This window comes from Paenibacillus sp. DS2015 (assembly GCF_050433705.1).
GTDB lineage: Bacteria > Bacillota > Bacilli > Paenibacillales > Paenibacillaceae > Paenibacillus_AQ.
In genome coordinates, this window is sequence record NZ_JBNPWS010000001.1 from 1 (window position 1) to 57671 (window position 57671).

The 57671-nt window shown below is 42.5% G+C and carries 57 protein-coding genes and 1 pseudogene (1 of these 58 running past the window's edge); 4 read left to right on the forward strand and 54 right to left on the reverse strand.

Annotated features, from left to right (window positions below; all coding sequences use genetic code 11):
- Positions 1–759: 759 nt before the first annotated feature.
- Positions 760–966, reverse strand: coding sequence for a hypothetical protein (locus J2T13_RS00005; RefSeq protein ID WP_429367131.1), 207 nt, complete (start codon positions 964–966; stop codon positions 760–762).
- A gap of 14 nt (positions 967–980) precedes the next feature.
- Entirely contained in the window at positions 981–1967 is a 987-nt protein-coding gene (locus J2T13_RS00010; protein ID WP_429367133.1) for an N-acetylglucosamine kinase, read from the reverse strand.
- 154 nt (positions 1968–2121) lie between these two features.
- Between J2T13_RS00010 and J2T13_RS00015 the strand changes: the two genes are divergently transcribed.
- Positions 2122–2424, forward strand: a complete 303-nt coding sequence (locus J2T13_RS00015) for a hypothetical protein (protein WP_429367134.1) — start codon at positions 2122–2124, stop codon at positions 2422–2424.
- Positions 2425–2518: 94 nt separating this feature from the next.
- Here the strand turns inward: J2T13_RS00015 and J2T13_RS00020 are convergent, their stop codons facing one another.
- The 21 genes from J2T13_RS00020 to J2T13_RS00120 all read right to left on the reverse strand — a co-directional run bounded on the left by J2T13_RS00020 (position 2519) and on the right by J2T13_RS00120 (position 19665).
- On the reverse strand, positions 2519–2713 hold the full coding sequence (locus J2T13_RS00020; RefSeq protein WP_429367136.1) for a YwbE family protein: 195 nt from the start codon (positions 2711–2713) through the stop codon (positions 2519–2521).
- Positions 2714–2813: 100 nt separating this feature from the next.
- The gene (locus tag J2T13_RS00025) at positions 2814–3299 is read right to left on the reverse strand and encodes a MarR family winged helix-turn-helix transcriptional regulator (RefSeq protein WP_429367138.1); all 486 of its coding nucleotides are present in this window, start codon (positions 3297–3299) and stop codon (positions 2814–2816) included.
- Positions 3300–3382: 83 nt separating this feature from the next.
- Positions 3383–3808 carry a VanZ family protein gene (locus J2T13_RS00030; protein ID WP_429367140.1) on the reverse strand — a complete coding sequence of 142 codons (426 nt, stop codon included), beginning with the start codon at positions 3806–3808 and terminating at the stop codon, positions 3383–3385.
- Between the two features lies 1 nt (position 3809).
- Positions 3810–4481 (reverse strand): ribose-5-phosphate isomerase RpiA, encoded by a 672-nt coding sequence (gene rpiA, locus J2T13_RS00035; RefSeq protein WP_429367142.1) that lies wholly within the window; start codon positions 4479–4481, stop codon positions 3810–3812.
- Positions 4482–4616: 135 nt separating this feature from the next.
- On the reverse strand, positions 4617–5498 hold the full coding sequence (locus tag J2T13_RS00040) for a GNAT family N-acetyltransferase (protein WP_429367144.1): 882 nt from the start codon (positions 5496–5498) through the stop codon (positions 4617–4619).
- A gap of 100 nt (positions 5499–5598) precedes the next feature.
- Complete coding sequence (locus tag J2T13_RS00045) at positions 5599–6018, reverse strand: hypothetical protein (RefSeq protein WP_429367146.1); 420 nt, start codon at positions 6016–6018, stop codon at positions 5599–5601.
- Between the two features lie 39 nt (positions 6019–6057).
- Complete coding sequence (locus tag J2T13_RS00050) at positions 6058–6897, reverse strand: hypothetical protein (protein ID WP_429367147.1); 840 nt, start codon at positions 6895–6897, stop codon at positions 6058–6060.
- 86 nt (positions 6898–6983) lie between these two features.
- Positions 6984–7925, reverse strand: coding sequence for a GNAT family N-acetyltransferase (locus tag J2T13_RS00055; RefSeq protein ID WP_429367149.1), 942 nt, complete (start codon positions 7923–7925; stop codon positions 6984–6986).
- Between the two features lie 200 nt (positions 7926–8125).
- Positions 8126–8734 carry an ABC transporter ATP-binding protein gene (locus J2T13_RS00060; protein ID WP_429367151.1) on the reverse strand — a complete coding sequence of 203 codons (609 nt, stop codon included), beginning with the start codon at positions 8732–8734 and terminating at the stop codon, positions 8126–8128.
- On the reverse strand, positions 8724–9647 hold the full coding sequence (locus J2T13_RS00065; protein WP_429367153.1) for an ABC transporter ATP-binding protein: 924 nt from the start codon (positions 9645–9647) through the stop codon (positions 8724–8726). The genes J2T13_RS00060 and J2T13_RS00065 overlap by 11 nt, the downstream gene beginning before the upstream one ends.
- 55 nt (positions 9648–9702) lie before the next feature.
- Positions 9703–10527, reverse strand: a complete 825-nt coding sequence (locus J2T13_RS00070; protein ID WP_429367155.1) for an ABC transporter permease — start codon at positions 10525–10527, stop codon at positions 9703–9705.
- Positions 10524–11516: an ABC transporter permease gene (locus J2T13_RS00075; protein ID WP_429367157.1), complete on the reverse strand. Its 993-nt coding sequence runs from the start codon at positions 11514–11516 to the stop codon at positions 10524–10526. The genes J2T13_RS00070 and J2T13_RS00075 overlap by 4 nt, the downstream gene beginning before the upstream one ends.
- 18 nt (positions 11517–11534) lie before the next feature.
- The gene (locus J2T13_RS00080; protein WP_429367159.1) at positions 11535–13154 is read right to left on the reverse strand and encodes an ABC transporter substrate-binding protein; all 1620 of its coding nucleotides are present in this window, start codon (positions 13152–13154) and stop codon (positions 11535–11537) included.
- A 152-nt stretch (positions 13155–13306) separates the two neighbouring features.
- Positions 13307–13789: a nickel-responsive transcriptional regulator NikR gene (gene nikR, locus J2T13_RS00085; protein WP_429367160.1), complete on the reverse strand. Its 483-nt coding sequence runs from the start codon at positions 13787–13789 to the stop codon at positions 13307–13309.
- Positions 13790–13822: 33 nt separating this feature from the next.
- On the reverse strand, positions 13823–14476 hold the full coding sequence (locus tag J2T13_RS00090; RefSeq protein WP_429367161.1) for an HAD hydrolase-like protein: 654 nt from the start codon (positions 14474–14476) through the stop codon (positions 13823–13825).
- A gap of 17 nt (positions 14477–14493) precedes the next feature.
- Positions 14494–15315: a CPBP family intramembrane glutamic endopeptidase gene (locus tag J2T13_RS00095; RefSeq protein WP_429367163.1), complete on the reverse strand. Its 822-nt coding sequence runs from the start codon at positions 15313–15315 to the stop codon at positions 14494–14496.
- 31 nt (positions 15316–15346) lie between these two features.
- Positions 15347–16810, reverse strand: a complete 1464-nt coding sequence (locus J2T13_RS00100) for an MDR family MFS transporter (RefSeq protein ID WP_429367762.1) — start codon at positions 16808–16810, stop codon at positions 15347–15349.
- 217 nt (positions 16811–17027) lie between these two features.
- Positions 17028–17537 (reverse strand): hypothetical protein, encoded by a 510-nt coding sequence (locus J2T13_RS00105; protein WP_429367165.1) that lies wholly within the window; start codon positions 17535–17537, stop codon positions 17028–17030.
- A gap of 287 nt (positions 17538–17824) precedes the next feature.
- The gene (locus J2T13_RS00110; protein ID WP_429367167.1) at positions 17825–18307 is read right to left on the reverse strand and encodes a Fur family transcriptional regulator; all 483 of its coding nucleotides are present in this window, start codon (positions 18305–18307) and stop codon (positions 17825–17827) included.
- A gap of 273 nt (positions 18308–18580) precedes the next feature.
- Entirely contained in the window at positions 18581–19270 is a 690-nt protein-coding gene (locus J2T13_RS00115; protein ID WP_429367169.1) for an LrgB family protein, read from the reverse strand.
- Entirely contained in the window at positions 19270–19665 is a 396-nt protein-coding gene (locus J2T13_RS00120; protein ID WP_429367171.1) for a CidA/LrgA family protein, read from the reverse strand. The genes J2T13_RS00115 and J2T13_RS00120 overlap by 1 nt, the downstream gene beginning before the upstream one ends.
- A gap of 244 nt (positions 19666–19909) precedes the next feature.
- Here J2T13_RS00120 and J2T13_RS00125 point away from each other — a divergent pair, with 244 nt between their 5' ends.
- On the forward strand, positions 19910–20206 hold the full coding sequence (locus tag J2T13_RS00125) for an ArsR/SmtB family transcription factor (RefSeq protein WP_429367173.1): 297 nt from the start codon (positions 19910–19912) through the stop codon (positions 20204–20206).
- Complete coding sequence (locus J2T13_RS00130) at positions 20199–22718, forward strand: FAD-dependent oxidoreductase (RefSeq protein ID WP_429367175.1); 2520 nt, start codon at positions 20199–20201, stop codon at positions 22716–22718. The genes J2T13_RS00125 and J2T13_RS00130 overlap by 8 nt, the downstream gene beginning before the upstream one ends.
- A 362-nt stretch (positions 22719–23080) precedes the next feature.
- Here the strand turns inward: J2T13_RS00130 and J2T13_RS00135 are convergent, their stop codons facing one another.
- From J2T13_RS00135 to yicI, 31 genes and pseudogenes are all read right to left on the reverse strand, one after another.
- The gene (locus J2T13_RS00135) at positions 23081–24085 is read right to left on the reverse strand and encodes a serine hydrolase domain-containing protein (RefSeq protein ID WP_429367177.1); all 1005 of its coding nucleotides are present in this window, start codon (positions 24083–24085) and stop codon (positions 23081–23083) included.
- A gap of 90 nt (positions 24086–24175) precedes the next feature.
- Complete coding sequence (locus J2T13_RS00140) at positions 24176–24850, reverse strand: HD domain-containing protein (protein WP_429367178.1); 675 nt, start codon at positions 24848–24850, stop codon at positions 24176–24178.
- Between the two features lie 163 nt (positions 24851–25013).
- Entirely contained in the window at positions 25014–25658 is a 645-nt protein-coding gene (locus J2T13_RS00145; RefSeq protein ID WP_429367764.1) for an HAD family hydrolase, read from the reverse strand.
- An 88-nt stretch (positions 25659–25746) separates the two neighbouring features.
- Positions 25747–25861 (reverse strand): annotated as a pseudogene (locus J2T13_RS00150) (IS1595 family transposase); the annotation flags it as partial.
- An 87-nt stretch (positions 25862–25948) separates the two neighbouring features.
- Positions 25949–26755, reverse strand: coding sequence for a class I SAM-dependent methyltransferase (locus J2T13_RS00155; RefSeq protein WP_429367180.1), 807 nt, complete (start codon positions 26753–26755; stop codon positions 25949–25951).
- Between the two features lie 208 nt (positions 26756–26963).
- Positions 26964–27464 carry a Fur family transcriptional regulator gene (locus J2T13_RS00160; protein ID WP_429367182.1) on the reverse strand — a complete coding sequence of 167 codons (501 nt, stop codon included), beginning with the start codon at positions 27462–27464 and terminating at the stop codon, positions 26964–26966.
- A 106-nt stretch (positions 27465–27570) separates the two neighbouring features.
- The gene (locus J2T13_RS00165) at positions 27571–27873 is read right to left on the reverse strand and encodes a hypothetical protein (protein WP_429367184.1); all 303 of its coding nucleotides are present in this window, start codon (positions 27871–27873) and stop codon (positions 27571–27573) included.
- 19 nt (positions 27874–27892) lie between these two features.
- Complete coding sequence (locus tag J2T13_RS00170) at positions 27893–28372, reverse strand: hypothetical protein (RefSeq protein WP_429367186.1); 480 nt, start codon at positions 28370–28372, stop codon at positions 27893–27895.
- 13 nt (positions 28373–28385) lie between these two features.
- Complete coding sequence (locus J2T13_RS00175; RefSeq protein ID WP_429367188.1) at positions 28386–28529, reverse strand: hypothetical protein; 144 nt, start codon at positions 28527–28529, stop codon at positions 28386–28388.
- An 83-nt stretch (positions 28530–28612) separates the two neighbouring features.
- Positions 28613–29437 carry a Cof-type HAD-IIB family hydrolase gene (locus tag J2T13_RS00180; RefSeq protein ID WP_429367766.1) on the reverse strand — a complete coding sequence of 275 codons (825 nt, stop codon included), beginning with the start codon at positions 29435–29437 and terminating at the stop codon, positions 28613–28615.
- 142 nt (positions 29438–29579) lie between these two features.
- A complete protein-coding gene (locus tag J2T13_RS00185; RefSeq protein ID WP_429367190.1) occupies positions 29580–30683 on the reverse strand; it encodes a hypothetical protein in 1104 nt (367 codons plus the stop codon).
- Between the two features lie 2 nt (positions 30684–30685).
- On the reverse strand, positions 30686–31693 hold the full coding sequence (locus J2T13_RS00190; RefSeq protein ID WP_429367192.1) for an SPFH domain-containing protein: 1008 nt from the start codon (positions 31691–31693) through the stop codon (positions 30686–30688).
- Between the two features lie 158 nt (positions 31694–31851).
- Positions 31852–32181, reverse strand: a complete 330-nt coding sequence (locus J2T13_RS00195) for a hypothetical protein (protein WP_429367194.1) — start codon at positions 32179–32181, stop codon at positions 31852–31854.
- Positions 32154–32498, reverse strand: a complete 345-nt coding sequence (locus J2T13_RS00200; protein ID WP_429367196.1) for an NUDIX hydrolase — start codon at positions 32496–32498, stop codon at positions 32154–32156. The genes J2T13_RS00195 and J2T13_RS00200 overlap by 28 nt, the downstream gene beginning before the upstream one ends.
- Positions 32499–32560: 62 nt before the next feature.
- Positions 32561–32728 (reverse strand): YHYH domain-containing protein, encoded by a 168-nt coding sequence (locus tag J2T13_RS00205; RefSeq protein ID WP_429367198.1) that lies wholly within the window; start codon positions 32726–32728, stop codon positions 32561–32563.
- 247 nt (positions 32729–32975) lie between these two features.
- Complete coding sequence (locus J2T13_RS00210) at positions 32976–33170, reverse strand: MbtH family protein (RefSeq protein ID WP_429367200.1); 195 nt, start codon at positions 33168–33170, stop codon at positions 32976–32978.
- Positions 33154–40377: an amino acid adenylation domain-containing protein gene (locus J2T13_RS00215; RefSeq protein WP_429367202.1), complete on the reverse strand. Its 7224-nt coding sequence runs from the start codon at positions 40375–40377 to the stop codon at positions 33154–33156. Before J2T13_RS00215 ends, J2T13_RS00210 begins: the two co-directional genes overlap by 17 nt.
- A gap of 16 nt (positions 40378–40393) precedes the next feature.
- Positions 40394–41338: an isochorismatase family protein gene (locus J2T13_RS00220; protein ID WP_429367204.1), complete on the reverse strand. Its 945-nt coding sequence runs from the start codon at positions 41336–41338 to the stop codon at positions 40394–40396.
- 13 nt (positions 41339–41351) lie between these two features.
- Entirely contained in the window at positions 41352–42971 is a 1620-nt protein-coding gene (locus J2T13_RS00225) for a (2,3-dihydroxybenzoyl)adenylate synthase (protein WP_429367206.1), read from the reverse strand.
- Between the two features lie 34 nt (positions 42972–43005).
- Positions 43006–44238 (reverse strand): isochorismate synthase DhbC, encoded by a 1233-nt coding sequence (gene dhbC / locus J2T13_RS00230; protein ID WP_429367207.1) that lies wholly within the window; start codon positions 44236–44238, stop codon positions 43006–43008.
- A 24-nt stretch (positions 44239–44262) separates the two neighbouring features.
- Complete coding sequence (locus tag J2T13_RS00235) at positions 44263–45048, reverse strand: 2,3-dihydro-2,3-dihydroxybenzoate dehydrogenase (protein WP_429367209.1); 786 nt, start codon at positions 45046–45048, stop codon at positions 44263–44265.
- Positions 45049–45248: 200 nt separating this feature from the next.
- On the reverse strand, positions 45249–46130 hold the full coding sequence (locus J2T13_RS00240) for an alpha/beta hydrolase (RefSeq protein WP_429367211.1): 882 nt from the start codon (positions 46128–46130) through the stop codon (positions 45249–45251).
- 156 nt (positions 46131–46286) lie between these two features.
- On the reverse strand, positions 46287–47288 hold the full coding sequence (locus tag J2T13_RS00245) for a FecCD family ABC transporter permease (protein WP_429367768.1): 1002 nt from the start codon (positions 47286–47288) through the stop codon (positions 46287–46289).
- Positions 47289–47310: 22 nt separating this feature from the next.
- Complete coding sequence (locus J2T13_RS00250; protein ID WP_429367214.1) at positions 47311–48318, reverse strand: FecCD family ABC transporter permease; 1008 nt, start codon at positions 48316–48318, stop codon at positions 47311–47313.
- Positions 48319–48328: 10 nt separating this feature from the next.
- A complete protein-coding gene (locus J2T13_RS00255; RefSeq protein WP_429367216.1) occupies positions 48329–49351 on the reverse strand; it encodes an ABC transporter substrate-binding protein in 1023 nt (340 codons plus the stop codon).
- Between the two features lie 109 nt (positions 49352–49460).
- Positions 49461–51068, reverse strand: a complete 1608-nt coding sequence (locus J2T13_RS00260; protein WP_429367217.1) for an AraC family transcriptional regulator — start codon at positions 51066–51068, stop codon at positions 49461–49463.
- A 148-nt stretch (positions 51069–51216) separates the two neighbouring features.
- Positions 51217–51342, reverse strand: a complete 126-nt coding sequence (locus J2T13_RS00265; protein ID WP_429367219.1) for a hypothetical protein — start codon at positions 51340–51342, stop codon at positions 51217–51219.
- A gap of 195 nt (positions 51343–51537) precedes the next feature.
- Entirely contained in the window at positions 51538–52020 is a 483-nt protein-coding gene (gene coaD, locus J2T13_RS00270; RefSeq protein WP_429367221.1) for a pantetheine-phosphate adenylyltransferase, read from the reverse strand.
- A gap of 159 nt (positions 52021–52179) precedes the next feature.
- A complete protein-coding gene (locus tag J2T13_RS00275; protein ID WP_429367223.1) occupies positions 52180–52875 on the reverse strand; it encodes a DsbA family protein in 696 nt (231 codons plus the stop codon).
- 387 nt (positions 52876–53262) lie between these two features.
- Positions 53263–54558: an MFS transporter gene (locus J2T13_RS00280; RefSeq protein ID WP_429367225.1), complete on the reverse strand. Its 1296-nt coding sequence runs from the start codon at positions 54556–54558 to the stop codon at positions 53263–53265.
- A gap of 263 nt (positions 54559–54821) precedes the next feature.
- Positions 54822–57143 carry an alpha-xylosidase gene (yicI, locus tag J2T13_RS00285; RefSeq protein ID WP_429367227.1) on the reverse strand — a complete coding sequence of 774 codons (2322 nt, stop codon included), beginning with the start codon at positions 57141–57143 and terminating at the stop codon, positions 54822–54824.
- A 142-nt stretch (positions 57144–57285) separates the two neighbouring features.
- Between yicI and J2T13_RS00290 the strand changes: the two genes are divergently transcribed.
- A protein-coding gene (locus J2T13_RS00290; protein ID WP_429367229.1) for an AraC family transcriptional regulator crosses the window boundary here: on the forward strand, positions 57286–57671 show its 5' end (the start). It continues 565 nt past the right edge of the window; only the first 386 of its 951 coding nucleotides appear in the window; it begins with the start codon at positions 57286–57288; the stop codon falls past the right edge of the window.

A 57671-nucleotide genomic window follows, 5' to 3' on the forward strand; every position in this document is an offset into this window, starting at 1 on the left:
AAACCAGATTCTACGGAAGATAAAGATTCATAATTTTGCTCGATGTAGGGAATTTTCAACTGCTACTTTTGGGGATTATTAAGTTGGTGTTGACAGTATCCAATCTTATCGTAAAAATTATTAGAAATACCGTTGTTAGACCAATAATCTAATGACCTATTGGTATTACTTTCTCCATATGTTTTCATTGATTCCATTAGAGGCATTGAATTTAAATGATATGAAAAATGAAATCCAATAGTGTATAAGACCAGCTAACGAAGTTAATGAAATTGTTGCTATTCTAATATTGATGCTCCAGATATCTTTGAAAATATAATACAAAGCCAAAAATGTTAAACAATATAATGTGATACCGACTACAAATCTATAAACAGTCTTGTTTATCAGTAGTTTATTGATCAGAAGTGTCAATAAAGAGAAGAAGAATATAAAAAATGAAGGGAGAAATATTAGAACAATCACACCATCAGTAAACAACGGGAATTCATTATCAACATAATTTGGCCAAAAATTAATTACACCTATTAACGGAAATATAAGAGATATTACAATCCATATTCTGTATAACGTCGTCAAATTATTAATCACCCCTATAATATTTAGGTTACAATGTGGCATGAATATTCTGTAATTCTTGATTGAGTTTAATTTTTAAGTTCGTGCTCTTTAGTTTGTTTGATTTGCATACCACAGCCCCCTGAGCGGCTATGATTCTTTATATTATGTTTCATACGAATATTTCACCTAACTACTAATCTACGATTTCACATATCCCTCCCTCACAGCTGAATAAACGATTTCGCTTAAATCGTTGCTCTGTGGTTGATAGACGAAGTCTTTCGTCTCACTCCCCCTCCTCACCCATATCCATATTCCCCATATTATAGCATCAAAATTCCAGATTCTATCAGGAAAGCTTGAAGATAAAAAGACAGATGGCGCTGTAGGCCAATCTGTCTTCATCGTGTTTCCTTATTTCAATGCGTATACTGCTTAACATCCTCATCAAGTAAGCTCAAGCATTCCCAAGAAGGATTCACTCCTATCTTTCGATAAGCATGTAATGCAGCACCTACGACAGGACTCAAGTACGCCTGATGATATACATATCGTCTTCTAGAGATATCAGCAACGCTCATCTGTTGTTCTACGGCGTTTTGCATATAAGAACTCAGCAGTACGCTACCTATGAAAGAAATAGAGACTTCAGGCTGACTAAAGCCTGATCCTACTAAGCGAATTGCTATCGCAACCGAAGCAGCCGCGCTATCACATACTTGACAAGCCAATGGAATGCCTTGTTCGGCTGCTAAAGTTATAAGTGGAGCTAGCTGTCCAAATAACCGATTTCTACTTTTTGCATCTGGATCGAAACCTTTGGCACCTTTCTTAACAAGTTCATGGACATCAGTACATTGCCAGAAATCCAGAATCTTATGTACGAATTGTAGATCATCACTCCCATACTGTCCCGCAATGATGAGATGAACTACTTCATAGCCTAGAAATCTTGCCGCTGCTGGAGCATAATGTTGGAACTGATAATTACGGAGTTCCGTTCCCTCCTCATTGCGCCCATAAATAACCGATCCTGTACCACAAATGGCAACAATACCTGGCTCTCCACGAAAAGCCCCGACCTGCGCAGTTAATGCATCACTTTCAATACTAATAACACCCGATATTCCAGTTATAGATAACTGTTCTTGTGCCCACTGGTAATCCTTATCTTCATCAAGACCCGCTAAGCCTGCCGTCATGGCTGCAACATCTTCAACTCTGCGCCCTGCAACAAGTAGCGCCTCTGAAATACCTTCTGTAAGATGTAGTCCCGCGTCTTCATGATGAAATGGATTTGAGCCACCCTTCACAACATAAGACAGTATTGTACCTCTTAAATCAGCAACAACAATCCGAGTGTGGCTGCCACCCCCGTCTATCCCGATTACGACTTGATCTGACATGTGAAGTCCCCCTGCTATGTCTACTTTAGGATGATGTAACGGAAGCATATGGAGTTAATATAGCATAATTGGATTGGAGATTTCTTGGTTTTTTCTAAAATATTGAATGTGCTATAATGGTGTCTAACTATAGGGATTAGGATGGGACAATAATATGGCTTTTGGAATCAAAAGAGAAGAGTTAACGACGTGGAAAGAAGCTGTAAACAGCGGTGAAATTGCCTTTTTGACACATTATTGGTTAGACCCTCGCTTCCCCAACATTACCACAGTCACTAAAGTGGGATGTTCAGACCTTGAAAGGTTATCCAAGTGGTGCATCGATCATGGGTTACCACCCCAATATATTCACAATCGATCCCCTTTTCCCCATTTCGACCTTATGGGTTCAAGGCAGAAGGAAATCCTGATTCAGGAAAATTTATCGCAACACATTGAGCGATTTAGGATGAACTGACCGACCCATAGGCCAAGGAAATAAGATACCCACGACAATAATAAAGGCAATCCCACCAGATGAAGGTGTGGACTGCCTTTATTATTAAAGATCTTTATTGAATAATCATCTGCACACGTCCAACTTGACCACTAGTTAATCTAACTTTAATGCCATGTGGATGCTTCGGTGAGTTGGTTAACAGATCTTTGACGATACCTCTTGTTAGCTTACCTGTCGGTTGGTCCTGCTTCAACACAATATCTACCTCTAGCCCCGGACGAATATTAGCGCGAACTTGTCCATTCATTGATATATTCACTTCCTATATGTCGTTTAGTCATGATATTCGCTACAGGAAACGATACAGGATCCACTACCTTTATGCAAATCGTTACCGTTTTCGCCAATTATGTTTGTTGTTTGAAACTATCCTCAGCGGATAATCCAAGCTTCTTCAAAAGAGTAATCGCAACCTTCTTCTCAGCTTCGTCTAACCCCTTGACCGCCTCAACAAGAACGCTCTGATGATGTGGAAAAATTTCTTGAATAAATGATCTTCCTTCTTCCGTCAGATCTGCAAATATGACTCGTCTATCATCAGGTGAGGCAATGCGTACAAGTAAGTTTTTCTTTTGTAATTTATCGGCAACATATGTAATATTCCCACTGGAAATCAGAACTTTCTCCCCAATTTTTTGCAACGGCTGGGGGCCTTTGTGGTATAACAAATCAAGAACACCAAATTCAGTGGAATTAAGTCCATAACTTTGGATACTTCGTGTAGAATGTGAAACTACAGAATTATAAGCACGCGCCAATACAATAAAGAGATCTAGTGAGAGTTCATCACTCTTATCCCCCAAGGGTTCATTCAAATTCGTGTTGTCGTTCATGATAGAAAACCTCCAAATAAATTATCTTAACACCAAGATAATATAATGATTACTTGATGTCAAATATACAATCACAATATATTTTATAAGAACCGATTAATAATGAAATAACCGATCCATACCCCCAACAAATTGAGAATAACATCATCTACATCTAAACTCCCTACCCTTAGTATCATTTGACTCAATTCAAGCACGATGATACAAGGGACAAATAACATGGCCAGTCTTATGTAAGATCTTAGACACTTTCGTAGGACAGGTATGAATAGACCAAACGGAACAAATACACCCACATTACCAAACAAGTTAATAAGCCAAGTCGAAGTTGAGATCTCATTATGGTGACGTACATATAAAATTATGGTTTCGAGTGGAATTAGATTATAGCTAAGGGGTGCCCCCACATGCCGCACACGACCAAAACCTATAAACATCCAATATAGTAAACATAAGCTATAACTTATGATCAGAGCCCATAACATTACCCTAATGAATGATTTAGACATGTTACTTCCGTTCCACAATAGCTACAGAACCGTCTGAATGACCAATAACAGCAACATCTGCAAGCCCTATAAATAACCCATGGTCTACAATCCCAGGTATACCTGAAATTTGCTTTTGCAGATCCGTCGGCGAATCGATACTTCCAAATTGGCAGTCTGCAATATAATTCCCGTTATCCGTAACAAATAATTTCTCTCCATCTGTGCGAAGCTGAGGCCGACAACCTAATTGTTGCAACGAATGAAGAGTCCATTCGACTGCAAATGGTATGACTTCCACGGGTAATGGAAAGCGACCAAGCTTGTCCACAAATTTACTCTCATCAGCTATAATAATTAACTTATGACTATGGAAGGCTACGATTTTTTCTCTTAATAAAGCCCCTCCACCACCTTTGATGAGTTGTAGGTGTGAATCCAATTCATCAGCGCCATCAATCGTTACATCTAAATGCTCTATCTGGCTAAATGGAATCAAGGGAATGCCCAGCTCGGCCGCATGCCTTTCCGATGCTTTTGAAGTAGCTACGGCTTGAATAGATAACCCTTCCTTGACTCGTTCACCAATCTTTTGAATCGCCCAATAAGCGGTAGAGCCTGTGCCCAGTCCAACTTTCATCCCATCTTTAATATATTGGACCGCCCGCTCAGCCGAAATTCTTTTCATATTCACGTCTAACACACCCCCATTCAAGTTATCCACACAACCATCCATGCATCGTAAAGAGCATCGAGCTCGTTCTAGCCCTTCACCCTAAGGTGCCCTGGTTAAGAACGAGCTCAACTCCGTGGTCTGATCTACTACGTATTATTTAAATACTACAACAACAGAATCTGCTTTAGGTTCGTACCCAATATTCATATAGATATGATTCGAGACGGGATTACTCAAATCTGTATACAGACTAGTGAATTGATACGATCCACGCAGCATATTTCTGGTTAGCGTCGACACACAAGAGCTAGCATAGCCCTGATTACGATGCTCAGGTGGTGTATATACCATATTCACTACCGCTCCATGCAAGGTGGGTCTAGTCTGTTGTGCCATGGAGACAGGTTCGCCATCATCAATCCATAGATAGATCGCTGAACTCTCAGTAGCCGTCTTAGCTAACTTGATCGCACGATCTATCGACATGACTTCCAATGCTTCAGCAGCGAATTCATAAATCCATTGACCCAACAGTGGAATATCTCTAAACTCAGCCGCTCTAAAAATACCCGGACTTAACTTTAAATCCTTCACTTGGGTACAAACATATATTCTTTGATCCATTTGTATTTCAGAGCTCTGACCCGTAATTACATTCCATTCCTTGGCAAAGAGAAAAGCTGTCTCTCGTAAAGCAATAATACTAGGAACTGAGATTTCTTGTTCCACAATGTACTGAATAGCCGTAGAACAGGCCTCAGCTATAAATTCGTCATTCACCACCTGTTCACTAATGTAAAGTATGAGATGCTCCGTCGTTTTGACTAAGATCAAGATATCTTTCTCATCGTTACTCACTACAGCCATGAAGGGAAGCGGTCCATCATGATGCACGTCCTTCACCGTGTACTTGAATGACTCGACCAGACGATAGACGATACCAAGCGGAAGATTATTAAGCATTTCATTTTCCAGTAACACAGGTTCAACACGATTCAAGAAATCGGATGGATCACTATAACTGAGTATATGCATAATTCAATCTCCCTTCATTAGCCATTTTTCTACCTTAGCACAAATCTGGAAAAATATATAGAATGAACTAAAGACGCCCCCCCCCTATTCCTGAGTTGCTTTAGAACCTATCTAACTCTTGGAGTAGTTCTGTTATCATGCTCTTCTCTTCATCATTTATAGCTAACTCGTATTTAGATGCACTTGATGTCAATAGATCCTTCTGGACCGCATGTCGAATCTTGTGAATCATCACGTTCTTAGCCTCTTGCAGTCTCAACTCACCCTTAGTGCCTATGACTCGACAAAGATACGCATGTAGCTCCTGTTCTCCATCCTTGTACGATATATGAAACAACGGAAGGAGCGCCAACTGTTCTCGTTCTGTCCAACGATCTGTAAGGTGCACGATATACTGGATTGAAGAAACTTCTGCCTCACTTAACCCTCGTTTCTCTGCGATGATCTGTGAATTTTTCCGTGCCAGCACACCAGCTGCAACCAGCAGTATAATACCGACTACTAATGCAACATATATCACGCTGTCACTCCTTTTCAACCTATAATACGAAACGTTTTCTTACTCATCTATCAAAATGTTTGCTAGTACTTGTCTTAGTTGCACCAGATCATACTGAGTGTTATCGACGGTAGTCGATGAGAGCGACAATGCCTTCATAATTTGCTCTTCCAATTGCCTTCTAGCATACAATACTTTCAAAGTACCCTCGATACCCGCATATCCATGTGCTTGTCCATAACCTTGCGATGTATAATAATCCATTAATCCATTAGACCATTCAACCGGCCGTTCTGCAACAGCCTTATTAAAGGTAACATCATAATCCTGCTGATCCATATAGATTAGAATTGGATTAAGCGGTGTTATAGCTTTCTCTAACAGCTGTACATAACGAAGGGATTCCTCCGCTTCTCGATTATGTTTGATCATACTTACCGTTACAGGATTCTGGATGAAACAACACTCAAACACATAGACTTTATCCTGAGAAACAGCTGCTGCAGCGAACTTGTTCCACTTGGCCGAGATCAGTTGCATGTTACGCTCCAGGGATACCTCGTAAATATCCTGCTTGAACAGATCAGCCAAGAGCAACGGCGGTAGCTGCCCAGGCTCATCTTGTTGTATTTTACGATAAGGTAAGAAATAATTACCCTCTTCATAAAAAGCTCTTGAGCATAGATGCATCTGATGATCCTTATGTGTATAGCAAAGCTCCTCCCACTCCTCAGGAGTGAAGCTGGCTACCCCCTCATAATCTGCTGGATGATCAAGATCACCTTCCTCCACCAGTACAACATTCTTACCTCGCTCTTGAAGAATATCAGCGATCAGACGAGCCCCTGTTGATTTACCAGAGCCGGGTAATCCTTCTACAATAATTAATTGCGCACTCATTTATGATTCCCCCTTGAAATATTCTAACATGGAAGTATCGACATATACACAAATCTCTTCCTTGATGGTTCCTTATATCTCGACCCTTATTCCATTGAAAGAGTCATTCTCCGGATGAGCAATGGCCCTGGCATGAAACCCATATGATAACAAACCGATTCTACAGGATTTCCTTGTAACACATACACCCTCAACACAGGATAATGATCGTGTAGCACGGTTAGTGCCCTTGTGAGCATATTCGTACCAATGCCGCGCTTACTATAGCTTGGTAGTACTCCTATATTATAAATGTTAGGAGAGTGACCCTGAACAGAAATGAGACAAGCCGCAATGAGTGCTTTGTTCCGTTTGTCATACACTAATGTAGAGGCTTTAAGTGCAATATCATTTGTCTGTTCAGCCAACAACTGAACGTTACTAATATAATGGCTTAAGGGCACTTGCTTTCGCTCCATAACACTTACTCCATTCGACATACAGCGAAAGAATAAATGTCCTATTTCCTTATCATGGACTAATCCTCTTGTACCCTGTCTATCCTGAACTACTGCGTCTGTAACGATAAGCGTCTTCTCCCAATCCGTCTCCATTACCTCCGTTGGTCTTTGCATCCAGCGATGTCGATACGCATCAGGCCAGAATCCTGCCCTAGCAAACAGATCGACTTGATCCGGCAATATTTCGTATACATGAATAGGTGACGACAAATCTGACCATTGCATAAGAACATTCTTTAATAAAAGGACGACTTTGCTCTGTTGCTGAAAGGGTGGAATGAAATACAGCAGATACATCAAGTTAGGCCCCATCACTACGCCCCCAATTCGATGTTCCCCTTGGTAAATCCAGTAAGTCTCCCGATCTAAACTTATGTTATACAACATTTCTTGATTAAAACTATGATATTTAGCATTGTAATAAATAGCATAGAACACTTCCCACGCATCCTTGTTCGCCTTCAGCAATGAAAATTCATCTGACATATCGTATCGGTCGAACTTACCGGACCCGTGAACAAGCCCCATTCTACGATCACTCCTTCAGACATTTATCCCTTTACCGTTATAGTTCCCATTGCTCTGCACGATAAAGTTCCACTCTAACATCCATGTAGCTGATGGTTTACAACTTCCACTATGAACTTATGCGACTTCCCCTCATTTCAACTCTTATTCACAAAAAAATCAGCCATATCCTTATACAGGATTGACTGTCTTTGAAGCAATTAATCGATATTAGAGTTCCAAGGAATAATCGTATCACAGAACCGTTTAATCAGATGCCAATCGTGGCTAATAACCAACAATCCTAATTGACGAGCCTTTGCTATTTCAAGCATACTCTGCCATATCTGTGCCTGAGTAATAGCATCTAACATCGTCGTCATCTCATCTGCAATCAAGAATCGGGTATCTGGTCCTAATGCACGAGCAATACAGATACGCTGAATTTCACCACCTGAAAGTTCATTGGGCCATCGCTCAAGCCACTCTTCCTCAATCCCCATTTCCTTGATAAAGGAAGCCTCTGGATTCCAGCCTTCAGTTAACGTTCGTCGCATTCTCCAGCGTGGATTAACCGCACGGTCGGGATGCTGAAAAACCATTTGAACAGGATGATGCCCCCGGCGAGGTATCTCAGACTTATCTATTGTAACCTCTCCTTCATCCGGCTTCGTATATCCAGCTAATATCCTTCCTAAGGTCGTCTTGCCGCAGCCACTAGGCCCAACCATTCCCACCACTTCACCAGACTGTATCGAAACATCTAATCCCCGAAAAAGCCAAGGCCCTTTCCCATGTCGATAACTTAATTGCTTACCTTCAAGTTGCACGAATACACCTCACACTTCCACCACGAACCTCTTGTATACTAGGCCGCTCAAGGTTACATTCAGACACAACCCTTGGGCAACGTGGTCCGAATAAGCATCCCGTGGGTAGCTGGCTTGGACTGGGCTGAGTACCTGCTATCGGGCTGAAATCATTCTGAGGTAATGCCTGCCATAGAGCACGACTATAGGGATGCCGAAGGCGTTCCCCTTGACCTGTGAAGTCTTGTGCAGATGCAATTTCAACCGTAGTACCGGCATAGAAGACGACCACTCGATCAGCGATCTGTAGGGCCGATTCAATATCATGTGTTATGAACAATACGGCACAGCCATCAGCCGCTAGTTCTTTAAAGCGTTGTAGCGCTTCCTTCACATCTTCTGGGTGCATACCCGGTGTAGGTTCATCGGCCACAATAAGACTGGCACCGCTCACGGTTGCTGTTGAGACAAGTACCTTCCGTGCCATGCCTCCCGATAATTGAAATGGAAATAACCGTTCTACATGTTCCGCTAGTCTATAACGTTTGAATATTTTTCGCTGCTCAGTAACAGGATCTTTATCTCGCACCGATGTGCGCACCTGTGAACCCACCCTTATTAGCGGGTCAAGATAATTAACGGATTGGGGTACAAGTGCAATCTCACGTCCTCTGAGAGTTGCCTTTCGCTTATCATCCAATACCTCCCCCTTGTAACGAATCGTGCCGGTCATGACAGCATGATCTGGAAGTATGCCTAATATTGCGTGTGCAAGCAGACTCTTTCCCGACCCGCTTGAACCGACAACAGCCACGATCTCCCCTGCTTCAGCTGATAAATTGACTCCATCTAATACCTTCGTAGTCTGCTGACGTAATCCCAGTGTGTATTTAGTAAAAGATATCGATAGGTTATGTACTTCCAGAATAGCCATACCTAGAACTCGCCTCCGTATGCATCATGCCGTCCGACAATGATTGAAATATATACTACTCACGTGCCCCATGTGGATCAACCAATAAGCGTAATTGTTCACCAAGCCAGTCGAAACACCGCACGACAATTAGAAGCCCCAGACCTGGAAAAACGGCAAGCCACCACATTCCCGTGGATAAATACCGCATAGATTCAGACAAAATAATACCGATTGCTGGCTGATGTGGTGACAGTCCGAGTCCAAGGAATGTGATTGATGACTCATGCAAAATAGCATGTGGAAACAAAAGTAATAATCCAACAAGCAACTGTGGAACGAGATGAGGCCATAAGTGCCTTGGGGCGATCCACCCTCTAGATTTCCCTAGATTCCTAGATACCTGCACAAATTCAGCAGATTTCAATTGCATAGCTTCTGCGCGAATTACACGGGCGAGACTGGGCCAATGCGTAAATGCGACACCGATAATAACCCCTTTCATCCCTCCGCCACATACAAAAGAAATAAGAACTAGCATAACTAAATGTGGAACGCTTAAGAATAAATCGATGAGCCAGGAGATAACCGTATCCACAACTTTCCCCATCGTTGCAGACATCAATCCTAAGATAGCTGCAATAAGCACACTGCACAATGAACCTATGAGTCCGACACGGATGCTCAAAAAAAGACCTTGCACAGTACGCATAAACATATCTCTTCCTAGCCAATCCGTACCGAACAGATGACTTAGCGCTGGAGGTAAATTACGCGCGTCTAAATGTGTTGAAGATGAATTCGAATCCATCAGCATACTGCCTAATCCTATCGAACATAACAACACTACAGCACCTACAGCAGTCGTTAATGTGCGTTGTCGCCTATTAAATATCCTCATGCTGTCTTACCTTCTTCCCGAATTCGGGGATCCACCCAGCGATAGAGGATATCTGATATGGCGTTCCCTGTAAATACAAATAATGCACTACAGAGAACGAGCCCTAATAACAAAGGGACATCACCTCTAAGTCCAGCCTCTACCGTTGCTTGTCCAAGACCCGGATAAGAAAAAACCTGTTCTGCCAATACTGCGCCGCCAAATAATTCACTAAAAGAAGCAAATTGCAATGTAATCGCCGGCAGCGCAATATTCCTTAGACCGTGTCGGCGAAGTAGAGTGAAACCACTCTCCCCCCTAGCTCTAGCGAATAACACATAGTCACTAGCCAATACGTCAATCAACTTCTGCCTAGTATGAAGCGCGATCGATGACACGCCAACAATACTGAGTGTTAATGTAGGTAGAATCATATGTTGGATACGATCGCCCAGCGTGACCTGCTCCGCGAGCACACCTGCGGGTACACCTAACCCAACAGGGAACCAACCCAACCACACCGCAAATATCATCAGTAGTAGCAAACCCATCCAGAACGTAGGTGTGGATGCAAGCGTATAACAATACCATTTAATCCAACGATCCACCCATGTATTCTTCTTCATTGCAGCTATGACACCTAATATAAAACCAACGACACCCGCTACGATCCATGATGATGCCATAAGTACCAGTGAATTTACGAAACGATCACTAATCACTTCGGTTACAGGCTCTCTATAGATCATAGAAGTACCGAAGTCGCCATGAAGCAATGCAGATACCCAATGCGTGAACTGCTCTACAGGAGGTCGATCTAATCCCCAATAGGTAGCTATTTCCTGTCTCTGTTCTGCACTTACTTTCATCATATCCGCGCCAATATAGGCTTGTACGGGGTCAATAGGGGATACACTAACTAATGTAAATGAGACGATACTAACCATAATTAAGAGGGTGACGAGCCGAAAAGCCTTCCGCCCTATAAACAAACCCCAATTGCGGAACATGATGAACCCCCCTTCTATTTATTCCTCCCATCTCCATTCTTCAATATTGTCAGTGACCAACCATCCATGTGTATGAGGCTGTATACGCTGTTTACCGATATCTAGCTTATCATTAACCAAATACAAATGATCAATATTAACAAGCCACGCCCATGGCGTATCTCCAAGTCCACTCAATCCTGTCTGTCCGTCCCATTGTGCATTCTTCCAATATTCTAACGCCTCTACCTCAGTCAACGCTTCCATAGCCTTTTGCATCCATTCATCGACAACTGAATTGCTGTAATACCCTGGGTTGTAGTACTCTACCCCTTGATAATCCGTACTATAAATATTGTACATTTCCAGTGGATCATGACTACCGAAACCCAGCAGAACTGCATCGGAATGCATCATCTTCTCAATCTCTTCCCAACTCTTACCCTCAACATTTATCTGAATACCCGCAGATTTCACCATATCAGCAGTAGCCAGCGCTAGCGATTGGCGAGTCATATCACCTGAAGGATATAACATAGTAAACTCAGCTTGAAGGTTGCCCTTTTCGGCAATACCGTCATTATTACGATCTACCCAACCCGCATCTGTTAGAAGCTGCTTAGCCTCGTCGATCTTACCATCTTGGATCACCGTTTCTGGATTCCACCAAGGGAGATTATCGTTCGCCGAGTATGCAGGTGTTCCGTAACCATTCAACACCCCATCCACCAACTTCTGACGATCGATAGCGACATTGACCGCTCGCCGGATCGCGATATCTGATGTAACATCATTTCCAATCGGGTATCCATCCTTGGTCGTTCCACCAGAAGGGACATAAGGGAACATAATTCCGCGATTATCAACGGTCTTCACATCCTCGATATGCATTCCTTCAATAGTCTGATTACTTAACGAAGACACAATGTAAGCAACATCCACATTCCCAGTCTTCGCACTAGCGAAGGAAGCGTCTTCATTTAGGAATACAAAGGTCAGCTTCTTGAAGAAAGGAACTTTACCATAGTATTCTGGGTTCAATTTAACAATAACCTGTTGTCCTTTGTCCCACTGTACCAATTGATATGGTCCTGACCCGATTGGGTTCCCCGCGTATCCGTCACCATAAGCGTGTTTAGGAACAATACCTGTGGATATTAACAGTGATATAAAGGTAGACTGTGACTCTTTCAATGTGAAAATGACGGTATCATCCCCCTGAGACTGCACACTCACCATATTTGTCAAATCGATCGTTGAGGCGTTCTGCGCTATCTTCTCGAAGGTAAATACAACATCTGCTGGAGTTAATGGTTGTCCATCAGAGAACTTCACATCCTTACGAATTTTCACTGTCCATACTTTAGCGTCATCACTGACTTCATACCGTTGTGCGAGATCGTTAACGATCTTCAAATCATGATTTCTCTTAAGTAAGGTACTCTGAAACAACGGAGAGCCATAACGTCCCCAGCCTGTGGTTGGATCAAACCCATCTTCTGGTTCGCTACCAATAGCAAGGATCAGCTCAGCTCTATCCGATTGTACATTTTTGTCTTCATCTTCGACTGTCAGTGAGGCAGATTTCGAACACCCCGCCAACAGGATACATAACAAGATCACGGGTACAATAACTAACTTCATAGATCTGTTCAACATTAATTCTCGCTCCCCCACTACCCACTTGTAACACGTTTTGATAAAAGTGTAGCACAGACAAATGGAGAATTCATCTATTTTCACATCTATTCCGTCAAATTTCCACATAAAAAAAAACAACCATCTGCTGAATGATGGTTGTTCATTAGGAATTATATATGATTATGATTATGATTATGATTATGACTATGATCAGGGTCATGCTCCGCTGAAGCTTGGTCATCAGCATACGTTACAGACAACTCCGCGTAGAACACGCCATTCTGGACCTGAATTTGCTGATGCAGTGACCGGAGATTGGATACATTACCCCGGACAACGATCACCTCTAAACATTGTGCATGGTTTAAATGCACATGCATCGTAGAGATAATGTCATGGTGGAACTGATGTTGCAAATCCATTAGCACCATCGGTAACTCGCTAATGTGATGGTCGTACACCATTACAATCGTACCAGCGACTAATTCATCTGATCTCAGACGGGAAGGCTCTAACAATGATCTCCGCACTAAATCTCTAATCGCCGCTGAGCGGTTCGTATAACCCTGATCTTCAATATACTGATCGAACTGTTCAATCAACGGTGCTGGAAATGATACGCCGAATCGGATTAACTCATCTCTTTCTGCCATATTACCACCCTGCCTTGTCTATGGTTAGATTGGTTACCTTGCTATGGAGAATGCATGTGTCAGTTCAGCCACCGTTCGATACATATAAGTCGGCTTACTATCGAGCAATTCATCATGATTTCCATACCCATATTCAACAGCAATCGACGAAATCTCATTGCTATTCGCCCCAATGATATCGTGTTTCCGATCTCCGATCATGATCGTTGACTCTTTGTTTAACTCTTTATCTATGATAATACTCCGAATAATGGAAGTTTTATCTGCCATCGTTCCATCTAGATTACTACCATACAGTGCCGCGAAATAATGATCGATGCCGAAATGCCTGACGATTTGTTCAGCATATACAGTTGGTTTCGACGTAGCAATCATAAGTGTTCTGCCTTGATTAAGCAGCATTTGCAATAGCTCAGGAATCCCCGAATATACGGCGTTATCGAACATTCCTTTGTCTACAAAGTACTCTCTGAAATAAGTAACCCCTTGGCTCACCTCTGCCTCAGAGAATCCATAAAAATCTGTAAAAGAAACGGCAAGTGGCGGACCTATGAACATCTCAAGCTTATCTAAATCAGGCTCTATAATATCAAATTTAGATAAAGCATATTGTACAGATTTCGTAATCCCTAGCTTAGGATCCGTAAGTGTTCCGTCTAGATCAAATAAAATAATGTCAGAATTCAAGATATTCCGCCTCTTTTCTAAAAAATCAACCCACTCAATACAAATAATACATTCATGATAAAATGAAGAAGGATCACAGGTAGCAACCCTCTCGATCTTATCGCAATGCCGCCTAACATCATCCCTAATACAGCAAATAGTGCACAGATACTCCAAGGAAATCCTAATGAATAATGATACATACCAAACGGAATACTGCCTATAATCAATCCGAGTCTCTCACCTAACCCATCCACAAATCGCGTAAGAATATAACCTCTCCAAAGAAATTCTTCGAGAATAGCGTTTATGAAGGCGAAGACGATTCCATACAGGAGAAGCGTAACAAAGTCAGCTCGTCCCCAATCAATAACAGCGACAAAGGATGATACTATGACCACTACACCGATAAGTAGAAATTGCCACATCGGGTTCGGCAATCCAACCCATATGAAAGGGAAATGAATGGGGCGAGTAAAGCTCCCAAAGGTAAAGTAACGTGTCTGAGCTGGTTGAACTTTATCCCATATCATAAAAGGTAAAAGATACCCGATGAGGCTGAACCGTGATAAAGCGATTACTAATTCTTGTGATAGGTTAGCTTGATTTAGTAAATAGGTAATCGTCGAATCCATATACGCCGCTGTCCAGTAACCCATCATGTATATAACACTCAAATGTACAATGTTCCTGATCCCACGTGAAGTAGGTGCATAATATGAGATTATCGCTATAACTAACCCCAATATCACACTTTCCTTGATCGATATTAATTGAACAGAAATCCCTGTTACAATCATAACGAGACAAGCACTATATAACCATACATTCGTTCTAAGGTTCACTTTACCGTTGGACATTACGGTTCTCCTTCATCCGACTAGTAGACGTTTATTCAGCAGAGGGTGATTTATTCAGTTGAACGCGCGCTTTACCCATAAGGAATACAACAATGACAGCTACTCCAACTGGAATTAAAGCAATATAGAATATATGAGCAATCGATGATGACATGGCATTCACGATTTTATCCAGAATCTCAGCTGGGATTTGTGAACGAACACCCACTTGGAAAATTTGCCTAACATCTATATCTTTAAAGTTAGACATGGCGGAAGTCGCATCATCCATTCCCTTGAAGTTCTCTGCAAGCTTATTCGTGAACACACTATTCTGAATCGTACCAAAGATCGTAATTCCGAGCGTCATCCCAAGCGAACGAAGAAATTGATTCGTCGAATTCGCGGTTCCCCGATAACGAGCTTCAAGATTGTGCGCTGAAGATGTTGGCAGAAGAGAGAAGGAGAAGCCCATTCCGAATCCTACGATGATCATTGCCATCGTTAAGAAAGTACGAGCTGTATCCGGAGTCAAGGTACTTAACATAAACATACCGACGAAATATGAAAAAACGGATAGAATCATTAAGTTACGATAGCTCGTTTTGGCAACAAATATCCCCCCAATGGAGCTACCAACCACAGACCCTAACATCATAGGTGTTAGAATTAATCCCGCATTCGTAGCGGATCCACCATACACAGCTTGAACAAATATCGGAATATACACCGTCATAATGATAAATGTGCCCCCATATAGAAAGGCTAATATTTGTGTTGTAGCGAATAACCGACGTTTGAATAACCAGAAAGGAATAATAGGTTCTTGTGCTTTGAGTTCAACAAAGAAGAATATGATAAAGAATAAAGCAAAACTTGTAAATAAGGAAATGATAACGGTAGAATCCCAAGCATACTCTTTACCGCCAAGCTCTAATGCAAACATTAAACTGATGACTGCAATAACGAGCGTCGCAGCCCCCCACCAGTCGATCTTTTGCTTCACATGTTGTGTAGACTCATGATATGAACGAATAATGAAAAACAAAGCTACAATTCCAATCGGAACATTGATGTAGAAAATCCATTCCCAACCAATATATTGCGTAATATAAGCTCCGAGCAATGGACCTGCGACACTTGCTGCTCCGAATACTGCGCCTAATAAAGCTGTCATTTTACCACGGTTCTCAGGTGGGAATATATCAAAAATAATGGCAAAGGCAATCGGCATCAACGCTCCGCCACCAATCCCCTGAATGGCACGATAAATGGCAAGTTGCTCAATACTTTGAGCAAACCCACACAGTATAGATCCTAATAGAAATACCGAGATCCCAAAAACAAAAAATCGTTTACGCCCATACATATCAGACAACTTACCGAAGATTGGCATCCCTGCCATCGTTGTAATCATATAGGCAGACGTTACCCATATAAATTTATCAAACCCTCCAAGCTCAGATACGATAGTCCCCATCGCTGTAGCCACGATGGTATTATCAATCGCCGCCATAAATATAGCGAGCAATAGCCCTGCCACAACTAATTTAATATTACTTCTTGATGTTTCCACACTTTCAACTCTCCTTATGTATTTTTTTGGTATATCTATATATCATTCTTTTGAATATTATACTCCTCACCCTAAAACTACAAGTCCTTAAACGAAAAAAAACAGCACTCATGAACAAGTGCTGGATCATACAACGGTTACTTTATATATTTTCTATTTAAGGAATGAACTGCTGAACAATTTTTATGACTTTGCCATCTTTTACTGTCAGGTGGTAAGGGAACACACTAACATCTAACATCTCATTATTGTGATATATGGCGTCGAATTTATGTAATGAGACTAGCTCATTCCATTCCACTTGCATACTTTCGTAAGTACCGTCATGATCATAAATTTGCATGAACACTTCAGCATCTGCAGCTACTTCTAACTTTTGCAATTGTGGATCGTCATTGATCACGTAATATCCATCGGGCGGACCTGTCATGTCGCCTATATCTTGCTCGCGTTCGAGAAACTTCTCGTTCGCAACTTCACCTTCATACCATTGGATGGTGTCTGCTTCAATATATAAATGACCATTCTCTTGGACTATACTAGCAATCATGGCTGTAGATGTGTCATCCTTGGGTTCAGCAGGCTGATATCCAATTGCACTTGCCGTCGTTATAGATGTCAAAAGCACAATAACCAATATCGTCATGAATAGGGCTGATTTTCTCATCGTAATTCTCCTTTGTACTTACAGCGTTACTTTACTCTTTACTTAACTCTATATTGTTATTTACCCATACTCATCCTTTTCAAAACGCTGTAATCCATAATTCTCAATATTTCTCTTCTTTAATTATAGATGATCTGCGATGAGCAAACGTTGCAATATAGTTACAAGAAGATTATATTTTTGTGGTTTTGATTTTATGTGTACATGCCAAAAAAAACACTAAAAAACACACGTAAAAAGCTCAACCTTAAAAGGCTGAGCTCAGTTTTTAACCATTTAAATTTTATTTATGAAACAGCTTGGCATTTATCCCTGTTTGCAGCATTTTTATCATTGCAAGATTTACAGACCCCTTGAAAATCAAGACGATGATCCGTAACGGTGAATCCAAATTCGCGTTCAACTCTTTTCTCCATAGGCATTAACCAGTCTTCCTGAATCTCCTGAACAGCACCACACTCTGTACAAATTAAGTGATGATGAAAGTGAGGCTGGTTCATAAACCGTAAATCAAAGCGTGCGATACCATCACCAAAGTTAATTTTCTCAACAACATGTAGCTCTTTCAGCAATTCCAATGTCCGATAAACAGTAGCAATACCAATGTCCGGACAATTCTTTTTGACTAGCATATACACTTCTTCTGTCGTTAAATGATTCTCTTCATTCTCCAGTAACACTCGAACAGTCGCTTCACGCTGCGATGTCAGCTTATAACCTTTGGCAGTCAGTTGCCTTTTGATCTCTTCAATATGCTCTGTAATCATCATGGCCTAAATAACACCTCCATTAAGCTTCTTCATTATATCAATATTATATAAATGTTTACAACAACCTTATTTATAGTAAATATTATATAATAATAACTTAAATGTATAGACATTTCAAGTCCGTACCCTATACTTAGCACTTTTCTTTATTATAACTGACGATTTGGAATATGAATGTGATATAACATGCTTTGCCTAGTATCCCCCCATCGCTCTGGCAGATACTTTTTCCCCTTTTTCACAGATGTTTTATTACGTAATTTTCACAATAGATCAATGAGGATACATCAACCACGCAACGAAAGGCGCTACACATGATCCTGCAATCGCGCACACAGTCATTCCTACGGAGCTCATGGACACGGATTGCTCTCCGTACTCCAATGATTTCGCAGTACCCAATGCATGTGACGCGGTACCTAGGCCGATCCCAATTCCAGACTCACTTTTAATTCTGAAGAGCTTTAAGATAAAGGGTCCACCAATAGCTCCCGTAAATCCGGCAATCATGACGAATACGGAGGTTAAAGAAGATTCCCCTCCCAAACGATCTGATATCTGAATCGCTACGGGCGTCGTAATAGATTTAGGTAATAGCGAAAGAATATATGTTTTAGGAAATCCCATACTAACAGCCATTAGCATCCCGCTGAACATCCCTACGAACAGGCCCACAAGTGTTCCTCCCAGAATGGCTGGAAGATTGCGCCGTAATACGTGCCGTTGCTTATATAAAGGATAAGCTAAAGAGACAACCGCGGGTCCCAGTAGCTGGTTAATCCATTGACCGCCGATCATATAAGTCTCATAAGGAATCCGAAAATATAACAGCAGCACAACAACTGTAAAAGTAGCTGTTAATGCAGGCATCAGTATGGGAAAGTGAAAACGTCTGTATAACACAGACATAACGATATAAATACTTACATTAACCAGAACGATCGCTGCTGCAGTCAAGACCATTATATTGCCTTCCCCTTTTCTCTATTATCCCTCTTACTCCTTGTACTCCAACCTGCCAGCCATTGGCTTGAATGTGCCGCTACTACCATCGTTAATGCCGTACTTATGATAATGATCACAATCAACATCAGCCCTTTTCCGCTGAATATGCCTAAATGATTCACAATCCCTGCCGTCGCTGGGATAAAAAATAACGGAAGATATGACTGTACCGCTGTTGACCCGTTCTCAATCCATCTGATGGGTACGATCTTACACAAAAGCAATACAAATAAGAGTAACAGCCCTACAATACTCCCTGGAATAGGGAGGTGAAGCAGTTGTTGTACATAATCACCAGCCAAATAAAACAAATATAACAATCCAACCTGCACTATGATTCGAATAATTTTCATGATTTATAGAGTTCCCTTCTTGAATTAAACTATCCTTATATGTATGTTAAGCGGATTGCGTTCTTTCAGACTAACAGAGTTTTCATGATCTTTTCAATCCAATTATGAAAATCTTATGAATATTACATTATTCAGCAAAAAGCACAAATCACTACTATACAAGATCTTCAACTCCGTTTGACTAAACTATCGTTATATCGTAATATTACGATATAACGTTAGTTTAGAGAGAGTGGTGAATCTTATGAATAACAATTTTAAGGACTACAATGAAGTTTCTGACATCCTAAAGGCGTTGGCACATCCTGTTCGTCTGTGCATTGTTAGAGGGCTTCTAGACAAGGGTAAGTGTAACGTTTCACATATGCAGGAATGTTTAGATTTACCACAATCGACTGTTTCACAGCATCTTCAGAAGCTACGATCTATCGGTATCGTTGAAACGGACCGTAACGGTCTTGAAGTAAACTACACCATTGCAGATATGAGAGTTAAGAAGCTCGTACACATTTTTTTTGGGGAGGTAATAGAGAATGAATAACAACAAGAAAATTTTGATCATTGGGGGTGTAGCTGGAGGGGCTTCCGCTGCAGCTCGCCTACGTCGTTTGGATGAAGAAGCACATATTGTCATGTTTGAGAGAGATCCATACATTTCTTTTGCCAATTGTGGTTTGCCTTACTACATTGGAGATTCTATTAAAGAGCGGTCCAAGCTACTCGTGCAAACGCCTGAAGCGATGCATAAACGCTTTAACATCGATGTTCGAACAGAAAGCGAAGTCACGTCCATTAACCCCTTGAACAAAACCGTAAGTGTCCAGAGCAAAGAACGAGGTGTGTATGAAGAAAGTTATGATTATATTATTCTTTCACCCGGAGCTAAACCTACGCGCCCTAACTTACCTGGTATAGATAGCTCAAGAATCTATAAACTTCGTAATATCCCTGATACAGACGCTATTAAGAAGCGTGTCCAAGATGAAATGACGCGGTCTGCTATCGTAATAGGAGGAGGATTTATTGGCGTTGAGATGGCTGAGAACCTCAAAGAAATAGGTCTAGAGGTAACTCTCATCGAAGCAGGCCCACAAATACTTGCCCCTTTTGATGCTGAAATGGCCAACGTTCTAATTAAGGAGCTTGAAGAGCACGATGTTAACCTATTTTTCTCTGAAAGGGTTCAATCATTCCGAGACACCGAGACTCATATCGAGGTCCATCTAGCAAGTGGTAAAGTTCTAACCAGTGATATGGTCATTCTAGCCATCGGAGTAACGCCAGATACGGGATTCTTGCAGGAAAGTGGTCTAGAGCTAGGTCCTCGTGGTCATATCATCGTGAATGATAAGCTTGAAACGAACCTAGAGAATATCTACGCCGTAGGAGATGCCATTGAAGTTGTAGATTATATCAACGGAAATAAGACGGCGATCCCCCTAGCTGGACCTGCGAATAAACAAGGACGAATTGCTGCAGATAATGTATGTGGATTAGGCACAACGTATAAAGGAACTCAGGGAACTTCGATCATTAAAGTATTCGGCATTACAGGTGCAGCAACCGGTAATAATGAGAAAACGTTACAACGATTAGGCATTCCATATCAAGTTATATATGTGCATCCAAGCTCCCATGCCTCTTATTATCCAGGAGCGAGTCCACTTGCCATCAAACTTCTGTTTAATGATGAAGGTACAATATTGGGAGCACAAGCAACCGGTTATAAGGGTGTGGATAAAAGAATCGATGATATCGCAACCGTGATCCACTTCCGAGGAACGGTTACAGACCTAACTGAGCTAGAACTATCATATGCTCCACCCTATTCATCAGCTAAAGATCCTGTGAACATGGCTGGCTATACGGCCGAGAATGTATTAAAAGAAGCCACTCAAGTCGTCGTACCCAGAGATTTGGAGACACGTGATCAAGAACATACAATCCTTGTAGATGTTCGAAGTCAAATTGAGCATGATAATGGACATATTCCAGATTCAATTCTGATTCCCGTAGATGAACTACGTGAAAGAATGCATGAGCTAGATCATAACAAAGAAATTTGGGTCTACTGTCAAGTCGGATTGCGGGGATATACAGCTTCTCGAATCTTAGCACAAAAAGGTTTCAAGGTTCGTAACCTTACCGGTGGCTATAAAACTTATCAAATGGCGAACTATACACCTACTCTACCAAAAGAGGGCAAACCATGGGTTACATTGGGTACGTCCAGTACGTCTACGTCCAGTACATCGGTAACATCCGTTACCATTGAACCTAAACAGGAGATTGCAGCAGCTAAAGAATCGACTATTCAAGCAAATGTCGAGCTTGATGCCTGTGGACTAAGTTGCCCCGGCCCCCTTATTCAACTCAAAAATAAAATGGAACAGCTTACTGAGGGTGACATTCTCCGGGTGACCGCTTCAGATCCAGGCTTCTATGAAGATGTCCAAGCTTGGGCGCAGATGACTTCCAACCGTATATTGGAAGTTAATAAAACTACAAATGGTATGATTGAAGCTTATCTATCTAAGGGATCGACCGTACTCCCAGCTTCTGCTGTGCAAACACCCGTAACTCCTGAGGGAGCCTCTATGGTCGTATTCAGCGGTGACTTAGATAAAGCGATTGCTGCCTTCATTATTGCTAATGGCGCAGCTGCTAGTGGTAAGAACGTAACTCTATTCTTTACTTTCTGGGGACTGAACATCATTCGTAAATCCAGTAAAGTCGCCGTTAACAAAACGTTCATTGGAAAAATGTTCGGTGCCATGATGCCCCGTGGAAGTCATAAATTAACGTTGTCCAAGATGAACATGATGGGCATGGGTTCCAAAATGATCCGCGGTGTGATGCGTAAGAATAACGTGTCCTCTCTTGAAGAATTGATAGAGACCGCTATCGCACAAGGTGTAGAAATCGTTGCTTGCCAAATGTCTATGGACCTTATGGGAATAACACGAGAAGAACTCATTGATCATGTAAAAATTGGTGGAGTGGGTTACTACTTGGGTAAAGCAGATCAATCAGGGATTAATCTCTTCATTTAAAATTTTTCATGAGAGAAAGTCACTGTTCTAAGCGGCCGCTTCGCGAACGGAACGTTTCTGCAATCGCAGTGGTCTCCAAATTAGCGGATTGAAATCGCTCGGCGGTTGTAATTCAGAGGCAACTTATTCTTTCGAAGTAGCTTTCCTGTGGAAAGCTTTTAGGCGATCGCTACACTTTTACGAAATCGTTCCGTCCTCTCCAAAAATTGAGCCTTAGAATCGCTTCTAAGGCTCGTTTTTGTAAGGGGTCCTATTTGTAATAGAACACCGTTGCATCAAGTTCCCATCAGATGATCCTCCTACCCTAACAAGAGGTTTTACCTATGTACATTTACAGTAAGTAACGTACGCTTTCCTATGCCCTATGATAACTTCTCAATTTCTTGTGTAATGTCATAAGCACCGCCGCCAATATTAGAGGTGATCACTAATGAACGCCCTGTTGCTGGATAAACCGATGAATTGAAATTAATGCCGGGATCATATCCCATCACATGATATTTATAAATATCATCGCCCTCTTTCGTTATCCATACGCCATAACCATAATACTCTGAATCATCTTCTTGGATATGAGGTGTCAATAGAACCTTAGTTAGCTCTGGACTAATGAGTTGATAAGCGAATAGTCCTTCCCACAATTTCATCATATCCGGTGCCGTGACATAAGCCCCTCCATCCGCTCCACCTTTGACAGGAATAGAATAAGCATTTGTTCTCCAACTTCCGTCCTCTCCATCGAGATAACCGATCGCCGTATTACTCGGAAGATGATCTAGTGAAAAGTACCCTGAATGTTCCATTTCAAGTGGTTTAAAGATATGATTCTCCGTATATTCCGAGAAGGATTGACCTGTAATCTGCTCAATAATTAAACCGAGAACGATAAATCCAGCGTTATTGTAGTGAAATCTCTCTCCAGGCTCAAACATCATCGCTTGGTCAGCGAACATCGGCAAGAAATCCTTTAAATGTCGCAACGAATACATCGGCTTTACTTTCCACAAATCTTCGAAATCATCCATGATTTCCTCATCGAAATAATCTGGAATACCTGAGCTATGCGTTAACAGATGATGGATGGTGATGTCACTGTTGAAATTAGGGAAATCCACATCTAAACATTCACTAAGTTTAGCCTGAAACGATAAGACTCCCTTATCTACTAACTGACAGATGCCAATAGCCGTAAATAGCTTACAACCTGATGCGATACCGAATCGTGTATTCATATCATTCAGAACGTGATCAGCACGGTTAGAATACCCAAAAGCTGCTTCCGTTGTCGCCCCGCTCTTCTCTTTCATCAGGACTACACCCGAGAAATCATTCTTCTTAGCCACTGAATCCACTCTATCTTTCAACATGAAATAACGCCTCCACGATGTTCATATTCCCGTTCCATTTCCTTCTCGAATGCGATTCAACAATATCTGAGAACTCTCCTATGAAATACATCATCTGCCTTCTTTGTGCCTCAACTCATCTTCAGCATCCCATTCAGCATAGAATTGCTCTACAAATTCTACCATATACTGATGTCTTTGCCTTGCTATCCATTGACCGTACTCTGTATTCATTAAGTCTTTCAACTTAAATAATTTCTCATAAAAATGATGAATTCCAGTGCCCTCACTACTCCTATATTCCGCTTCTGACAGAGTATCTCTGGGTGCACTTTCAGGATTATGCATGAGTCGTCCCTTCGATCCTCCGTAAGCAAATGTACGTGCAATACCAATTGCACCCAAAGCATCCAATCGATCTGCATCTTGTACAATTTGTCCTTCGATTGTATTCATGGAAGGATTATGACCGCCATTGTAAGACATTGTGGAAATAATGTGTAGGACTTGCTCCCTGATCTGAATATCCGCTACATTTGAATTAAGCCAAACTGTTACTTTGTTCATTCCTGCTTCCTTCGATATATTCAACTTCTCATCAGCTACATCATGCAATAATGAGGCAAGTTCACATATGAATTCATTACCGCTCTCCTTCTTGGCTATTCTCAACGCCATCTGTCTTACGCGATGTATATGCCACCAATCATGACCACTTCGGTCATCTTGTAGTTCTTCTTTAACAAACCTTTCCGCACGTTCAATAATATCTAATTGTGAGTTCATGAATGGTTTAAACCTCCAGTACAATTATAAATGTTCAATTTTAATGTTGTTTTGACCCCAAAAGAAAAACGCCCTTTGAAAAGGCGATTAATTTGACTATCGTTTCTCGTTAGTTTAGCGATTATTACTCGTGGAAATCGTTAATTTGTTCCAGATACTAGCTTCATGATATATGTGAAATGACCTGAGTCAAACCCATTTCACTCATTGAATTTATTCTCAAGTGAAATTTTTCAAAGTTGATTTCCTTTGTCACTTCATTTGGCACAATCACACATTTTAAGCCCGCTGCTATTGCAGCTCTTGCCCCATTTGCTGAATCTTCGAACGCTACGGCTTCGTCTGCGTTAATATTCAAGGCTTCGAGTGTTTTTATGTACAAAGTCGGGTCTGGTTTGACTTTTTCGACTTCGTCACCCGTCTTGATTACTTCGAAGTAATCAAGTATCTGAAGTTGTTTTAAAAATCCTTCAACCCATTCCCTTGAAGAACTTGAAGCCAATCCTATTTTAAGCCCTAGATTTTTGGCTTCAATCAGATATTCCCTCACACCTTCTCTGATGTCCAGTAGCTCCATTTTCGCTTTGTGGTTTTCTTTGGTTAAATTCATAATTATTTCGATGCTTTCTACACCTAACTTTTCTTCAATAAATGCATATAACGCTGCATCATCCGTGCCAATGCATTTAACGAATACCTCCAAAGGAAAATCCACATTGTAGCCCTGAAGCACTTCTTTGAAAGCAAGATACCAAACCGTTTCCGTATCAATAATTAAACCGTCAAAATCAAAAACTATTGCCTTAATCAATTTTTTTCCCCCTAGACATGTTTCTTAAACTGCCCGTCAGTTCAGCAAGAAGAAGCCGTTCGTCGAAGTTTATTGTTTGTCTCATTTACAGTAAACAGGCACGAGGCGACCAGCATGTTTTTCTTATTCGACGTTGTGTTCTCGTATTCCTTGCTGTCTAGATAACGGAACCAGGCTAAATCATGTTGCAGATACTTCGTTAACATAGCCTTTTTATTAAAGGAACAGCACTCTTATTTCCAATCAATCATAATATCATCTTCACCCTACAGAACGCTTCTTCGCAGTTATTTTTTTCGTGCTACGATAAGTAAATGCTCTGTAGCATCTCTGTATTGGGGTAATTCACATGTTTCACTCGCTACCTTCACTAAGTTGTCATACACCCGTCTGTCATCACGATATAATCTACAAACTTCTCGCCTCATACCGGCTAAGAAACCTTCAACTCCAGCATATGATATAATGTCGAATCCATTGTTCTTTATTTCTTCAAGTGCGCTGATAGGTGTTGAGAAATAACACTCTGTAAATCCACGATTCTCATCCAGTTTCTGTGTTTCTAAATATTCATAAACATTACGAATATCCTTATATGTATCACTGAACTCGGTCACCCCTGCTTTTAATGCCCCCCAAGTATTGATGAATGTAAATATCGCGATACCTTGTTTCTTAACAATGCTAGCTGTATTCCTAATGACATTTGCTCGGTCTTGTTCATCATGTAAATGGTATAACGGCCCCATGACTAGCGCTGCATCATACGTTGCTGCATTAAGAACATCCAAATGAATAGCATCTTCACATATATAAGCCTCCGCCTTAAGTCCTAGCTCATTTATTTTATTTGAAGCTAAATCAAGCTCTTGCTGCGAAATCTCAAATAAGCTAACTTGATATCCACGCTTCAGTAGTTCAATAGAATATTTCCCTGGTCCTGAACCAATATCGCATATGTGCCCTGTGCTTGGTAAGTACTTGTGAAATAGATGCAATGTGCTCATATACTCAATCATGCTATAGGGATCATTCAACCGCTCCCATTCCCCTTCAGCGTGATTATCATAATAGTCTCTGACAATTTGACTCATCTTCCCATCTCCTATTCATCACTAATTTCAGATACGTAGTCACAATAAAAAAGCAGCACAACCCGGATAAAATCGGATCGACTGCTTGTAATATTCTATGCGACTACTCTCTAATGTTATTACTAGTTCCTCGATCATGTGAAATTTGAATTTCCAATATCTAGTTCATTGTAATTCCCTAGATCCTCTCACACTATGAGTTATATCATTATAATGATGGAACGCTTAGTCTTGAAGGCGTAGATCCTTTTCTCTTCATACACCCTTTACCAGAACAAGTAGTAAAAATCCCCATAATATCGAGTTGATAATCTGTGATAGTGAATCCTAACTCACGCTCAATTCTTTTCTCTAATGGCTCCACCCAGTCTGCCTTCACTTCTTTCTTTCTTCCACATGCAGTACAGATCAATTGTTCATGACTAGACGATTCATTCTGAATCATGCTCACCTTGTAACGGGCTAATCCCTCATCACTATTCATTTTGTGTATAATATTCATTTCACAGAAAAGCTCTAATGTCCTATATACGGTCGCGAACCCCAGCGAATGTAACTGCCTTTTAACAATCATAAAAATATCTTCAGCACTTATTGGATGATCTGAATGATCCAGCAGAACACGAATGATCGCCGCTCGTTGTGGTGTTAGCTTATAGCCCTTATCGAACATTTTTCGCTTAATTTTATGAATTTTCTCCGACATCATCGTTATCGTCCCCCTAGAATGTAACTATACACTTATTTTGGGGTTATATTCTACAAAAGAGCGATATATATTTCGATAGGTCAATAGATTACTGATAATACTATTTTTACTCATCTACACCGTTCGCTTTTTCATATTCCTCGTTACCTAGCTTAAGTTTATGTGTAAGGATACTTAGTTCCTTGGAGAAAGTACCCCACAATAAGATCAAAAATCCTGCTAGTCCCACAATGATCCCTAAGATCATAGGAAATCTGCCGCCTGTCTCTAGCAATGCCGTTCCGTATCTACCTGGTGGGTTGCTCCAACCCGTAATTTCAAACGTATTCATAGCTGCTGGAATATGATAGCCAATATAAAGGATTACACCCGCGATCATCATAAAACCGCCTGCGACAATTTTTTTCACAATACCCCTCCATAAATGATTAGGAATCCAAGTATATATCCATCATTTCCTTTATCCTCTTACTCCTATAGCCTAACTCAGGGCTCAATACCAACTTATCATCGATGCCCTTTACGTATATATGGATCTCGTTACTATCCTCAACCTGAGAATAATGAGAAATATCTTCTTTCGGAATAAATGTTAACCCAATCTTGATCCCCTGCTTACCGACATAAAATTTATCAGTCATAATAGGTAGTAGAGCGATGAGTAACAGAATTCCATATCTAAACCATCCTTCTTCAAGAAAGAAATATACTAAACACAAACCTGTAGCCGTCCAGACAAGAATCTTTTTAAATTTAGCATTGCCTTTAAACAAGACATCCCCGACTTTTTTCTTTGAAATATAGTGACTATACACAATAAATAATGACAGTATAATCGTTACCATGAGTACTAAATAAGGTAATATCAGAATCACTTCCTCTAATTTAGAATTCACTTCCAAGCTCATTTGTAGCGAACACCTAGCTCATTCTATCATTTCTTCTCAAAAATGTATCGATGGAATCCTTAGAATCGGCTTCACTTAACCCCATTCCCGCTGTACGCGCCCATAATACCATGGACATCTCATAATCCGCTATTGTCATTTCTCTAATATCCAACACTTCAAGATCCTCTCACTTTCTGTATGGTGAGAACACCAAAAATAAGGTTAGCCCGTCCAACAGGCTAACCTTATCATACAAGTTTACTTAGTTTGAATCATAGTATTCAGAATAAACGTTTCAACTACTTTCGCCACGCCATCTTCCATATTTGTATCTGTTACATGGTTGGCAATTTCTTTAATGTCATCAGGCGCATTTCCCATGGCTACACCAAGTCCAGCAAATTTAATCATGGCAAGGTCATTGTAGCTATCTCCCATAGCAATGACCTCTTCCTGCTTAATATCTAGTTTCTGAATAAGTTGATGTAAGCTTGTCCCTTTATCTACACCAGCTTCTGTGAACTCTAAGAAATATGGCTTGGAACGTACTACATTTAATTCACCTTGGAGTTGGTGTTGCAGTTTCTTTTCCAAATCCACCAATTTATCAGGTGCTGCTACCATTAATACCTTTACAACAGGTTCTTGGATCTTTTCGACGAAATCTTCTGCTTCTATAATAGGCATTCCCGTAATTTCACCTTCGATATCGGTATACTCGTTATTCGCTGGTGTTACGATCTCGTCCCCGACATACGTGTGAATCCATACTTCTTCTTGTCTACTTATATGGTACAGCTCATGTACTGTTGCGGGTGTTAATGTGCTGCTGAATAATATATCGTTCGTTGCACAATTTATAATTTTGGCCCCGTTAAAAGATAGAATAAAGCTTCCGTATTTCTCCAGCTCTAATTCCTTAGCAATATGCGTCATTGCAAATGTAGGACGACCTGATGCAAGGACAACTTTAACCCCTGCCTCTTGTGCGTCCATTAATGCTTGCTTGGTACGTGGTGAGATTGTAAGATCATCACTCAGCAACGTATCATCCAAATCAAGTACGATCATTTTATAGCTCATCATTATACATCCTTTCTAATAAATCTAGTATGAGTGCAATTCGCTAAGGATAAATGACTCCATCTTCATGATATCACTAAATCGCTCAAAAAAGGAAAAAGACATCCTGACAGCGAAGGAGTTGAACATTGGCAATCCCTATTCATCTAGTATAGAAATAGAGTGGTATAGCGATTACAATCAAGCAGAATAATACGAATATAGTGATCTTCCAAGGGCTACGTGGAGCTTCACCCGATACTAACCCGGTCTGCCCATTCACCATATAGCGGAAATTTTTGCCACGGTAAATATAGTTTGCGTTCCATATTGGAACCAGTAAGTGTTTGTATGTACGGTTGTAATAATTTGTTTCGACTGTAAGTCCTCTAACTTCATCTCCACCAATGACACCTTTGATGCTTCCATAAATTGAATTGTCTATTTTCTCACTTGCTGTCAGCCATCCATCCTGACGAGTCACCGAATATCTCTCCGCGATGAATCCACTCAAATATTCCGGTTTATATTCTTTCAGCTGATTCAGATCGAACTTGCCAATTTTCTTAAGCAATCCTTTGTCATATCTTCGGGATGCAGGAACAAGAATATCGTCAAAAGTGTCATCATAATGGCCATTTACCCAATGCCACACCGTATACCTAACCCGCTCCGTGTAGGTTTCTGTTTTCCCATCAACGACTCGGGTGCGCGTTTCGTTACGATAGTGATAATCCCCTCTTTCCGCACTATACGATGAAGACGTCATCGAATCGAATGTCCAGTAGGGAATATAGATTCCCTTTAGATGCGATACAAGTTCTCCCTTTTTAAAAGCATTAGGGACAAACCAACGCTTTTTCTTCCAAGACCTAAACGAAGTGAGTGCCTCATCCAAGGACATCCTGAACGAAATAATGGTCTCAGGTCGAATACTGGTTTTATCCACCTGGGCAAGCACCTTTGGCGAACCACAAAAGACACAAGTAGTCGCCGTCTCAAGCTCAGGAATAATACTTTCGCCCCCACACTTTTCGCAGTGGATCGTCTGCTGTTCGAATCCCCAATCGGTCAGATTTATGTCATTATCATCTGTGTCTGACAAATCGAAATCGTGCTCAGTCGGAATTTCCAACGAGTTCTCAATTTCTTGCACATTACCACAATATTGGCATTTCAAGTTCTGTCCTTCTGAATCAAAGAGCATGGGTCCCCCGCAGCCAGTGCAAGGGAATGTTAGTGGCGTCGTTGGCGCTGAATCCTTCATCGTCATCCGTTACACTTCGTGCCACAGCTAGAGCAGAACTTCGCACTTCCCTCCAATGACTCGCCACACTCAGAACAGAATCTCTTCCCAGTACTTGAACGTGTACCTTCGTCATGCTGACGATCTCCACCAACATTCGTCATAGGTTCGGCAGGTCGGTTCACCATCTGGCTCATCATCTGGCCCATCGCCATTCCAGCACCGAGACCTGCACCTGCACCTGCCGCCCCTGACTCGGGGTTATTAGCTGCCTCACGGATCGCCTCTGCGGTCTGATATTTCATATATTGATCCAAGTTCCCTGCGATGTTCATCGATGATTTACGATCTATCATCTGCTCAACTTCCTGCGGTAATGATAGATTCTCAATCATCAACGATGAAAGAATAAGGCCCATTGACTGCATATGTGGCTGCAGACGTTCCAAGGCACTTGCACTTAATTCCTCGTAAGAAGAAGATAAATCCATTACAGGAATTTTAGATTCGCCAATTAGATCGCTAATACTCGTCGTGATAATTGATTTCAAATGACCAGAGATTTGATCAGTTGTGAAATCGCTGTTGGTTCCAAATAGTTCCTTAAGGAACACATCGGATTCCCCTACCCGGATCGAATAGGTTCCAAATCCCCTCAGTCGAACGACGCCAAACTCAGGATCACGCATAATAACCGGGTTAGTCGTTCCCCATTTTAGATTGGTAAAATTCGCCGTACTAACAAAGTACACATCTGCTTTAAAGGGAGAATTAAAGGCATAGGGCCAAGATTTCAAGGCCGTCAGTAGCGGCATGTTCTGCGTACTTAATGTATAAGTCCCGGGTCCGTAGATGTCGGCGATCTTTCCCTCATTGACGAATATCGCTGCTTGCGATTCACGTACAATCAATTTAGCCCCCATCTTGATGGCATTATCGTAAGCAGGAAAGCGATACACCATCGAACCCTTGCTATCCATCCATTCGATAACCTCAATAAATTGACCTTTTAAGAAAGAAAATAGACCCATTATTCAACCTCCATGATGTTAAGTTAATTGGTATAACACTGTTCATCATTCATTATAGTGAAATTGACTTACCGAGCGACTTCCGGTATTTGTATTACGATTCTATGCAATAATAAGTTGCAAAACAAGTAGTATTTGTATTTTCAAGTTAGAAAACATCACAATTCGTCGAAAGTCGGGATTAAACTCTCTATCTTCCTAAATATCAAATCATAATATGATGGAAGGTGAGGCACGAAATCGGTCAGGCTTACTTCTCTACTCTCATGAATTTCCTCACCCGTGGCTTCATCCAAGACGTTTCCCTGTGCGATCACAGACGCTCTATCTCCTGCAATAAGTTGCTTAAACGACTCTAATTGAATGAAAAAGAGCCCCGAAATCTCACTTTTCTGAAACTCATAATCGGTTAGGGCTTGGTTACATCCATACAAAAAGACATGACAAAACTCTCTGTCTATCAGGCTCTCTGATATGATATTTTCCATTTTAAACATGCCACATGGGTGGAGTTCGCTAAATGTAGCTTCAATGCCCAATTCTTCTTGTAATTCACGTAGTCCGTCTCAGGTCCTTCGCCTGTCGTGAGGTGGCCTGCACAAGAAATATCAAGTAGCGAAGGAAATGTATCCTTATCTGGATGGCGTAACTGAAAGAGTAAACTAAATCCTGCAGTAGCAGATGTTCTAACGACCCAGCAATGAAATGTTTGGTGCCACAACCCGAGAGCATGTGCCTGCTGTCTACTCGCTATACCGATCTTTATCATTTGTTCATTATATATATCGAACTCTTCCTGAATCATGGATCTCTCCTACTCTTATATATGTAATTACAGTATTGATTCGTATCCTTATCGTATGTGGTCTATCTTTTCTTATGGTAGTGGTAGCCGGTGCACAGCCCCTTTTGCTTCGATTTAGCTGAACATTTATGACCTCCCTGTTTATCTAATCTACCTGAATGTGCTGATACGGAGGAAGAAGTAGCCACAACGAGCATTAAAGCCATTAATATCACTATTACTTTTTTCATCCAATCCCCTTAATTCTCCCTATGCTTTAGGGTTTTATAGTCTTACAGTCCCATTCTATTACAAAATCCTGATCCAGGGAATAGCCCAGCTTCGAATGATTCGCAGGTGAAACCATATGAGAGAGAGAGTAGTATAAATGATTACAAAAAAACAAGCAGCTCATAATGAGCTGCTTGTTTTACTTATAGCTATGGCTTGTAAAACACTTCATGGCCATGTACCCGAAAACCCCTTCAACTCACTCTACTAAAGTACGCTCTTTGGTCGCATATCAGTCCATTGCGAGTTGATGTGGTTCAGACACTCCTGACGACTGGCTTGTTCATAAACAACGTTCCATCCGGCTGGAATCTGAGCAAAGGCAGGCCACAGTGAATATTGGCCTTCGTCATTCATCAATACTAGGTATGTGCCGTCCGTATTCTCAAAAGGATTGGTCATAGATTATTTCCCTCCTATGCAATTGTGAATCCGAACTTTTCATACCGTTTAATTTAGCTACAAGTACACGCCCAATTTCAGCAAGTGGTTCCGGCTGACACAGATCCTTGTGTCGACAATCAATATCATACTGCTCGACCTGACCGTCGATATAAGGGTTCCAAGTTTCCGGAGCGATCGGAGCGAACCAGTCTGGAATGACAGTCGACCTGAAGAACAGCAAATCCCCATGATATCGCTTCGGAACGTAGCTTCCCAAAATGCGAACTGAATTCACATACGTCTCTTTCAGATTTAGAATGGTTGGCTCCTCTAGGCTAGCTAACGCACTGCCGTCACTACGAAGAATTTCGATCGCGCTGTTCATATCTAATGGTCTATCTCCCATACTATCTGGATCATAACCGCCTAAGGCCAGCAGAGCAATTAATGCCTCCTGCTCATCTGGACCCTCCTTTAGAGGCAAGAAATGACTCGGATAAGCATCTAGCATGACGAGCAGAGAAATCACATCGCCTTCGTTCTGAAGCTGGACAGCTATAGCCTGTGCGACATTCCCCCCGAGTGACCAACCTAGCAAATGGTACGGACCTGTTGGTTGCACCGAGCGAATGTGCTGAATATAATCTGCTGCCATTTCTTCTAGTGTCTTAGGCAACTCCTCTGATTGACCGATACCACGAGCCTGTAATCCATAGATTGGATAATCTGTTCCCAGTGACTTCATCAGCCCCGCATAACACCAACTGAGTCCACCGGCAGGATGCACGCAAAACAAGGGCATATTCTCTCCCTTGGTCCTAAGCGGTAACAAGACATTTAATGCCCCTTGAATCCCTTGGCTGTTCCCCATTTCGAGTCGTTCAACTAGACCCGCAACGTTAGGAGCCTCAAAGAGATTTCCAATACTTAGTTCGACACCAAGCGCTTCACGAATACGGCTCATAAGACGGACTGCTAGAAGGGAATGCCCACCAAGATCAAAGAATCCGTCATCTATACCGACTCGTGACAAACCAAGCACTTCGGCAAATAAATCACATACAATCTCTTCTTGTGGCGTCCTCGGTCCCCGCCCCATAGGCGCTACGTTAAGATCTGGTGCAGGCAACGCCTTACGATTTAGCTTTCCATTCGATGTTAATGGTAAATCAGTAACCACTACGAAAGTGGACGGAACCATGTAATCAGGCAGACTACTAGCAGCATACCTACGGAGTTCTCCCGACTCTAAGCTAACATCCGAGACGGGTACGATATAAGCTACTAGACGCTTATCCCCCGGCTGGTCTTCTCGGACGACCATCGCAACCTGTGTCACGTTAGGATGTCTTGCAAATACAGCCTCTATTTCTCCTAACTCGATCCGAAACCCACGGATTTTAACTTGAAAATCAGCACGTCCGAAGTAATCTAACGTACCGTCCAGCAGCCAGCGGGCAAGATCACCCGTTCGGTACATCCGTGTACCTGACGGACCAAATGGGTCTGCAACGAAACGGTCTGCTGTCAAGTCCGGGCGCCCTAAATAGCCCCGCGCCAACCCAGCACCTGCAACATACATTTCCCCTATTACACCCGGTGGAACCGGCTGTAGAATAGCATCCAACACGTACATCCGAAGATCCGGTATGCCTCGGCCGATAAGACTTTTGGAACTCAGAGTCACGCTCTGCCGATCAAGTGCATTATAGGTGACATGCACCGTCGTCTCTGTAATGCCATACATATTAATCAGCGTTGGAGCATTATCAGGATGTCGATCATACCATTCTTCAAGGCGTCCAAGCTCTAGAGCTTCACCACCGAAAATAACATAACGCAAAGATAATCTCTGTCCAAGTTTCGGATTCTCCCTGTCTGCTTGCATCAATTGATAGAATGCCGACGGCGTCTGGTTCAGAATAGTCACGTCCTCTTGTCCAAGCAAATGCAAGAACTCCGCGGGTGATCGACTGATCTCATGGGGTACTATGATTAGTCGACCGCCATGCAAGAGCGGACCCCATATTTCCCAAACTGAGAAATCGAAAGCATAGGAATGAAACATCGTCCAGACATCATCCGCACAGAAATGGAACCCCTCCTTGGTTGATGCAAACAATCGAACGACATTCTGATGTGGTATGACTACACCTTTCGGTTTACCAGTGGAGCCAGAAGTATAAATGACGTAAGCAGGATGAAGAGGCAACAATGGCTTGATTCGATCAGCAGGACTTGGATTGGTACTCGGATACTGCTCCATTCGATTGACGGTATCTAGCTCATCTAGCACGATAAGCGACATATCTTTAGTCACCGGTAGCTTGAACGCAACCTGTGTATTCGTAATCATGCACATAGGATCAGTGTCGCTGAGCATGAAAGCGACTCTGTCAGCTGGGTAGTCTGGGTCTAGTGGTACATACGCTGCGCCAGCCTTAAGTATGGCCAGTATCCCCACGATCATCTCTACAGATCTTGGCAATGCTAGAGCTACAAGACAATCTACTCCCACACCCTGAGCTATCAGCAGATGTGCAAGACGGTTCGCCCGGCTATTTAATTCCGTGTAACTCAATGAGACACCCTCATACATCACAGCAGTAGCGTTAGAACGACGAGTAACTTGCGCTTCGAATAGTTCAGGAACAGTTGCTTGTGGCACTATATGAGCAACCTCATTCCACTCCTCAAAAATCTTCTGCCGTTCTTCAGGTGCAAGAATCTCTAAACATCCGATCGCTTGATCAGGTTCAGCTACGGCAGCCTCCAATAACCGCAACAGACGATCCGCTAATGCTTCAGCAGTATCCCGTTTAAATATATCGCTACTATATTCAAGTAAACCCTCAATTCCAGCAGGTGAACCATCCGCAGTACGATGCTCACGAAGTTCCAGAGTTAAATCGAACTTCGCAGCGCCTACAGTGTTGATCTCAAGGCTAGTAGTGAGTTCAGGTAGGTCCAATGTCGCTTCAGGCGTGTTCTGGAACGCCAACATCACCTGAAATAAGGGGTGTCTAGACCGGGAGCGGACTGGATTGAGAACCTCAACAAGCCTTTCAAAGGGAACGTCTTGATGTTCATAGGCAGCAAGATTAACCTCACGAACTCTCCCTAGAAGCTCACGGAAACTTGGATCTCCAGACGTGTCGGTACGCAGTACTAACGTATTCACAAATAAACCGACAAGGTCATCCAATGCATCATCGCTACGTCCAGCGATTGGGCTACCTATCGGAATATCGGTACCTGCACCTAGTCTAGTGAGTAGTGCAGTCAGACCAGACTGTAACACCATGAACAGACTGGCATTGCTGTCACGAGCGAGATCTAATAGACGACGGTGTAGATCCGGGTCGATTCGTAAATCAAGGGTATCACCAAGATAGCTTATCGCCGCTGGACGTGGATAGTCGGTAGGCAATTCCAACTGATCTGGAAGGTTCTTCATCGTCTTAGTCCAGAATTTTAGCTGCCTTCCAATCAGACTATCCGAATCACTCTCACTACCTAGCCATTCGTGCTGCCAGAGTGCATAATCGGCATATTGCACCTTCAATGGTGACCATGATGTCTCTTCCCCCTTGCAGCGTGCAGTATAAGCAATGGAAAGATCACGGGTCAATGGGGTCAGTGACCAGCCATCGCCAATGATATGGTGCAACAGTAGTAACAGCACATATTTGTTCGACCCAAGTACAAATAACTGAGCTCGAATGGCAGGTTCAGTTGCGAGGTCGAAACGGTGACGTACAGCGGCAGCTAGCACTTCGGGTAGTTCGTTCTCAGTCATCTTAACAACGATTAGCTCAGGCTCAACATCTGCAACATCCATAATTAGTTGATATGATCTGCCTGATTTCTCTGGAAAAATGGTGCGTAATGTCTCATGCCTATCCACTACATCACGTAGGGCGTCCTGCAATGCCTTCCTATCAAGTTCCCCAGTCAAATATGCCACGAGTGGAATGTTATAGGTCGGGCTTGGTCCCTCTAGACAGTGCAAGAACCACAATCGTTGCTGGGCAAAGGAAAGCGGAACCTCTTCCGGTCGTAAATCAATCGGCATAACAGCCGGTCGGGCATGCTGAGCTTGATCGAGTCGTTTAACCAAACTAGCGACGGTTGGAGCATCAAATAGCGTACCAATGCCCATTTCAACAGCAAGAGCCTCGCGAATTCGGATCATTAGACGGGAAGCCAGCAAAGAATGTCCACCTAAATCGAAGAAACCATCATCAATTCCTACATAAGGTAGACCTAGAACCTCAGAGAACAGATCACATAGAATCTCCTCTTGAGGAGTTCTAGGCCCCCGCCCGCTTACAGTCATAGTAAGATCAGGTGTGGGTAATGCCTTTCGATCTAGTTTACCGTTAGGTGTTAACGGTAACTCAATAATCATCACAAATGCAGACGGTACCATATAGTCAGGAAGACTGCTGGCAACATGTTGGCGGAGTTCAGCCGACTCGGGACTAGCTTCTGTGGATGGAACGACATAAGCCACTAAACGTTGTTCCCCTGGTTGATCCTCACGAACAACAACTACAACCTGTATTATACCCTGATGTTGAGCTAATACAGCTTCAATCTCGCCTAATTCAATCCGAAAACCACGAATCTTGATCTGGTGATCAGCACGACCTGCATAATCTAGAGAACCGTCCGCCAACCACCGAGCTAGATCCCCTGTGCGATACATCCGCGTACCGGGCTGTCCAAACGGATTAGCAACAAAGCGCTCCGCAGTCAAATCGGGTCGCCTCAAATAACCACGAGCCAATCCAGCGCCCGCAATATAAAGATCCCCTAACACTCCGGGTGGAACGGGTTGCAGACTATCATCCAACACATAAATCTGCGTATTCCAAATCGGCCAGCCAATAGGAGATATCCCTGCATGTTCACGTGAAAAACTCACAGCAGTTGACCATATCGTAGTCTCCGTGGGTCCATAGAGATTCGTGACTTGACAACCAAGTTCTTGCAAAGCAAACTTGAGAGCGCTCGGGAGCGCCTCGCCTCCGACGAGCACTTTAAGATTCCGAAGTTGGTCGGGATTATAAGCAACAAGTGCATGCCAAAGTGTAGGTGTAGCCTGCATCAGCGTGGTTCCCGTCTCTTCAATCATCCTCAGTAGGGCTGGTGGATCTTGAATAGACGTCTTCTGAGCGATGACAATACTCGCCCCACTGAGTAGCGGAAGATATATTTCAAGTGCCGATATATCAAATGCAACGGTCGTAACAGCCATCAGTCGATCATTAACATGAAGTTGTAATTGGTCCTGCATGGACAAGAGGAAGTTGGTCAAGCTTTCATTTGAGACGATAACACCTTTTGGTCTGCCTGTTGAGCCAGAAGTGTATATGACGTAAGCAGGATGGAGAGGCAATAGAGGCGTAATTCGGTCAGCATCACTCGGATTGGTATCAGGACAGTGCATTAATTTTTCGATAATCGTGGACTCATCGAGTACAATCCACGGTAATTTTGTCACTTCAGGAAACTTAGAGGCAATCTGTGTATTCGAGATGATACACAAGGGTCCCGCGTCAGTCAGCATATAATCAATTCGTTCAGACGGGTAATCCGGATCCAATGGCAGATAAGCCGCTCCCGTCTTAAGCACAGCCAACAAACCAACGACCATCTCCACAGATCGAGGTAAAGCTATAGCCACAATCTGCTCTGGTCCCACACCTTGAGTAATCAAGAAATGTGCAAGCTGATTCGCCTGAACATTTAACTCCGCATAAGTCAGTTGTTCCCCTTCGAATAACAGAGATGTAGCCTCAGAATTACGAGCAACCTGAACCTCAAATAACGTTGACACACTTTTCTGAGAGACCCCTTGCGCCGTTGTGTTCCATTCCACTAATACCTGATTACTTTCCTCAGGCAAAAGAAGCTTCAACCGTCCTATGGTCTCATGCTGATTCGTCATTGCAACAGTTTCCAAGAGAAGTAGGAATCGCCGCTGATGATGGGCAAGATCTTCCGCCGTGTAAACTGCCGGATTACCATCCAGATCAATACGCAACCCGTTACCATCGAACCTGTCATACACGTTAAAAGACAGGTCATCCACTGGACCCGCTGAGAGGTTGTGTGTCATACCACGATGACCGGCAAAATCCAAACTATAATCAAACGGCATAATATTAATCTGTGGACCAAACAATCTCCGGTTCTCCCCTACTAACTTAAGGTCACGGCGCAATTCTTCGTGTCTGTACCTTTGATGACCTCGTATCTCGCGAATCTCCTGAACGACTTGTCGTACTAGTTCTGCCAAGCTCATATCTGGTCTTACCGAGAGGCGTAATGGTAGCAAGTTCATGACCATACCAGGAATACGAAGGGAGACAGAGCCTAATCGCCCCATCATCGGTAATCCTAGAATAATATCCTGTGACCCTGTCATACGATGTAAGTAAATAGCCGTCACTGCAATCACAATATCAGGCCAAGTTGCTGAGGTATGATGTGCGACCGTACGCAATTGGTGCTGGCTTGACGGTGATAGTTGTGCTGTAAGGCGCAGGAAGCTGCTCGACGTCCTCGGCGCTCGGTCCGCCAGACTTATCGCTTCAGGTTCATCCGCAAAGCGATCCAACCAGAATTGGCGGTCTAGCTCAAATTGTTCTGATGCGCGATAGGTCGAATCTTCAAGCAAGATCGAACGTAAGGAACCAAAGACATCACCTTCAATTGACAGATTATTTACCAGTGCACTGTAGTTCTTGGCCACCCTCTTGGCGATAAGTGAAAATCCATATCCATCCATCACAATATGATGGATACGCTGATACCACAAATAACGATTAGATCCAGCCTTGAACAAAGCTTCGGTAAAGAGTGGGCCTTGTGTAAGATCAACAGAACGGCTCAGATCAGCTTGCATCCATGCCTCAGCCACTTCCCGCGGATTCTGTTCTGCGCTGAGGTCGATCACATGCAGTGGCCAATCATAAGACAAATCAAGGACTTGCCACGGTCCAACTTTATCCTCGCCGAAGCGAACATGCAAGGACTCGCTATCCATAACAGCCTGTCGTAGTGCTGTCTCGAAGCGCACTTGATCAACAGGTCCTTGAATCTCGATGTACTCCCCCGTGTTATAGATCGGGTTATCTGGATCGATCTGTTGGGCAAACCAAATGCCGGACTGTGCACCCGACAAAGACCAGCGAACATCCTCACGATCAAGCATCAATACCTACCTCCCTTCATAATGCAAAATAATCTGTATTCGGCAACACCTGCTGTGAGCGTGTAATCAACAGTCTCCACCACTCGGCCAGCGTCGGACGTTCAGCCAACTCCACGAAGGTCACTTCAACACCACTACGGCGCCATCGTTCGACTAGTCTCATAATCCGAATGGAATCCAGCCCTCTACTGATAATTAAGTCATCGTTATCTGCGATATCAGACGGTGATTCATGAAGCAGCTCAGCGACCTGTTCACGTATAGATTCTAGCGTCATAGACGGGAATTCGGTTTCACTTCCAATCTCCACCTTTGTAACTTGCGCACGCTTCAGCTCATCGAGCAGACGTTGCGTTGTAAGCGTAACTGCACACCGCTCAGCCGCGTAAGTCAGCGCCATCTTATGATGTTCCAATGAGAAATCAGCCAATGCATCTGCAACAAAGAACGGCTCTATATCCATCATGAATGCATCACACGTCGTTAAAAGACATCCTATATGAGCATAAATTCCACTTACGATAAGCTGATCACGACCTTGTTCGGATAGAATTTCCCGAAGATTTGTCTTCTGGAATCCACTATATCTCCACTTGGTAAGGACGATGTCTTGCTCATTTGGCGTGAGTTCCTCCACGATCTTCTTCTGATTAGGACCATCGTTGATTCCCGCTCCCCAGAAATCTTGCAGTAGACCTCGCTCTGCCGGGGTCTGTCCACCTGGTTGTGCGGTGTAGATCACGGGAATACCTAACGCGTTACATTGCATTCTTAGGAGCTTAATATTCGCAAGAAGCTCAACCACTGGCGATTGTCCGTAAGTGAATGCGTCTAGGAAATATTGCTGCATATCATGGATTAGAAGGACAGCACGCTTCGGATCAGGGTTCCACATCACCTTTTGACTCGGCAGGTCTGACTCGGTTGGCATTGAATACGGTATAATCTTTGGAAGAGCCATTTAATCCCTCATTTCAATTGTTGTGAATCTTCTGAGCAATGACTTCGCGTAGCGCTTTTTTATTAACCTTCCCTACCCCGGTCTGTGGGAATGATGCAATGAACTCCACCCGATCCGGGATTTTGTATGCTGCCATCCCACGTTCTCTTAAGAACATTCTGAGCTCAGCTCCTGTAGGTGGGTGTTCCGATTCATGAGTTATAACAAAAGCACAAGTTCGTTCCCCAAGGAATTCATCAGGCATCGAGACCACGGCTACATCATGCACGGCGGTATGTGCAAGGAGGTGATTCTCCACCTCTTCGGCTGCAACTTTGTCTCCACCACGATTGATTTGGTCCTTATCACGTCCCTCTACAATTAAGTAACCGGACGAAGTCATCCTCGCTAGATCACCCGTACGGTAAAATCCATCTGAAGTAAACGCTTTGGCATTATGCTCGTTAGCCTTATAGTAACCACGGATTGTGTAAGGTCCACGAGTCAACAAATGTCCTACGTGACCCTGTTCAACATCCTGATCCTCCTCATCTACGATACGTATCTCATCGTGTGGTGACATCGGTCTTCCTTGAGTATTGATAATAACCTCCTCTGAGTCATCCAATCGAGTATAGTTAACCAGTCCTTCAGCCATCCCATAGACCTGTTGCAAAGTACAACCCAGCGTTGACTTCACCCGACGTGCAACTTCTGCACTAAACTTAGCTCCACCGACTTGCAGTACTTGTAGACTGGATAAATCGTATCGACGCGATGTTGCTGCCTCAAGCCAGGCTAGAGCAAGAGGTGGAACTAACGCTGTGATCGTGACGCGCTCCTGTGCGATAAGTGGAAACGCATCGTCTGGGCTTGGTCTAGGTGCAAGAACAACTTTACCCCCTGCATACAACGTACCAAGTACACCTGGTGAACTTAGTGGATAATTATGTGCAATGGGAAGGGCTGCGAGATATACACTATCCGAATTAAGATGGCAAATATCGGCACTGACTTGCAGACTGTACATGTAATCGTCATGAGTACGAGGAATTAGCTTAGGTAACCCTGTACTTCCCCCAGATAATTGAAGAAACGCAACATCACTAGAACGAATATCCAGCTGATTCATAGGTTCTGCATGTAGATCAGCTAATGCCACGAACTCCTTCGGATCGCCTACAACGATAATATGTTGCACCGTTGAAGCCTTGTCCTGCACCTGCCTTGCTAGTTCCCGATAGTCAAATCCCACGTATTGGTCAGGAATAATGTAAGCAACCGCTTCAGTAAATTCACAGAAATAGGCGATCTCACTGCTTCGATGCAATGGCAGAGCAAAGACGGGTAAGGCTCCCACTCGAAATAATGCGAAGACAACTTCAAAAAACTCCATAATATTAGGCAGTTGAACGATCACACGATCCATTGGCTTAATTCCAAGCGATCGGAACCCAGCAGCTAGTTGATCTGCTCTTGTATTAAGCTCTCTGTAGCTCCAGCTATTCTCACCTCCACTACTAATCGCCGTGCGATCTCCAAGTCTAGTCGCACGATCTCGCAACATTTCTCCGAAAGTTTCACCTCTCCAACAGCCAGCCTGGCGATACCGATCTGCAAATTCTTCAGGCCATGTGGGGCATTCTAGCAACATAAATTATCCCTCCTGATCTTATCGGGGCTGATCGTCATTTTAGCCCCATGCCCATTAACATGGTACGGAACTTAGCCGTTGTCTCAGAGAGTTCTCCCTCTGGGCTTGATCCAACGACGACTCCGGCTCCAGCAAACAGACGTAGGGAGTAATCATCCACCTCAGCACAACGGATCGTAACAATCCACTCCCCATCTCCGTTCGAATCGCACCACCCGACCATGCCCGCATAGAAACCTCGATCGAACGGTTCGATCTCTCGGATGACCTCCCTAGCCATTTCAGTCGGAGACCCGCAGACAGCGGGTGTCGGGTGTAATGCGACCGCCAACGTAAGCGCAGATGTTGAGGGATCAGCAAGTTCGCCACTGATCTCCGTTGAGAGGTGCCACATGGTAGCTGTCTGTACCAACGAGGGTTTGGATGGAACATCCAATGCTTTGCAATACGGACGCAGTGCCGCAGCAACAGCATCGACAACCAATGCATGCTCATACAGATCTTTGTCAGATGAGAGCAGTGCCGCCGCCCTTTGCTGATCCTCCGCAGGATCCTCACTCCTAGCCGTGGATCCTGCCAATGGATTAGCCCGTACTTGCAGTCCCGATCTCGAGACGAGTAATTCGGGACTAGCTCCTATCAGCGTTCGCCGCCGTGAGCTTGGTGGAGTAACTCCTAATTGCATCTCCTCCACTTCTCGGATGGGTAAATCCACGGCAATGGTGTAGCCATGACCATGAGTATTGTTCCGAGCTAGATTATAAAGTAACTTGCGGGTATCGATTATTGTTGACGAGGTTAACTGCAATGTTCTCGACAGGACAACTTTACAAAGATCACTACTCTCCATATGCTTTAATCCTTGTTCTACACCTCGTACATACTCCGCTGGCTCTGGAATTGCACAGATCTCATACTCAGACGTTAATGTTTGTTCCTTCTGATTCATTGATTCGAAGTGTAATCCATCCCCCCACTGAATTGTCATGGGTACGATCAGGTGCGCAGGCTTCGTATGATCAAAAGGCACCGCACCTACGACGACGGATACGTTATGTTGGGACTGTTTCACATGAGTTAGAAACGCCGTCACACGCTCGGGCAAACTTCCTAACTCCTCGGTTCCCTCATGGGTAGGCATCTCCGAGAACGTCCCCTGCGCAAGCAGCGTACGTTGTGGTGAAGATAAGAAGAAGGACGAGCCAGGCTGATAGTTATCAAGGAGTTGTGTTGCTTTTGTCACAGGAATAACATCTTGTCTTATCATTTCAATCGCCTCCTTATTAAATGTTCAAATCCCTAAAGTAGCGCCGCCATCGACGCACAGGTCATGCATCGTAATATGTCTTGCCTGGTTCGAGACTAGAAAGACAACAGCATCGGCAATATCCGTAGGTGTGGCCAGCCTTTTGAGCGGGATGCCTAGCCGATACGCTTCGGGTGATCCAGCGATGACAGCTTGCCCACCATTCTCATCAGACCAGAGCGACCACTGCATGGGAGTTTCTGTTGATCCAGGTGATACGACGTTGCAGCGAATGTTGTGCCCAGCATTCTCAAGACCCAGACATTTAGTAAACATGGTCGCCGCCGCTTTAGAGGCAACGTAAGCAGACATATGCATGCGTGGAACACCTGCGGCATTCGACCCCACCGTCACGATTGAACCCGAACTCCGTGGTACCATACGCCTAATTACAGCACGGGATACGTAGAAAATCCCAGTCGAATTAACCGCGAAAGTTGTATCCCAGTCTTCATCTGTAAGTAATTCAATCGAACCCGTCCGCAGTATTCCCGCAACGTTCACCAACATATGAATCGGTCCGATTTCCTGTTCAATCTGATTTACCATTTCATCAACGGCTACGCTGTCACTCACATCTGTTGGGAAGGCCGATACATTTCGTCCTTCCGCACGAAGTTCTGTCACAAGTCTCTCAAGACTTTCGGCATTGCAATCGACAGCCGCAACGAGAGCCCCCTGTGCAAGTAAGGCTCGTACCACCGCTTCTCCAACGCCCTGAGCGGCACCAGTCACTAGAGCCGTTTTTCCCCTGATTCCCATAATGTCCATTAAATCAGATTCCTCTCTTCCGTAAGAGTGATAAACAAATAATCGTTAATAATAATGATAATCATTATCAATAAAAGAGTTAGAACATATATCAATTTACACCTATTGGCGCCTAACACAGTTAGGACGCCAACGATGCCTCAATGTATACGATATATTAAGAACTATTACACTTTTATATTTTTGATCCATAAAAATCTTTAAGTTTTCTCAGAAGAAACGAGAGCAGAACGTGATGCAAATCTCAAAGCACGACTAATCAACGCTGGTAAAACCGATCCATGACCTTCGTCCTCAAACCCTTTAAACTCCACGTGCACGCCTTGTTTAGCTAGCTTTGCTAAACGTTCTGAAAGGTCCTTCGCGTTTTCATATATCCGACTTTTGTGATATTTCTCCAATTCCCCCATCCCTATCAGAATTCTGATGTTGACAGGCTCCTCTTCCAAACGAGCCGTGAATAGTTGCTCCTCTTCATGCATGAAACGCTTGTTCCAATGAATAGATGGGCTGCCTGCAACATAAGTCTGGAATGCTTCTGGCTTCGTAAATAGTACATGTAATACGAAAAGGCCACCAAGTGAATGGCCGAATATCGTTTGCCTATTGCGGTCAACCGTAAATTTCCGTTCAATTTCAGGCTTAAGATCCTCTTGAATAAATGTCAAGAAATCTTCTGCCCCCCCTTGTTTCGGCCAAGCTCTGCCATCCGGACTTGTAGGTAACTCTGTAAGAGATGCAGGCAATGTAAAATCATAGTGACGTGCGGGAGAAAACGGCTCTTCTGTCAGGTAACCAATACCTACGATAATGGCTGGCACAACTCCCGTCTTCTCAGTCCTACGTGCCTGCACGCGTATCGCTTCCACCATCGTTCCGAATATCGCATTAGCATCCAATAAATAAATCACCGGATAACCCAAGGGGGGCGTTTCTCCACTAGGTATGGCTACAAAGATTCGATATTCTCGATTTCCAGTACGGTCGTGCATGATACGTTGTTCTGTTCTTGGTATTGTGACTTTATCGTCTGTACTATCCTTGATGGTGACTTGTGCTTGTTCAATTTCTTTGTGATCCACTCGTAGTTAATTCCTTTCATTTAATGATAATAGTTATCATTTATGATTATAAATCACGTTCACTTTTCTCACCATGGATGATATCCAGTTCTATTATTGGACAATATCCATAAATTACCTACTATTCTTTCAAAAGGAATTTACCCGTTATTCCATTCATTGGTTCCGCACTTTATTCCTATAAAGTAAAAATATAAAGTAAGGTACCCCAATAATGGCCACGACAATACCAACAGGTAATTCAGCAGGGGCAAAGAGTATTTTCCCAATATGATCTGATACCATAACTAGTAGTGCTCCAACCACTCCGCATACCGGAATAATTCGCTTATGTGTTCTTCCAACAAGACGCCTCGCGATGTGTGGTGCCATCAGTCCGATAAAACCAATTCCACCCGATACGGACACGCATGCGCTAATGATACCTATACTACTTAATAGGAGTACCGCTTTTTCCTTTTCTGTAGACACACCGATACTTCTAACACTATCTTCATCCATTTGGAATAAATCTAGAATATAGGACCGTCTGACGATCACCGGTATTAGCAACACAAGCCATGGTAGAATAGATATGATATGTCTCCAATTAGCATTATAAATACTGCCGGAAGTCCACACTGCCGCCATCTCGAAATCTGAAGCATTCATTTTTAAAGTCAAAAAAAGCGAGACTGCACCTAGACCTGTCCCTATCGCAATGCCCGTCAACAGAAGTCGCTGAGAATCCAACCTTCCATTCTTCCAAGAGAACAGATAAATAAATAGCGCAGCCATTAGTCCGCCTACCAATCCAAACAGAGGCATCGCCAAAATAGACCCCCATCCAGTTCCTTTTATTTGACCCTGATAGAAGAACAGAAATATAACCATTGCCGTACCCGCTCCGGCATTAATCCCTAGAATTCCAGGATCAGCTAACCCATTTCTTGTGATACCTTGAATCACAGCCCCCGCGATGCCTAACCCCATACCGACAAGTCCAGCAATTAGAATCCTTGGTAATCGAAAGTCAAAGATAACCAAATCGTGGTCTGGATTCGGATCTATTCTCAATAAGGTACGCACTACATCTTGGACCGTAATATCGAATACACCGTTCGTCAGACTCACATACATCGTAACCAGTATCATTCCGATACCAATAGCTAATACCATCAAATAGCGTTTCTTCGAAACCTCATTCAAATTTTCCTCCTCCCCTCGTTCTTGTTAGATAGAGGAAGAAAGGAACGCCAATGATTGCCGTAACGACTCCAATCGGCATCTCGAACGGATAATTAAGGAATCGGCTGAGTACATCGCAAAGCGCTAGAAAAATACCACCAAGTAAACCTGAGCATGGAATAACCCATTTATAATCAAGTCCTATCAAAAACCGCGCAATATGAGGAACAATCAGTCCGACAAAGCCGATTTTGCCTGCTAGTGCTACAGATATCCCTGTTAGAATGACAACGCTTAATGTAGTAATGAACTTGATCATCATTGTATTTTGTCCCAGGGCCAATGCAATATCTTCACCCAGAGCTAGGATCGATATCGACTTAGAAACCCAGATTGCCAACAGAATGCCGACCACCGCAAACGGGATCGCTAGCTTAATTAGTGTAGGATCCATCTGATGCAAGCGCGCGTTATACCAGAAACTAATGTTTTGCGAAATTTGAAAATAGATCGATAATGCTGCGGAAACACTACTCAAAAAGGTACCCAATATTGTACCTAAAATTGCCATCCCTATCGGTGATAGTCCTCCGGGGAGAAGGAGAGCCAGACCAAAAACAATGATAATGCTAAGTGTCGATCCCACAAATGAGTACAATATCATTTCCATATTGGATGAATTAGGCAAGAATATCATGCCTATCGTAATGGCAAATGCCGAACCATCGGTAACTCCCATAATAGAAGGGGATGCAAGATAATTTCTTGTCATCCCCTGCATGAGTGCTCCCGATATAGCGAGAAAGGCCCCAATCAATAGGGCTCCTACCGCTCTCGGAATTCGAGACTGCATAATGATCTGATGATCCACATTACCCGAATCAAAATGGAACAGCGCATCGCGGATTGTACTCATTTCTATGTTCTTAGCGCCATAAAGGATCGACAGCATCATGGTGAACGCAATGACAACCGGTGAAATCCATATCATCAGGGTCAACGTAGAAATCCTTAATCGCATAAGACTCTACTCACTTCGCCGAAACTAAATTACTATTTTTTACAGCCTCAAGGAAAGATATTTTACTATAAGCCGTACCCCCCTGGGCAATCGGATCAACTAGATTGATATATACGTTGTTGTTCTTTATCGCATTGATACTTTTCCAAATCGGATTATTCTGTAATTCTTCAAAAAACTTAGGCGTATCTATATTTTCTTCTTCCGCAAATTGAATAAAAAGATAATCCGGATTAATCTCCGAGAATTTTTCTAATGAAATCATTTCTTGAGCCTTCGCCTGTAATACTTCCTCCGGAGCCGTTGCACCTAATTCTGCGTAAATGGATGGGTTAAAGAAGACATCCTCAGGAAAAATAGCAATGTTACCTGCCCGGATTCTAATCGCTAGCACCTTTTTGTCTTTGAAAAGGGGTCCTACCTTTGCTTTTACTTCTATGAGTTCATCTTGATATTGTTGTAGTACCTGTTTCGCTTCATCCTGTTTCCCTGTAAGCTCTGCAAGCAAATTCAGATTTGCTTCCCAATCTGTTGAGATATGTGATACGGGAATCGTCGTTCCAACCTTCCTGAAATTCTCCAATGATTCTGCAGGAAACTTGGTGCTGCCCAGTATAATATCAGGTTTAAGCTTTAACATCGTTTCAACATTGGGTTGAATCTTTTCCCCGATTCCTACCACGCCATCGGTAATCTTGGCGAACATTTGGGGGAATTCCCCACCTACTGTCGTCGCTCCAACGGGTTTAACGCCAAGTACGAGTGCATCTTCCATTGCTTCCATAGCCCCTGCAATGATAATCTTGTCTACTTTAGCAGGAACGGTATATTCTTGGCCTAAATACGTGATCGTTCTGTCTTCTGTTGAATCGGTTGTCTGATTCTCTGTGGAATTGTTGCTAACGACTTTCTCGCTATTTGAACTTGGAGCCACTGCACCATTAATCGGCTGGGCATCCTTGTTATCCCCGCAAGCTACTAACACCAACATCATTATCGAAACTACTACCATTGCTAACGCATTCTTACTCATTGTCTATAAATCCCCTCTCACTACTGATAATTATTCTCAATTGAATTATAGACTACGTCATCTCCAACGAACATGGACAATTTCCAGAATCATCATGGACGATCTCCATCTAATCTAACAGCTTCAATAGATCATCCAAGATACGTTCACAGGCATAGGCGGAATATTCCCGCCAAGGATCTGAGGAAATCAAATACACATGGTTTTTACGAACTGCCTTCAAATCCTGCCACAATGAAGAGGACTGGAACCACTCCCAATGGCTCAATGATTCTGGCTCCTGACAAATATTTAATAGAATTCGATCTGCATCGAATACTACGAGCTGATCCGCAGTAATCATCTGATTATACATAGCAGGATCGAATCCAGACGGCGGATTGAGTTGTAAATCATCATAGAGTACATCTCTCATCCCGCGAGTAGGGCACAGATAATAACACTTCTTATGAATACTCATAACAAGAATCGTCTCGCCCTTCAATTCCCGGCTCAAGTGTTCCCGGGTAGCATTCACCTTCCGATCATAGCTATATAGCCATGAATCTGCTTCTTGCGTTGCTTCTAGTAATTGTGCGGTCAGTTGCAATTGCTCTCGCCAATTAGTATCCATCCAAGGAATGAAGGAAACTGGTGCGATTTCCTTCAGTTTCTCCTGTTCATGAACATCTAAATTATCTAAACATATGATCATATCCGGTCCAGCATCGGTAATCGATTCTATATTGGTTTCCCAATCCTCGTTAAATCGGTACCCACTAAGGTGTAGTGGGATGTCCCTACGATACATTTTATAGTAGTAAGCTGACCATTTGGGATGAAGTGGTGCCGCATATGGAATCATCTTAAGCGCAAGTAACTGACCGAGAATGGGCGTTGAATAAGCCACAATTTTACGCCTACGCTTCTTCATGTAGGCTTTAGGTGATACGCCAACCTCTTGCTTGAACTTGCGGCTGAAGTAAAATTCGTCATTATAACCAACCTGATGAGCGATATCCTGTAATCGAGCGTCAGATTGCACCATAATCTGCTTCGCACAATTCACTCTCACTTCAGTAACATAGTCTATAGTGCTTTTACCATACGTTTTCTTAAATAAGTCTACATAATATTTAGGGCTAACCTTCGCCATACGAGCCAACTGTTCAATCGTCAAGTTCTCCTTATAATGGCATTCGATGTACGTTTTCGTGCGTTCCAACGCTGTTCGTGAGTCTAACTCAGGTAAGTGTCGAATATTTGTCATGATCCAATAGAGTAACTCCTGAAAAACAAACTGCCCACGAAATCGTTCCAGTGATTGTTCACTGCGACAATAGGTGTACATCAAATCGCATAATATGATCGGCTGAGTCTGAGGATAAATCTTAATCTCCCCCTTCAATGGACATGTATCCATTGGCTCAGCATATCGAAATACCCCGAACTTGATCACATACAGATCCAGCCCATTCCCATCTTCTAAGGATACCCCGATCGTTTGTCCAGGCCGAGCGATATGTATGGTATCTTGTTTCAATTGATACTCTTGAAGATCAACCGTTAACCGGCCCAAGCCGTTCTTTACGATGATCAGAACATGCATATTAATGAGCTGTTGCTCCATTTGAGCGTCACGTAGGTATTCAATACTTCTAATTTTGAATAACAAATCATCTAGAGAAGAAACATCCACATGTTCATCATACAGAGATATTTTTGACAAGATGATCACTCCCTTTCCATTATGACAATGATAATCATTATCGGTTATAATTTTACATGTAAGAATGTTAAAGGTCAACATACCTACCATAATATCCCATACATTTAAGCATGTAAAAGAGAAGTAGCACTCAAAAGCTGAGTTCTACTTCTTCATTTTATAGACTGATCCTACCTGCAGCAAATGTCTTAGAATCCATTCCCATTAGAACTCCTATGGAGGCTACCATCGTAATTGAGAGTGCTACAACTGTGAACTTCTTGCGTACTTTCTCCCATCTCATTTCCAAAACCCTCCTACAAACTCATCATTAAATATAGGCCATACAACTTATTCCATCAAAATTCTATTAAACCATGACAATCTGAAAGTACGCCGAAACTCACCATCATACCTCATAACAAACAGGACAACGATCTCTACGGAGGTCGTTGTCCTGTTCATCTACAATTTGATAACCACTTAACCAGCGATTCTTCTACTTTAAACGAATGGAATCTATATACTGTAGCGCTTCTGAACTCATATACTCGGCTGCTAGGTTAATTCTTTGCGTTTCTAAAAACATCCTGACTAAGGTACTACTTGTATTTAAATGTTCCGTTTGTGGTGTTAAATAAATAGTCTCTGCATGACTAGCTTTGCTATTATATTGTTCTAATTTTAGTTCGTAATCTAAATCTGTTGATCCTCTAATCCCACGAATAATAGCTTCAATCTTCTGATCATTGATGTAATCAGCAATTAATCCTGAACAAGATATAATACTCACGGAACTATTCAAATGAGCTACTGACCGTGCCACAATTTCATGCCTTTGCTCAGATGTGAACATATTATCTTTTGAATTATTATTAGCAATGACAATATCAATGTGATCAAAAAGTCTTGATGCTCTCTCTAATATATTTAAGTGACCTAAAGTAAACGGGTCAAAAGACCCTGGGTATATCGCTCTCATGTGTTTTCCTCCACGATTGATACGATTATTATTCTTTTACGACATTCGATAACCATTAACAAAAACCCTCCTTTCACAGCAAAAAAGACAACAGTTTATTTAAACTGTTGCCCTTATGCCTTCAACACGAGTTCATTTAATTCATCGTTACCATTTCCACTAAAACCCATCAATAATAGACTGAATCTGCTCAATCGTAGGCTCTTCATATAACTTCCCATTAATAAAAATCGTGGGTGTACCTCCAACATCGTGTTTGCGGCCGATTTCGAAATCCCTTTTCACATTAACGATATACTTCTGTTCTTTAAGCTCTTGTTTGAACAATGCCATATCCACTTCCGGGATTTCTGTAGCAACTAAGTTAACGATAAATTCATAAGTTGCCCATTCTGTGGATTCATCCCCTTGCCTAGCCGTCATCAGTGCATGATACTTCCAGAAATATTCCGGGTTCTGCTGATATAACGTCTCTCCTGCCAAAGCCGCAAGATTAGAATCAGGACCTAGAAATGAGAAATCTAAATATACAAATGATGCTTTACCTGTATCAATATATTGTTGCTTGACTAATGGAAAAACAGTCTCTGTCCAGAGCTTACAATACGGACACTTATAATCTGCAAATTCAACAATTTGAACGGGTGCATTCTTATCTCCTAGCATTGGCTGGTTGTCCACATCGAAGTCTTCCGGTATTTGATCTACTTGAACTTGATTAAGATCGGGATAGAGCATCATATCCACAACTTCTGTCTTATTGGCTGTATTATACACTACAGTAGTAATGATTGCGGCCGCCGCAATAACTACAATAGCTAATACCCAGAGTAGACGCTTATTCTTACTTTTCATCTTATATACTCCCCCCTACTAACTTCAGATCGTTGTCTCTCTGACGATTGTATAGGGTTTAATTAAACGATGACTACGAATTATGTCTCACATCACTCAACTTATATGACAAATTATTGAATTTTACTAGATTCTATTAAAAAATCAGATATATTAAGGGCTCAAAACCAAAATCAGCGGTAGACAATAAAATGTAGTGGAAACAGCGTTCCGTTTTGGAGGATGTTACCCTCACTGTTAAAGGAGGATTTCTTGAACTGGATTGAATAAGGTAGAAATCTTCCTTTAAAGGTGAACGCTCCGCTTGTCCACATTCCTCCAAAACTCCTCTGAGGTCTTCTCTCTGTCAACCACTAATTTTTAGATTGAGCCATATTAAGTATGGTTTTACGTCCATTTTTCTAAAATAGACTTTTGATTTACATCTGCTTTTCCTGCTTTTCCTGCTTTTCCTGCTTTTCCTGCTTTTCCTGCTTTATCTGTTTTATCTGCTTCTTCTGGCTTCACAGCAAATAATGTAAGCAGTCCACCTATCGCCCCAACTCCAGCCATAACACCGAATAAGACCCAATGATTCGCGTTCACTAATAGCGCGACAATAGGGGGGCCTAACGAGACCCCAATAAATCTCATGCTACTGTATAAGGAGGTTATTGTCCCACGCTGTTCTTTCTCTATACCAACCGTAATAAGTGCATCCATACAAGGAAGTGCAAGGCCTATTCCCGCTCCAGATAGAGAGAAGAATGAAATCACAAAAACGATCTGGCTACTAAAGCCGATAATAATGAGACACACGCATAAAAGCACCATGCCTGCAAAACCGATCCATTTCATTCTTGTCTTGTTTTCACCAATAATTTTTCCACTGAGATAAGAGCACAAACACAACAAAACCAACGGAATGGCAAGCACAAGTCCTTTGACGATGCCATCCAGATGATATTGTGATTCTAACGTGTCGGATAAATAAAAAAGCACACCAAATAAAATAAACATACAAATCCCACCGATAGCAAAGATAGCATAAATCCAGCGCCCTTTCTCCTTCAATATATCTTTCGTATTGACCAAAAAGGAGGCCAAGGACGTATCATTATTACTTTTGTTAGGTGATTCCACTAGGAAAATCACTAATAATAGAGAAATAACACACAGAATAGGAATAGTGATGAAGGGGAGATACCATAGAACCGTTCCAAGTGCCGCTCCAAGTACAGGGCTAATCACCTTCCCAAAGGTATTCGAGGTCTCAATGATTCCGAGCCCTTTGCTAACTTCTTTTTCTTCATTGAACATATCTCCCACCAAAGGTATGACAATAGGAAAGGCGCCTGAAGCGCCAACTCCCTGCAATAATCTACCCACTAAAATAATCCAGTAGGCCACCATACCATCAGTAAGCCAAGCAGCAACGGCAGAAACTGCTCCACCTGCTGCAGCAATAATAAGGCTTGGAATAATGACCTTTTTACGGCCGAATCGATCGGAAAGATAGCCTGCAATAGGGATCAGTAGAATGGCTACTATGCCATATACTGTAATCAGCATACTTACTTTAAAAGAACTAATATGTAATTTACGAGAAATTAAAGGTAAGATTGGAATCAGCATGGAGTTACCCAATGTCATAATGAGTGGGATCGAGGCAAGAGCAAGCAGATCCCATTTCTTATTCTTCATTACTAAACCACCTTTGAGTTTCTTTCAACCTATTATGGGATATTTGAAGGTTTAGTATGCATTACTTTCGTGGATATATGGGTAAAGCTTTAGGAACCCTTATCATTAGAAAAAAACCGAGCCCCTCCGACATGCATAGAATGAGAACGCTCTAAAAGAGGTTTCATTCCATGTAAATGTCATCGTGACTCGGTTCAAAATTATCATACACCCCTGTTCATGTTACAAATTGCATCCATGAATGAGGTTTCTTCTTGACTTGATTATGCCAAGCTAATCTTCAATGAAGCCGCACCTGCTACTGGTGTAATCACTACACCATCTGCACTTGCTCCTACTTGTCCACCTTCAACAGAACCTACTTCATGAATACCACGAAGTACAACGGACCAAGCTTTACCCACGCCGCTTGTTGTTACCTCGATAACAGAACCAGAACGTGTAGCTGCAACTTCAAGTTCTTTCTCCGCCTGTAAGTTAACGACCTCAGCTTGCGCTGTAGCACCATCAGCCAATTGGAACAGGTGAAGGCTAACGCCATCAGCAAAGTCATAATCTGTTTTGTTATCTTGTTGACCTACTGCAAGGATTGTGTTTGATCTAACCATCATCGGCAATGTCATGAAGTCATGGTTCTCACTGTACCAACGTCCACCTTCAAGAACAGATCCTGTTAGATAGTTCGTCCAAGTACCTTCAGGAAGGTAATACTTCACATCGCCTTCTTTATTGAAGATTGGAGCAACCAAGATGGAATCACCGAACATATATTGTGTATCCAATGGCGCACAAGTTGGATCTTCTGGATATTCAAGCATCATTGCTCTCATCATGGGTAGACCCTTCACAGTCGATTCAACTGCGGAGTTAAATAGGTAAGGCATAAGTCTACATTTCAGCTTCGTGAATTCACGAACCACGTCAACCGCTTCATCACCGAACAACCAAGGCACCCGATATGATGTACTACCGTGTAGGCGGCTATGTGAAGATAATAGACCGAATTGTACCCAACGTTTGTATACATCTGGTGCAGCTGTCATTTCAAAACCACTGATATCATGACTCCAGAATCCGAAACCTGATAAACCTAGGGACAACCCACCACGAACGGTTTCTGCCATAGATTCGTAACTTGCGGAACAGTCACCACCCCAGTGTACAGGGAATTGTTGTCCACCCACTGTTGCAGAACGTGCAAACAGTGCAGCTTCACCTTTACCCAAGTTCTCTTCCAATACTTCAAATACAGCTTTGTTATATAAGAAAGTATAGTAGTTGTGCATTTTGACTGGATCAGATCCATCATAGTAGACCACATCCGTTGGAATTCTTTCACCAAAGTCTGTTTTGAAACTATCCACACCTTGACCAATAAGCGTCTTCAGCTTACCTTGGTACCATTTAACTGCATCTGGATTGGTGAAATCGACAAGAGCCATACCTGCTTGCCATTTATCCCATTGCCATACACTACCATCAGCTGTTTTAACCAAGTATCCTTGCTCCATACCTTCGTCAAACAAGTGAGACTTCTCAGCGATATAAGGATTAATCCATGCGCAAATCTTCAGACCCTTATCTTTCAATCGTCTAAGCATACCTTCTGGGTCAGGGAACATATCTTTATCCCACTCGAAGTCACACCATTGGTATTCTTTCATCCAGAAACAGTCAAAGTGGAAAACAGACAACGGAATATCGCGTTCTGCCATTCCATCAATGAAATGGTTCACTGTAGCTTCATCATAATCGGTTGTAAACGACGTTGTAAGCCATAGACCAAATGTCCATGCTGGCGGAAGTGCAGGTTTACCTGTTAATTTAGTGTAATTATTCAATACTTCTTTAGGGTTAGCTCCACCAATGATGAAATAATCAAGAGACTCACCTTCGACGCTGAACTGTACACGCGATACATTCTCAGAAGCAATCTCATAGGATACTTTCTCAGGATGATTTACGAACACACCATAACCTTTGTTAGACAGATAGAATGGAATATTCTTATACGATTGCTCAGAGCTTGTACCCCCATCTTCATTCCACATATCAACGATTTGACCATTCTTCACAAACGGTGTGAAGCGCTCACCCAGACCGTAGATATATTCACCTACACCTAAATCTAGCTGCTCACGGAAATAAGCTGTCTTGTTAGTATCTTTAATGTAGGCTGGCGCTCTCCAACCACTACCTGTCATACGTTTGCCTGCGAAGTTGAAATCGATATTCCAGCCTTCTTGTCTATTCACTTTGACGCTAAGCTGTCCGCTTGTAAGCTCAGCCACTCCTTCGTCAATTGCGATTTGTACATCGGTTTCTTCCGTATACAATTCGAATTCAGGGTTTTTCTTCACTTGGCCTTTATGATGATTAAGTTGTACGCGGATAACATCTGGGATTGGAGAGCTGAAAGTAGCCTTCAACAAAGTACCATTTAGCGTATCACCTTTTGTTTCAATAACTTTAGTTGCTGCATATACGGTCATAGAATCACCGTTTTGTTTAATGTCACGTATATCTGCTGGATTCTGAATTTCATAACCTTCGCGGATTTGCCAATATCCATCCGTAAATTTCATATATCTAACCTCCTATGGTTTATACTATAATAATATTGATATTAATCAGAGTTTTCTCACGATATTTTAACCAAAAGTATTAATATATTGATATTTATAGTTAATTTCATATAAAAATATCCTAAAGGTGGAAACGATTACAGTGAATAGAGACATATTAAAAGAAAACCGCATTCATGGTAACCCTATGTATCCCGTTAGTATCTATCCCAATGTAGAGCAAATAAATGATCAGAGCATCCTAGATTGCCACTGGCATGACGAGATGGAATTCATTGTTGTTAGAGATGGGCGTGCCATATTCCAGATCGACATGACTTATTTCGAAGTCAATGCAGGTGAAGCCATCTTCGTGAATAGCGGAGAAATTCATGCTGGATATTTGGCTGCCGATAATTTACCTTGCATTTTCTCAGCTGTGGTATTCAATCTTGACCTCCTACTTAGTCAAGCTTTCGACGTTGTACAGGAGAAGTTCATTGACCCACTGCTCAAGAAACAAATGATCCCACCGCAGCATATTCAAAG

Excerpts from the sequence above, each read along its gene's own strand:
- J2T13_RS00220 (WP_429367204.1), bottom strand. The coding sequence starts at position 41,338 with ATGGCTCTTCCAAAGATTATACCGTATTCAATGCCAACCGAGTCAGAC.
- J2T13_RS00040 (WP_429367144.1), bottom strand. The coding sequence starts at position 5,498 with ATGCATATACTCAGTTATAGTGATCCATCCGATTTCTTGAATCGTGTT.
- J2T13_RS00110 (WP_429367167.1), bottom strand. The coding sequence starts at position 18,307 with ATGATGATTACAGAGCATATTGAAGAGATCAAAAGGCAACTGACTGCC.
- J2T13_RS00115 (WP_429367169.1), bottom strand. The coding sequence starts at position 19,270 with ATGGTCTTGACTGCAGCAGCGATCGTTCTGGTTAATGTAAGTATTTAT.
- J2T13_RS00235 (WP_429367209.1), bottom strand. The coding sequence starts at position 45,048 with ATGGACATTATGGGAATCAGGGGAAAAACGGCTCTAGTGACTGGTGCC.
- J2T13_RS00055 (WP_429367149.1), bottom strand. The coding sequence starts at position 7,925 with ATGGGGCTTGTTCACGGGTCCGGTAAGTTCGACCGATACGATATGTCA.
- J2T13_RS00245 (WP_429367768.1), bottom strand. The coding sequence starts at position 47,288 with ATGGTATTAGCTATTGGTATCGGAATGATACTGGTTACGATGTATGTG.
- J2T13_RS00280 (WP_429367225.1), bottom strand. The coding sequence starts at position 54,558 with ATGAAGAATAAGAAATGGGATCTGCTTGCTCTTGCCTCGATCCCACTC.
- yicI (WP_429367227.1), bottom strand. The coding sequence starts at position 57,143 with ATGAAATTTACGGATGGATATTGGCAAATCCGCGAAGGTTATGAAATT.
- J2T13_RS00265 (WP_429367219.1), bottom strand. The coding sequence starts at position 51,342 with ATGAGATGGGAGAAAGTACGCAAGAAGTTCACAGTTGTAGCACTCTCA.
- J2T13_RS00100 (WP_429367762.1), bottom strand. The coding sequence starts at position 16,810 with ATGGCGGCGATTGATAATACCATCGTGGCTACAGCGATGGGGACTATC.
- J2T13_RS00075 (WP_429367157.1), bottom strand. The coding sequence starts at position 11,516 with ATGTTCCGCAATTGGGGTTTGTTTATAGGGCGGAAGGCTTTTCGGCTC.
- J2T13_RS00080 (WP_429367159.1), bottom strand. The coding sequence starts at position 13,154 with ATGTTGAACAGATCTATGAAGTTAGTTATTGTACCCGTGATCTTGTTA.
- J2T13_RS00050 (WP_429367147.1), bottom strand. The coding sequence starts at position 6,897 with ATGAGTGCGCAATTAATTATTGTAGAAGGATTACCCGGCTCTGGTAAA.
- J2T13_RS00025 (WP_429367138.1), bottom strand. The coding sequence starts at position 3,299 with ATGAACGACAACACGAATTTGAATGAACCCTTGGGGGATAAGAGTGAT.
- J2T13_RS00005 (WP_429367131.1), bottom strand. The coding sequence starts at position 966 with ATGAAGACAGATTGGCCTACAGCGCCATCTGTCTTTTTATCTTCAAGC.
- dhbC (WP_429367207.1), bottom strand. The coding sequence starts at position 44,238 with ATGATAAGACAAGATGTTATTCCTGTGACAAAAGCAACACAACTCCTT.
- J2T13_RS00205 (WP_429367198.1), bottom strand. The coding sequence starts at position 32,728 with ATGAAAAAAGTAATAGTGATATTAATGGCTTTAATGCTCGTTGTGGCT.
- J2T13_RS00020 (WP_429367136.1), bottom strand. The coding sequence starts at position 2,713 with ATGAATGGACAAGTTCGCGCTAATATTCGTCCGGGGCTAGAGGTAGAT.
- coaD (WP_429367221.1), bottom strand. The coding sequence starts at position 52,020 with ATGAGAGCGATATACCCAGGGTCTTTTGACCCGTTTACTTTAGGTCAC.
- J2T13_RS00010 (WP_429367133.1), bottom strand. The coding sequence starts at position 1,967 with ATGTCAGATCAAGTCGTAATCGGGATAGACGGGGGTGGCAGCCACACT.
- J2T13_RS00225 (WP_429367206.1), bottom strand. The coding sequence starts at position 42,971 with ATGTTGCTAGAATGCCCCACATGGCCTGAAGAATTTGCAGATCGGTAT.
- J2T13_RS00250 (WP_429367214.1), bottom strand. The coding sequence starts at position 48,318 with ATGCGATTAAGGATTTCTACGTTGACCCTGATGATATGGATTTCACCG.
- J2T13_RS00030 (WP_429367140.1), bottom strand. The coding sequence starts at position 3,808 with ATGTCTAAATCATTCATTAGGGTAATGTTATGGGCTCTGATCATAAGT.
- J2T13_RS00210 (WP_429367200.1), bottom strand. The coding sequence starts at position 33,170 with ATGACCAATCCTTTTGAGAATACGGACGGCACATACCTAGTATTGATG.
- J2T13_RS00190 (WP_429367192.1), bottom strand. The coding sequence starts at position 31,693 with ATGGGTCTATTTTCTTTCTTAAAAGGTCAATTTATTGAGGTTATCGAA.
- J2T13_RS00135 (WP_429367177.1), bottom strand. The coding sequence starts at position 24,085 with ATGTTGAAAGATAGAGTGGATTCAGTGGCTAAGAAGAATGATTTCTCG.
- J2T13_RS00140 (WP_429367178.1), bottom strand. The coding sequence starts at position 24,850 with ATGAACTCACAATTAGATATTATTGAACGTGCGGAAAGGTTTGTTAAA.
- J2T13_RS00160 (WP_429367182.1), bottom strand. The coding sequence starts at position 27,464 with ATGATGTCGGAGAAAATTCATAAAATTAAGCGAAAAATGTTCGATAAG.
- J2T13_RS00105 (WP_429367165.1), bottom strand. The coding sequence starts at position 17,537 with ATGAGAAAATCAGCCCTATTCATGACGATATTGGTTATTGTGCTTTTG.
- J2T13_RS00125 (WP_429367173.1), top strand. The coding sequence starts at position 19,910 with ATGAATAACAATTTTAAGGACTACAATGAAGTTTCTGACATCCTAAAG.
- J2T13_RS00275 (WP_429367223.1), bottom strand. The coding sequence starts at position 52,875 with ATGAAAAGTAAGAATAAGCGTCTACTCTGGGTATTAGCTATTGTAGTT.
- J2T13_RS00200 (WP_429367196.1), bottom strand. The coding sequence starts at position 32,498 with ATGATTCAGGAAGAGTTCGATATATATAATGAACAAATGATAAAGATC.
- nikR (WP_429367160.1), bottom strand. The coding sequence starts at position 13,789 with ATGGCAGAAAGAGATGAGTTAATCCGATTCGGCGTATCATTTCCAGCA.
- J2T13_RS00170 (WP_429367186.1), bottom strand. The coding sequence starts at position 28,372 with ATGAGCTTGGAAGTGAATTCTAAATTAGAGGAAGTGATTCTGATATTA.
- J2T13_RS00195 (WP_429367194.1), bottom strand. The coding sequence starts at position 32,181 with ATGGAAAATATCATATCAGAGAGCCTGATAGACAGAGAGTTTTGTCAT.
- J2T13_RS00095 (WP_429367163.1), bottom strand. The coding sequence starts at position 15,315 with ATGTCCAACGGTAAAGTGAACCTTAGAACGAATGTATGGTTATATAGT.
- J2T13_RS00215 (WP_429367202.1), bottom strand. The coding sequence starts at position 40,377 with ATGCTTGATCGTGAGGATGTTCGCTGGTCTTTGTCGGGTGCACAGTCC.
- J2T13_RS00155 (WP_429367180.1), bottom strand. The coding sequence starts at position 26,755 with ATGAGTCAAATTGTCAGAGACTATTATGATAATCACGCTGAAGGGGAA.
- J2T13_RS00255 (WP_429367216.1), bottom strand. The coding sequence starts at position 49,351 with ATGAGTAAGAATGCGTTAGCAATGGTAGTAGTTTCGATAATGATGTTG.
- J2T13_RS00185 (WP_429367190.1), bottom strand. The coding sequence starts at position 30,683 with ATGAAGGATTCAGCGCCAACGACGCCACTAACATTCCCTTGCACTGGC.
- J2T13_RS00130 (WP_429367175.1), top strand. The coding sequence starts at position 20,199 with ATGAATAACAACAAGAAAATTTTGATCATTGGGGGTGTAGCTGGAGGG.
- J2T13_RS00180 (WP_429367766.1), bottom strand. The coding sequence starts at position 29,437 with ATGAGCTATAAAATGATCGTACTTGATTTGGATGATACGTTGCTGAGT.
- J2T13_RS00070 (WP_429367155.1), bottom strand. The coding sequence starts at position 10,527 with ATGAGGATATTTAATAGGCGACAACGCACATTAACGACTGCTGTAGGT.
- J2T13_RS00015 (WP_429367134.1), top strand. The coding sequence starts at position 2,122 with ATGGCTTTTGGAATCAAAAGAGAAGAGTTAACGACGTGGAAAGAAGCT.
- J2T13_RS00120 (WP_429367171.1), bottom strand. The coding sequence starts at position 19,665 with ATGAAAATTATTCGAATCATAGTGCAGGTTGGATTGTTATATTTGTTT.
- J2T13_RS00065 (WP_429367153.1), bottom strand. The coding sequence starts at position 9,647 with ATGGCTATTCTGGAAGTACATAACCTATCGATATCTTTTACTAAATAC.